Raw genomic sequence first — 57671 nt, forward strand, 5'->3', positions numbered from 1 at the left:
GACGTGCGTAATGCGTTTAACGAAACGACGATTGCTGAGATTACGCAGGTGTTTAATGAATTGAGTAGCGATAGTAATATTCGCGCGATTGTGTTGGCTGCCAATGGTCCTGCATTTTGCGCCGGTGCTGATCTCAATTGGATGAAGAAGATGGCCGACTATACGCATGCTGAAAATTTGGCTGATGCAGGACAGTTGGCGGCGATGCTGGCGGCGATCTATACCTGTACTAAGCCTGTAGTGGCGCAAGTGCAGGGTGATTGCTATGCCGGTGGTATGGGTTTGGTAGCGGCATGTGATGTCATCGTCTCTGTTGATAGCGCGCAGTTCTGCTTAAGCGAAGTGAAGTTGGGCTTAATTCCTGCGACGATTTCGCCTTACGTGATCAAGGCCATGGGCGAGAACGCAGCACGTCGCTACTTTTTAACGGCTGAGCGTTTCGATGCGGCGCAAGCGCTGCGTATCGGTTTTGTACACGAGGTGGTCGCTGCTGATGCGCTGAGCACGAAAGTGGCGGAGATCGTCAAAGCACTGGTAACAAATAGTCCGAATGCAGTGGCGCAAGCCAAGGTTTTAGTGCGTGAGGTTGGTGGCCGTGAGATTACCCCTGAGCTAATTGCCAGCACGGTGGAAGGCATCGCCGTGATCCGTGCATCTGAAGAGGGTCGCGAGGGCGTGCGGTCTTTCCTAGAGAAGCGGAAACCGGCTTGGTTGGGCTGATCACGTATAATGGAGGGCTTGCTCTAATCGGCCGTTACAGTAAATGTCCGATTAGACGCGTATTGATCGCAATTTCGGCTAAATAGCCTATTTTTGTTCGTATTTTCCAGTAAATTTCGTTGAATTGGTGGAAAAGTAAAGATTTTGAACTAGGGTTGAACGTAGTGAATACATCAGGTAGTACATCCGAGTGGGTAAATCGTAGTCTGCAAAGCGTCTGGCACCCGTGCACGCAAATGCAGCACCACGAGACCATGCCTTTGATTCCGGTGAGTCATGGCCGTGGTGCCTGGCTGGTCGACATGGAAGGTAAGCGTTACCTCGATGGCATTAGCTCATGGTGGGTTAACCTGTTTGGTCATGCCAATCCACGTATCAACACGGCACTCAAAGATCAACTCGATCAATTAGAACATGCGATGTTGGCCGGTTTTACCCATGAGCCAGTCATTCGTTTATCAGAAAAACTATCTGCCTTAACGGGCGGTGTACTCGGTCATAGTTTCTATGCCTCAGATGGCGCATCGGCAACCGAGATCGCGTTGAAGATGAGTTTTCATTTTTGGCGCAACCAGGGTCAAACTGAGAAACAAGAATTTATCTGCCTCAAAGGTAGCTATCACGGCGAAACCATAGGTGCTTTAGCGGTAACGGATGTGCCGCTATTTCGTGATGCTTACGGCCCTATGATACGCAATGCGCATGTGGTCGCATCACCAGATGCTCGCCAAGCACAAGATGGTGAATCCGCCATCGATGTCGCACGCCGTGCCGCGGCCGATATGGAACGTTGTCTACAAGAACGCGCAGGAAAAATTGCCGCCGTCATTCTCGAACCTTTGGTGCAGTGCGCGACGGGTTTTGCGATGCACGATCCTGAATATTTACGCCTAGTGCGCGCTTTGTGCGATCAGTATCAAGTGCATTTGATTGCGGACGAGATTGCCGTTGGCTGTGGTCGCACGGGCACTTTCTTTGCCTGCGAGAACGCGCACATTTGGCCTGATTTTGTTTGCCTGTCGAAAGGCATTAGCGGCGGTTATCTGCCTCTGTCTTTGGTGATGACGCGTGAAGAAATTTATCAAGGCTTTTACGATAGTGATGTGCGTCGTGGCTTCTTGCATTCCCATTCCTATACCGGTAATCCTTTGGCCTGCCGCGCCGCGCTCGCGACTTTAGAGATTTTCGAGTCCGACGATGTGTTGGCACAAAATCGGGTGAAGGCGCAAAGCATCACACAAGCTCTGCAGCCACTCGCGCAACACAAACAGGTTAAGCATTTCCGTCAGCAGGGCATGATGTGGGCCTTCGATGCAGTATTTGACGAGGTCACTGTCCAGGCAGCTAAAACCTTCTCTCGCCGTTTCTTTACCCAGGCATTGCAAGAGGAATTGTTGTTACGCCCTATCGGCAATACCGTGTATCTGATGCCACCGTATATTTTGAATCAAGAAGAAGTGAATTTGGTGGGCGAACGCATACTGAAAGTCTTCGATCGCGTGATGGGAGAATCCGTATGATTTTGCTCGATCAAATCCAACATGAATTAGCAGCCTTAGATGCGAAGAGTCTGCGTCGTCGACGTCGTCATGCAGAGAGCCCAAGCGCACCGCGTGTCAAGGTGGACGGCCGCGACATGTTGGCATTTTGCAGTAATGATTATCTCGGTTTGGCCGCGCATCCTAAGATTGTCGCCGCCATGCAAGAAGGCGCGGATTTATATGGCGTTGGTAGTGGTGCTTCGCATTTAATTAGCGGCCATAGTCGCGCCCATGCTTTGCTCGAAGAACGCTTGGCAGAATTTGTTTCGCCTCATCTTCAGAACGCACGTGCCTTGTATTTTTGCACGGGTTACATGGCTAATCTCGCCGTACTTGCTGGCTTAGCTGCAGTCTCGGGCAAAGAGACAGAACTGTTTTCTGAATCTTTGAATCATGCGTCTTTAATCGACGGCGCCAAACTATCGCGTGCAAAGTTGCATGTTTACCCGCATGGTGATGTGGCAAGCTTAGGTCAGTTGTTAGCAGCATCGACTGCCGCGACGAAGATTGTGGTCAGCGATAGTGTTTTTAGTATGGATGGCAATCTGGCACCGATACCTGAGTTGCTTGCCTTGTGTGAAGAATTCAATGCATGGTTAGTGATTGACGATGCTCACGGTTTTGGCGCATTGGGTGCGCATGGACGTGGTGTGTTAGAACACTACAATTTGTGTTCGCCCAACTTGGTTTATATGGGTACCTTAGGCAAGTCGGCGGGTGTTGGCGGTGCTTTCGTCGCTGCACATGCCGATGTGATCGAATGGTTGGTCAATAAGGCGCGTCCGTATATCTATACGACAGCAGCACCGCCCGCTTTAGCGCATGCGCTATTGACGAGTTTGGACATTATTCAAGGCGAAGAAGGACAGGCGCTTCGTGCAAATTTGCAGGCTTTGATTGCGCAATTGCGCCGTGATCTGAAGTTAAAGCGTTGGACTCTAATGCCATCGAATACCGCAGTGCAACCTATTGTGATTGGTGACAATGCTGAAAGTTTGAAGGCAGCAGCGACTTTGTACGAGCAAGGATTTTGGGTGCCAGCAATACGCCCACCGACAGTGCCAGCAGGAACAGCGCGTCTGCGCATCACTTTGTCAGCCGCCCATACGGCGGAAGATTTGGCCATGCTGATTGATGCTGTGAATGCTTTGGAAGAGTAAAGCTGAAGAAATGCAAAACAGAAAAAACGATTATTTCATTACCGGCACCGATACCGAAATCGGCAAGACCTTTACGACGTCGGCCTTGTTACGCGCTTTCACGCAGCAAGGAAAATCGACGCTAGGGATGAAGCCCATCGCTTCGGGTGCGGATGAAATCGATGGCGTTTTGCATAATGAAGATGTCGATAGTTTGGTGGCTGCATCAAGCGTCAAGGCGCCACTAGAAATCGTCGTGCCTTATTTGATGCGTACACCAGCGGCGCCGCATATTGTGGCGAAGTTGGAAGACGTGAAGATGGATGTGCAGCATATTCAGCAATCCTATCAACAAGCACAGCGCCTCGCGGATGTGGTCTTGGTGGAAGGCGTAGGCGGATTTTGCGTGCCATTAGATGATGAAACCAGTACCGTCGATCTGGCGCAGCGTTTGGGCTTGCCAGTCATTTTGGTGGTGGGAATGCGTTTGGGTTGTATCAACCATGCGTTGTTAACAGCGCAGGCAATTCGCGCTAGCGGTTTACGTTTGGCTGCATGGGTGGCCAATACAGTCGATACGGAAATGCGATTTTTTGATGAAAATGTAGAAGCATTACTGCAGCGTCTCGGCGCGCCATGTTTAGGTGTTGTGCCGCGCTTAGCTGCAGAGGATGTGGCGCAGGCGAGTCAGTATGTCAATTTGAATTTATTGAAGTAAGGAAGAGATCATGGAACAGACAGTTAGTTTAGAAAATGCACAGGCAATGACGTTTCAAGCGCCAGTCAAGCCGATTACGGCAGAGACTTGGCCTGTAGAAGATGTGATGGCATTGTTCGATCTGCCGTTTAATGATTTGCTCTTCAAGGCGCAAGTTTTGCACCGTGAAAATTTTCCGAATGGTGACGTGGAATTGGCGACATTGTTGTCGATCAAAACGGGTGGCTGCGAAGAAGATTGTGGCTACTGCCCGCAAGCGGCGCGTTATGACACAGGCGTTGAAGCGAAGAAAATGCTCGACGTACGTCAGGTTTTAGATGCAGCGAAAGCAGCACGCGAAAGCGGTGCGACACGTTTCTGTATGGGTGCGGCATGGCGCTCGCCAAAAGATCGTGACATGGAAAAAGTAGAAACCATGGTGCGCGAAGTGAAGGCGATGGGCTTAGAGACCTGCGCTACTTTGGGTATGCTCAAAGAAGAACAAGCACAGCGTTTGAAAGATGCAGGCTTGGATTACTACAACCACAATCTCGACACCGCACCAGAGTTCTACAATAACGTGATTTCTACGCGTGACTATCAAGATCGTCTTGATACCCTAGGTCATGTACGTACGGCGGGTCTCAAAGTATGTTGTGGCGGTATCGTCGGTATGGGCGAAACACGTCGTCAACGTGCTGGCTTGATCGCGCAATTGGCAAATTTAAATCCCTACCCAGAATCGGTACCGGTCAATCACTTGGTACAAGTCGAAGGTACGCCTTTGCATGGCTTAGACCCACTTGATCCTTTGGAATTCGTACGAACGATCGCAGTGGCACGTATCACGATGCCGAAAGCACGCGTGCGTTTATCTGCAGGCCGTCGTCAAATGGGAGAAGCCGTTCAAGCGATGTGTTTCTTGGCTGGTGCGAATTCGATTTTCTACGGCGACAAATTGTTAACGACCGATAATCCAGAAGCAGAAGACGACAAAGTCTTGTTGGGAAAATTGGGTTTGAAGACGCGTGGCGTGGTGGAGAAAAAAGCGGGGAATTGCAGTTAAGTCGTTTGAATACAAGGGTATAGCGATGGGTTTCAAAGCTTTTGACGTCGTTCGGGTGACCGCGATCAATACTGACAAATTACTTGTGTCAGATGCCTTCAATACTCGAGCCCCCAAAGTCGGTGACATAGCGACGATCCTTGAGATTTATGGTGATCCATATGGCTTTGAATTGGAATGTTGTGACATAGCCGGAAATACAGAATGGCTAATTGGCGTTCAAGAGAAAGATGTTCGAATCGAGCTTGTTAATATTTGAATTAGAGAAGAAAGACAAAAATCATGTTTAGCAAAATCCTCATCGCCAATCGTGGCGAAATTGCTTGCCGTGTTGCCGCGACAGCGCGTCGCATGGGCATTAAGACCGTAGCGGTGTACTCCGAAGCGGATGCCAATGCTAAGCATGTGGCGGTGTGTGATGAAGCGGTCTTGATTGGTCCAGCACCTGCCAAAGAAAGTTATCTGCGTGCCGACAAAATCATCGAGGTGGCATTGGCAACGGGTGCGCAAGCGATCCATCCTGGTTATGGTTTCTTGTCTGAGAATAGTGAGTTTGCGAATGCCTGCGCCAAAGCTGGCATCGCTTTCATTGGCCCGCCAGCTTCCGCAATTGAAGCGATGGGTAGCAAGTCTGCAGCGAAGTCGCTGATGGAAAAAGCCAATGTACCTTTGGTGCCTGGCTATCACGGCGACAATCAAGACCCAGATTTCTTGCAAGGTGAAGCGGACCGTATTGGTTATCCAGTGTTATTGAAAGCCAGCGCAGGCGGCGGTGGTAAAGGCATGCGCGTGATTGAAAAATCGGCTGACTTCAAAGATGGTTTAGCTTCATGCAAACGTGAAGCGATCAATTCTTTTGGCGACGATAAAGTCCTCGCTGAAAAATATTTGCAGCGTCCACGCCATATTGAGATTCAAGTGTTTGCCGACACGCATGGCAATTGTGTTTACTTGTTTGAACGCGATTGCTCAGTACAACGTCGTCACCAAAAAGTGTTAGAAGAAGCACCCGCGCCAGGTATGACTGCTGAACGTCGCGCAGCGATGGGCGAAGCGGCTGTAGCGGCAGCAAAAGCGGTTGGCTATGTCGGCGCCGGCACAGTAGAGTTTATTGCCAACCAAGACGGCTCTTTCTATTTCATGGAAATGAATACGCGTCTGCAGGTTGAGCACCCAGTGACGGAAATGATCACGGGCACCGATTTGGTCGAATGGCAATTGCGCGTGGCTGCTGGTGAAAAACTGCCATTGCAACAATCAGAGTTGCGGATTCATGGCCACGCTATCGAGGCGCGCGTGTATGCGGAAAATCCGGAAAAAGGGTTCTTGCCATCGATCGGTACCTTGCGCCATGCCCGCACACCAAGCGCTGTCAATTTCGAACTTGGTGGTTCACCAGACCCAGCGGCATTTAGGATAGATAGTGGCGTACGTGAAGGCGATACGATTTCACCGTTCTACGATCCTATGATTGCCAAGATGATCGTGTGGGGCAAAGATAGAACAGAAGCTTTGGCACGTATGGCACAGGCTTTGTCGCAGTACCAAATTGTGGGCTTGAATTCGAATATCGCTTTCTTGTTTCGCTTGATTGAGAGCCAGGCATTTTCCACTGCGGATTTGGATACCGGCCTGATTGAACGTAACCACGACGCCTTGTTCCCAACGCCTGCCGCGGCCAGTTTGCATGCCTTGTCTTTTGCTGCAGTGGCCTTGATCACCAGTGAAAAGCAAAACGGCAGTGACCCATGGCAAAGCAGCACAGGCTGGCGTATGAATAGCCAACTGCAACGTGGATTGAAGTTCGAAGAAGAACATCAAAAGCACGAAGTAACGGTGGTCTACGCACAAGATGCATGGACAGTTTCCGCCAATGGCGCTTCTCAAGATGTACGCTTGGTGCGTCAAGCAGGCAATGACTTCGTGTTAGCGATGGCAGAACAAACCGTGAACGGCACCGTGGTACGTGATGGCGAGCAGTTCCATGTTTTCACCCAAGGTGTTCATACCGTCTTGCATTACAACGACGTCTTGGCACATGCCGGTGAAGCAGAAGCAGAAGGTGGTCGTTTGACAGCACCGATGCCAGGCAAAATCGTCGCAGTGGTAGTGAAGAATGGTCAAGAAGTGAAAAAAGGCGAAGCGTTGTTGATCATGGAAGCGATGAAGATGGAACACACCATCTCTGCACCACATGATGGTGTGGTCGAAGAAGTTTTGTATGCGGTTGGTGATCAAGTCACTGAAGGTGCACCGTTATTGAATTTTAAGCAGTAATTTGCGCAACGATTCGTATGAACAAAAAACGCGATCTGCTGATTCACTATGACGAAGATAAACAGAAGTTTATCTTCTACATGTTGGATATAGATCGGACAGCGGAGTTACGTGCGAAGACGTTCGATGGCGTATCTCCTGATGTTTCTTTTTTTAAAGAAAAGAGTCCTGAAGAAGCGGAACGTATTTTGGGAAGTTCCGTTTTTGCTGCACTTGATCGTGGAAGCAATACAAAGGTAGGTATTCGTGATTACGAGTCTGAGTCAGAAGAAGTGATGCAAGCTCGGCTTGTAGAGGCTAAGATTGCTGCAGAAAAGGGAGACCCTGAAGCACAATTCGAGCTGTATATGCATTACCACTCGCAAACCTTGAGATTCGGTTTGCAAAATGATCTTGACCGTGCAGAGGCAATGTTACTCGCATCTGTGAACGCTGGTTACCCGAATGCGATAAGTGCTTTCGAGAATTGGCCTTTGGTTAAGGAAGCAGCGGAAAGTCGAATTCAACGTGAGACAAAGGATTAAACCACTGAAGATTCGTAGGTCGGGTGCAACCGACGCTGCTCAGGGGCTAAGAAATTTGGCGGCGCCGGTTGCCACCGCCTTACAAATTCGTTTGATGGCCACAAAGTTTTACCAAATTGGTTAATTGAATATGAACATCATTTATTACGCAACAGGTGCCGACCCAGAAGTATGGCTGAACGCTTTTAGGCTGTATCTGCCAACTGCCGACATTCGAATTTGGGAAGAGGGTGACACCGCGCCGGCTGATTATGCACTGGTGTGGAAACCTCCTGCGGCGATGTTGCGTGGCCGTACAGATCTGAAAGCGATTTTCAATCTTGGTGCTGGCGTTGATGCGATATTGCAGCTCGGTGAAGCACTTCCTGCTGGCGTACCCTTGATCCGAGTTGATGATGCGGGTATGGGTGTGCAGATGGCGGAATATGTGGCGCATGCGGTCTTGCGTCATTTCCGTCGCTTCGATGAATATCAGTATTCCCAAGATGCGAAACAATGGCAACCATTAGCGCCGCATCGTAAAGAAGAGTTTAGTATTGGCGTGTTAGGCTTGGGTGCATTGGGCCAGCGCATTATTGAAGGCTTGCAGGTATTTGGTTTTCCTTTACTCGGATGGAGTCGTTCACCGAAGAAAATCGACGGTGTTCAGTGCTTTGATGGTGAAGCCGGCTTGAATGCATTTCTGAGCCAAACCAAGGTGCTGGTGTTGATTCTACCTTTGACGAAAGAGACTGAGAATTTATTAGATCAGTCGAAGCTGTCGTTGCTGAAGTCTGACGCATATGTGATTAACGTCGCCCGTGGTGCTCACATTGTTGAAGAAGATTTGTTGAGTTTGATTCAGTCTGGTCATATTGCTGGCGCTACTTTGGACGTATTTCGTGAAGAGCCTTTGCCACCAAGCCATCCATTCTGGCAAGAAAAACGGATACACATCACCCCGCATATTTCAGCATTGACCGTGCGTGATGAAAGTGCAAAACAGATTGCAGGAAAAATCGCCTCGCTTGAGCGTGGGGAAACAGTCGCTGGCTTAGTTGACCAGTTGAAAGGATATTGAAATGGTCGTATTAGCAAAACAAGTGAACCTGCCTTTGCGCGTCAAGATTGTGGAAGTCGGTCCACGTGACGGTTTGCAGAATGAAAAAGAAACCATTTCTGCCGAAGTGAAAATTGAACTCGTCGACCGTTTAACGAAAGCGGGTTTTGCAAATATCGAAGCGGCTTCTTTTGTTTCGCCAAAGTGGGTGCCACAAATGGCCACTTCCACCGAAGTAATGGCAGGTATCACACGCAAGGCAGGTGTCATTTATTCGGCATTGACGCCCAATATGAAAGGCTTCGAAGCAGCGTTAGCCGCTGGCGCAGACGAAGTGGTGATCTTTAGTTCAGCTTCGGAAGCGTTTGCACAGAAAAACATTAATTGTTCGATAGCCGAATCGATAGAACGTTTCCGCGATGTGGCAGCTGCGGCGAAACAGCATGGCATTCGCCTGCGCGGCAGTATCAGTTGTGCGTTTGGTTGCCCCTATCAAGGTCAAGTGACGCCTGAAGAAGTGGCGGCCGTGGTCAAGCTAATGCGCGATTTAGGCTGCGATGAAATCGACATTGCCGACACGATTGGTGTCGGCACACCACGTCATGTGCAGGCAGTGATGCACCGTGTTTCGCAAGAATTCCCTGTTGATCAAATCTCAGGGCATTTTCATGATACATACGGTCAGGCTCTAGCGAATATTTATGCCAGTATGGAAGTTGGCGTCAGTATCTTCCATTCTTCAGTAGCGGGCTTGGGTGGATGTCCATATGCCAAAGGCGCGACGGGCAATGTAGCGACAGAGGACGTGTTGTTCATGATGAATGGTTTAGGTATAGAGACCGGCGTTGATCTCGACCAAGTGGTCGATGCGGGTCAGTTTATTTCCCAGCATCTTGGTCGCAAGGCAGTGAGCCGTGCGGGCAACGCGATTGCCGCCAAGCGCTTAGCTTGAAGCTCGGTGTTGGGTGCGAACTGCGGTGAGTTCTTTGTTTTCTCCACTAACGTATCTCACGCAAGCGCCTAAGTTGGCACCTAAACTGTCCTCTTATTGCGATCCGCAAAAAGGGAAAGATAATAATTTCAATCTTCTTCGTTTTATCGCAGCCTTTGCGGTTCTGTTTGGTCATTGCTACGCCTTGCTCGGGCGTCCTGAGCCATTAGGATCGACTCTCGGTATGAGTATCGGTTCGATCGCGGTCGATATCTTCTTCGTTAGCAGTGGTTTTTTGGTCGGTGCAAGTTTGATTCAGCGTCAAAGTGTGATCGACTATCTCTTGGCGCGATTTCTTCGTATCTTTCCCGCGCTATGGGTGATGTTGTTATTGGTGGTGTTGGTACTTGGTGCTGCATTCAGCAGTAATACTTGGTCAGCGTATTATCAAGACCCCCGCATTCTACAGCACCTCCTTAAGTCAGCTAGCTTAATGACTGGGCTCGACTTCTATTTGCCTGGGGTGTTTGTCAATAATCCGTTTCCTCAAGTCGTCAATGGCTCATTATGGACCATGGTCTACGAGCTTAGTATGTATGGATTATTGCTGTTGATGTGGATCGTGTATCAACTCGGAACTAAACACTTCCCAATCTTCGTGGCGTTTATCTTATCGCTCTTCGCCGGATACTGTGGTTATCAGATCTTGTCTTCCCATTATATTTTGGAGGCAAGGCAACTCGCACATTTGACTCTGATGTTTTTGAGCGGCACTTTGTACTATCTCATTCGTCGATGGATTCCTTTGCATCGTGTCTTCACGGTGATGGCGATGTTGTTTCTTGTATTTTGTCTTGGCTTACACAAGAGTTTTTTCGGATATGCCTATGTGCTTGTGTTGCCGTATCTTGTATTTTCTTTTGCCTATCTTCCATCCGGTTTGATACGCCGATTTAATCGCGGGGGGGATTATTCATACGGTGTTTACATTTATGCTTTTCCAATACAGCAGGCTGTCATTGCTATGATCCCAGGAATTGAAGTTACTCGGTTGTTGTTAATCTCAGGTGTGCTGACTCTCTTTTGCGCTGTTTTTTCCTGGCATTTCATCGAAAAACCAGTGATGGCGCAGCGGTGGAAGTTGCTTAGTTTCTTAAGAACTTTCGCGCCTCGGTAGTCAATTCATTTTTTTACCGTTTGTTTAGGCTTGTTCGTGGCGCGTTTATCGCTACAATAGCGATCACTTTTCGCCCTTTTTTAATGTTGATTCAAGGGCTTTTTTTGACAAGGACAAGATCATGGCAATGGACGTAATTGATTATCAAATTTTCGGTGATGACATGCAGTATGTTGAGGTTGAGTTAGATCCCAATGAATCTGTAGTCGGTGAAGCTGGTTCGATGTTCTATATGGAAGATCAAATCCGCATGGAAACCATTTTTGGTGATGGTTCCGCGTCCAACAGTGGTTTGTTAGGTTCTTTGCTTGGTGCAGGTAAGCGCTTGATCACCGGCGAATCGATGTTCACCACGGTGTATTCAAATCAAGGATCAGGTAAACGCAAAGTCGCGTTTGGTGCGCCTTATCCAGGCCGCATCATTCCTGTTAAGTTAGATCAAATTGGCGGCACTTTGTTGTGCCAAAAAGATGCCTTCTTGTGTGCAGCGAAAGGCGTGTCTTTAGGTATCGCATTCCAAAAACGTCTGGGCGCCGGTTTCTTTGGTGGTGAAGGCTTCATCTTGCAAAAGCTTGAGGGCGATGGCTTAGCTTTTGTGCATGCTGGCGGCGCATTGAAAGAACGTGTTTTGCAACCAGGCGAAACCTTGCGGGTTGATACAGGTTGCGTGGTCGCTTTCACTTCTGATGTTGATTTCGATATCCAATTTGTGGGTGGCGTAAAAACAGCTTTGTTTGGTGGCGAAGGCATTTTCTTTACGACTTTGCGCGGCCCAGGTAAGGTCTGGTTACAGTCCTTGCCACTAGGTCGTATGGCAAATCGTATTGTCGGCGCTTCGAAGATCGGTGGTGGTCAGGGCGCGGAGCAGGGTTCAGTGCTGGGCGGCCTCGGCAACTTGTTTGAACGTGATTAAACCATCACAAAAGCAAAAAAGGCGAACTACGGTTCGCCTTTTTTGTTATACGCTGTTGTTGCTTAATAGTTATACGAGAAACGCAGATTGATACGGTTACTTTGATTGTTCTGATTTGCGCTACTGCGAGTGATGTTCAATATCGTAACGATGCCGTTATTCCAATTCATGTCGGCGCCAAATGCGATTAAAGTGATGCGACGATCAAGTTCATTGGTTGGAATCAGGTACACGGCATCTGGGAAATCGACATAGTTAATTTTCAAACTATTGCGTTTAGCAGTATCTTTCTGCACTTCCATCCGCAAACGTGGAATCAGTTTACCCCAGGGCGTTTCTATCGTCATTTCACTATTGAAACCTACCGTACTACGTTGACTGCGCATTGATTGCTGATGGTAGTGTAAGAGATAGGGCGTTGCTCCCGACTCGGTATAAGGGTCGAGTGAGAGATTCGACAAATCCATTTTGACAAATGGTGAGAACTTGATCATTGCCACATCAAGATCTCCACTCACAGAGCTAGACGAAAATGCTTGTGTGCCATTCCATTCGCCGTATGCGAGAGATCCTGAATTGCTTTCATATCGTTGGTAGCGATTACCAATTCGATTGGCACCTGCGACAAAAGAGAGGCGCATGGCTGGGATCAACTGTGTACTGATGTAACTTGCGATGGTGTTGGCCGATGCTGTCATATTGACGCCCGCTTGTGCTAATTCATTGTGGTCGCGTGCGTAACCGAGCCCAATACCGATCGTGGTACTTGAAGATCCGAAACAGCGGTCTGCACCAGCGCTATAACCCATGGTGGTGTATTTGCTGCCGTCACGACCACGATACGAACCGTAGCTATTGAGTCCAGATACCCATGCGCCAATTTGACCGCAGGTTTTATTGTTACCTGCTTCATCTGATTTAGTGGTGCTGCGACTTTGTGAAGCGATTTCTAGTAGGCGACCATTGAATTGATCAATTTGAACTTGCTCGAAATGCCGGACAACGGCTGTGGTCGCGTTGTGTACGCCAACCACGCTACGATCGATAGAAGGATCAGGGCGAGCGGTGACCGTAATTGCTAACTCCGTAGGAAGTGAGCTGCCCCCCACCGCTTTGGCGATGAACATGAGGCTATCGTTACCGCTGTAATTGGGGCTGGCGGTATAGCTTAGGTTGCTGCCACTGATGCTCACGGTGCCGTGTAGTGGAGTGCTAGCGAGTGCTAGACTAATGCCGGTAAACGTGGGCCCCGTCACATAGCGCGAGAGGTCAATGGTCGCGGTACGACCACTCTCAACGCTCAGGCTCGCTTTGCTGGCGACCGGAGCTGCTGCAGTAACGGCTATACTTACGTCAAAACTCGCGAAAACACCATTACTACCTACAGCTGAAACGCGTAAGCTGTCATTGCCCACGAAATTCGTGCTCGGTGTGTACGACAATCCAATTCCATTCACATTCGCGCTGCCATGTATTGGAGTCGTAGTGATCGTCAAACTTGTCGCACCGGCCAACGCCGGCAGGTTCACGGCATTTGTTTGGCTATTGGCTTGCACAACCAAACTTAAAGGGTTAACTGTGACTGGCCTCACATCGATATTGATTACGGCTGGAGATGAACTACCACTCAGGCCGTTTGCTGCGACGCTGATGCTATCGCTACCAACGAAGCCCGAAGTTGGTGTGTAGATCAGCGTTAAACCATTGACGCTTACCGTTCCGTGACCAGGATTGCCACTGATCGTCAAACTGCTAACCAAGCCAGAAACTGACGGCGTAATAACATTTGCAGAGCTATTGGCATTGACGCTGATATTAGTGGCGGTAATTACGGGCGGTGGTGCTGTAACAGTGATGCTGAGCGTGGCGGCAGTCGATACGCCGCCTGGGCCAAACGCAGTAACACCGATACTGTCCGTACCAACATAACCAACGACAGGCACATACACGATATCCAAACCGTTGACGGCAGCCGAACCATGCGCAGGTGGGGCGGTGATCGTTAAAGTGTTGACGATGCCTGTAATCGGTGGACGTATCGTGTTGTTGGCGCTATTGGCGATCACAGCGGTACTCACAGGTGTAATGACAGGTGCAGGTAAGTTCACGGTGATTGCCAATGTTGTGGCGCTGGAAGTACCGCCGGGGCCAGTCGCGGTTACGCTGATACTGTCTGTTCCTGCATAGTTAGCATTTGGTGTGTAAGAGATCGACATGCCGTTGACGACCGCTGTACCATGACTTGGAGAAGCGACGATATTGAGTGTATTCGCGATCCCAGAAATCGATGGTGTGATGAGATTGCCCGTGGTGTTACCATCGACATTCGTGTTGCTGGTGGCAATACTCGGGGCGCGCGCAACGACGTTGAGTGTCAGTGTGCCTGTGTTTGAAACTCCACCAGGACCGCTGGCGAAGAGAGTGATAGTGTCGGTACCGATGTAACCAGCGGTTGGTGTATAGATGATGTTGAGGCCGTTGACGCTCGCTGTTCCGTGAGAAGGGGTTTGCCTAATCGTGATCGAAGTTGCGGTGCCGGTGATGCTAGGGATGAGTGTGGTTGAGGTGCCATTCGCATCGATATTAGTCGTGCTGGATGTCAAACTTGGCGCCACAGCGGCGACGGTAAGTGAGATGGTAGCGACTGCTGAAGTGCCGCCTGGCCCAGTTGCTGTGTAGTTGATGCTATCCGTGCCAAAATAATTCGTGGCTGGCGTGTAACGTATCGTCGTACCGTTGATGCTAGCGGTACCGTGACTGGGCCCCGACGTAATGTTGACGCTACTGACATCGCCTGAGGTACTCGTCGCGATGCTGTTATTACTGCTATTTTGCAAAACACTTTGTGTGACATTATTCGCATCTGGTGCGCCCGCTGCTACCGTTACAACTAAGGTCGTGCTGTAGGAAACAGTAGCAGAAAAATTGGAGGCGAATACATCAATGTTGAACGTGTAGGTGCCAGCCGCGGTTGGTGTACCCGATAACACCATATGATGACCCGAAGTCGACGGTGGTGGTGCATTGATCGTGGAAATGCTGATACCTGCTGGCGCTGTGCCATTGAGTGTATAAGTATTGTCGATAGTACCTGTACCATTAAAGGTCTGGCTGAAAGACTGCCCTTCAGTCATAGAAATATTGATAGTGGCGGCAGAGTTCAAGGTCGTCTGCGCATGCGCAAAAATCGGTAAAGTGATCAAACCACATAAAAATACTTTAATCACAAACGATAAATTTTTGTTTCTAGATCCACGCTTAAAGCATAGAAACAGAAAAGCATGAAGTGCTTGAATGGGGTTACGGCTCATCACGATGTTTCACTTTCTGTATCGGTTAAACGATTTGATTCATGTCATGATCAACGGCGATATCCCCCAAAATGCTGGTGGCGTAGAGACCATAGTCGACATCAATAGATTTTTTATAATGACAATTTTAGTCGTTTATCGATTGGTTTCGACAGAAACCCAGTTCTAGCAATGCTTTCGGTAGCGAGAAGGCGGTTTATGTGTTCAAAAAAGAGACAGTCGAACAGGCAAATAACGACTTGGTGCCGGAATCCGAACGAGGCTTTCTTAAAGGTAAGAACTCAAGCTGAAGTATTGGTGAGAGTGCATGGTCAAAAGATATAATACGAGTACTAATAAAGTAGTGTGGAGTGGGGTGATGATGGTGACGAAGCTAAATGATGCCAAGTTGTGGGGAATGTTTTTCTCTCTGCTTTTGATGCTGAGTGCTTGTGGTGGAAATTCTGAACAAGCTAAAACGATTCCGCAATTTGCTGCAGCGCCGATGCTTTCGCCGCCAACTGCCGATGAGACTTTTGTGCTTAAAGGACCGCGAAGTAACTTCACCATCACTCGTATCAGTGTCGGTTTTGTGCTCAGTGATAAAGTCGGAAATGAAGGATCCATCACGATCAAGGGTAAAAAGCTGCTTGTGTTCGATGATGTTCGTGTGAATCTTGATATGCGTGATTTCGCCAGCATGGTGACCGCACAAACCTTGGATTCGATAATCGATTTATACGCCGTTTTTTTAACGAGGGTGCCGGACGCCGATGGTTTGGCTTATTGGATCGATCAGTATAACAATGGCTTAACGCTTGATCGGATGGCAGATCACTTTTATCGCGCTGGTTTGCAATATCCAGTACTCACTGGATATTCAAGTAGCTCGAGTAATCGCGATTTTATTTTACAGGTTTATAAGAATGGACTCGGGCGCAAAGACGCGAGTGCACCGACCGTAACAGAATTAGATTACTGGGCCGGGCAGCTGGATAAAGGCCTGGCACGCGGGCGTGCCGCGCGCATGATTCTAACGTCCGCACGTCAATTCCGTAACGATGCACAATGGGGCTGGGTCGTGAAGTTATTGGATGGGCGAAACAAAGTCGCACGCATGTTTGCCGTCGATCAAGGTCTCAATTACTTGAGTGAGACAGATACAATCGGTAAGACCATGACCATATTAAGCTTGGTCACACCCGAAAGTACTTTTCTACCAGAGCGAATGATCCCTACTTCGGAACTGACATTCAGTTTGAACGCGACGCCATTTTATGGATATCTCGCCGAAGTGTGTACACCAGTTGGCAAGCAGAGCTGGGTTCGTGCTCATCTTGATGACGTGTATTTGTGGTACAAAGAAATTGTTGATGTCCCAGTCTCGCCAACGACTCCCGATACAGCATACTTCGATGCATTGCTGGTCAAGAGTAAAGATAAATTTAGTTTCACCGCTTCTCAAGCATCTATCGATGGCTACTTTCAAAGTGGAACCAGTGTCACCTACGGATACACTTTGCTACGGCAAGGAACGCGTTTGCGCGTGGTTTATGTGCAGCCAGGCTCGCCCGCGGATAAAGCGGGCTTGAAACGAGGCGCAACGATTGCTCAGGTGGACGGCACTTCTCTCGCTCAGCCGGCAAATGATGTGCAATACAACGCTTTGTATCCAAGTAAATCAGAGACTCATAGTTTCGATATTGTTGATCCGGGACAAACGCAAGCGCGCACTGTCAGCATGACAGCGATTAATATGTCTAGTTCTCCTGTACTGAATAGCCAGGTGCTTAATGCAGACGGTAAAAAGTATGGCTATATGGTGTTTAACGATCATATCCAGTCAGCTGAGCAACCGTTGATTGATGCGATGACTCAATTCAAGCAAGCCAATGTCGACGAACTGATACTCGATCTCCGCTATAACGGTGGAGGTTACCTCTATATCGCGGATGAAGTGGCCGCAATGATAGGGGGGAGCCGGACGGCCGGTAAAGTTTTCGAACAACTGCAATACAACGAAAAGTATTTTGCCCGCACGAACGCAGGCACAACGATGTTTTACGCCTATGACACTAAAAGCCGTCCATTACCCACACTAAATTTATCGCGCGTTTTCGTTCTGACTGGAAGTCGTACCTGTTCAGCGAGCGAGTCGATCATCAATAGTTTGACGCCCTTTATGGAAGTGATCTTGATCGGTGAAAACACCTGCGGTAAACCTTATGGATTCCGACAAGCCAATAATTGCAGCATGGCCTATTTTGCGATTCAGTTCTCAGGCGTCAATGCGCTAGGTAAGGGCGATTACGTCAATGGTTTTGCACCCCAATGTAAGGTCGCGGACGACCTCGATCATCTGTTAGGCGATACGAGCGAAGCACGCTTGGGTGCCGCCTTGCATTATGCAAAAAATGGCAGTTGTCCAGCAAGTAATGGCTCAGTGAGTGGCCCACCGCCGGGGAAAGTCGAAGCTGATCCTTACCCTTGGCGCAGTATTCGTTTATTGAATTGACGGCAGTGGAGATAAAAAAGGCTAGGTAATCACCTAGCCTTTCTTGTATGTCGACACGCAAATTTTATGGGCCGTCACAGCAAATCTGGCTAGAAGTTCTCGAGCGATAGTCTTCGATGAATTCGTCGAAACTACCGGATTGATTTTGTTCCATCTGTTGTTGCTCGAGCAGCGAATCAGCCGCCAGTTTATCGAAATAGTCGATTACAGCAGGAGTTGGCGGCTGTTGGCGGAAATGTGTCGCCATTGCCACACTTTGTTGTAAGGCGAACTCAGCGTAGGAGTTATTGGCTGTGCGAATTTTCTCGAGTACGCGCGCTGATGGGGTGAGATTTGGATCGCGTAGTTTCGCTGCCTGCAGTTCCAAACTCTCCGTATGTTGATGATGGGTAGCCTGCTGGTCCAACACCTCCGCCAAAATACGGATTTTCTCGATTAATTCTAAGCCCCAATCTTGCAAGGAAACCGACGCGCCATGACGTTGCAATTCTAGACCTGGTTGTCGTCCATACTTGACCGTTTTGGCAAAGTTGGAGAGATTTTCTTGGCCTTCTTCTTGATTTGTACTTGGGCTCTCTTCTAGTGCGCAAAACAGTAAAAACGCATCAAGGAAACGGGATGTGCTGAGGTTGATTCCCAATGGTTCAAAAGGGTCGACATCCATGCAACGGACTTCAATGTATTGAACGCCACGAGAGCACAAGGCTTCAACAGGTCGCTCGCCACTCTTGATAACCCGTTTAGGACGAATCGTCGCGTAAAACTCGTTTTCAATTTGTAGTACGTTTGAATTAATCTGCACCCACTCGCCATCTCTCTTTACGCCCAGCTGTTCATAGGGCGCGTGTGGCTTCCTGACTGCGAGAGAAAGGCTACGCATGTATTCCATGAGAGTGTTGTAGGGTGGCACCAAACCATCTTGTACATTGTTTTGATAGCCCAGATCACTCATGCGCAGGCTAGTTGCATAAGGCAAATAAAGTGTGTCGTCCGATAGGGTCTCTAGGTTATGACTACGACCGCGCAAGAAACTGCTTGAGAGTGCAGGGGAGGCGCCGAATAGATACATGAGCAACCAGCTATAGCGATGGAAGTTGCGAATCAATCCTATATAACTCTCAGATTGAAAATCCATATCGCTACGAGAATCTTTTGCGTCAACTTTTAACAACTTCCATAAATCTTCGGAAAGCGAGTAGTTGTAATGAATGCCCGCAATGCATTGCATACTTTTACCATAGCGAAGAGCTAAGCCACGACGGTAAACATGTTTGATCATGCCAATATGTGAAGTGCCGTACCACGCGATAGGGATATCTTTTTCGTCAGGTAACTGGCAAGGCATGGACTGATTCCATAACATTTCATCGCCAAATTTCGTATACGTGAATCTGTGGATATCGTCTAATTTTTGTAATGCAATCGCAATATCTTGTTCTGCTGGCGTGATAAATTCCAACAGAGATTCAGAATAATCAGTCGTAATCAGCGGATTAGTTAACGCAGAGCCCAGCGCAGGCGGATGTGGCGTTAGTTTCAATTGCCCTTTGCTATCCACTCGTAAGGTTTCGCGCTCTATTCCGCGCAGGCCTTGGCCAAGCAAAGCGAGGTTTGCTTGTGAGGAAATGAGTTGGAGGCGCTGCTGTAGCACCGGGGAATTGGCGTTATTCAAATCAAACATCCTTATCACTGGAATCGGCATCAATTACGTCAGACGCGATAGCATAGCCGAAATTTGAGTTTCGCATATTGTCTTGGATTTTTTCTCTTTGTTTTCAATTAAGTATTGGCTTATGTCATCTACCTGTCACGAAATTTCAGTAGAAAATGTTGGTAAAACTTGCGATGCAAACACGTTTTAAGCGGTGCAGTTGCAGGCGCATGCATAATTTTCCGTAGTGATTCGCATAGTTTGGTTTAAGATCTCGGCTTTGTTGCGGTTTGGTTGAAGGATAGTAATGGCATACGCATGTGGATTGGATTTTGGTACCTCAAATTCCACGGTTGGAGTTTATCAAGACGAACAAATCGTTTTGGCTCAATTAGAGGACGATAAAGTAACGCTGCCTTCGGTCGTGTTTTTCAATGCAGACCTTGACGAAGTAAGCTATGGCCGAGCTGCTTTGACTGATTATCTTGATGGCTACGAAGGGCGTTTAATGCGCTCAATGAAGAGCTTACTGGGGACAGGGCTCATCGAAGGGCATACCGAGGTACAAGGACGACGAATCTCCTACAAGAGCTTATTGGCTCAGTATATTCAAGAGCTCAAGCGTCGTTCTGAAATAAATGTAAAGCAGAGTTTTAAACACGCTGTTTTTGGACGTCCTGTGCATTTTATCGATGATGACCTTAAAGCCGATCAACTCGCGGAAGCGACGCTCAAAGAAATTGCGATCAGTGCAGGCTTTCAAGAAGTGAGTTTTCAATTTGAACCAATTGCAGCAGCGTTAGATTATGAATCTCGCTTAAATCGAGAAGAGTTAGTACTAATTGTTGATATTGGAGGAGGTACATCTGATTTTTCAATTGTGCGTCTATCGCCAGAGCGCAAGCGCTCGACCGATCGGCAGCAGGATATTTTGAGCAATTCAGGTGTCCATATTGGTGGAACAGATTTCGATAAGTATCTCAGCCTACAAAAATTTATGCCGCTTCTTGGCTTAGGTGGAAAGCTGCTTGGCGGAGCTGATATGCCATCAGCAAATTACTTCAACTTAGCAACATGGCATACGATCAATTTGGTCTACGCACAGAAGGTAGTACGCGAAATTCAAGACTTGCAGCACGACATTGCTGATCCTGCATTGCGAGAAGCTTGCGCGAGGTTCTTGTATTTGATTGAAGAGCGAAACGGACATTGGCTGGCGATACAGGCTGAAGATGCGAAGATCAGATTGAGCAGTGAAGCCGTAGTCGAACCCCATTTAGATCGATTGAGAACGAAAGATAAATTGGCTGTCGTTCCACAACTACAAATTGCCGAGCAAGATTTTCGCGCAGCGGTCTCGCCGCTGCTGGACGAGATTTGCAATACGGTCGAGCACAGTTTGCGACAGGCGATGGTGGGCGTTGATGCTATAGACACCATTTATTTCACTGGCGGCGCCAGTGGGGTGAAGGGTTTGCGTCAGAAATTGGCAACACTTTTGCCAAGCGCAAAACAGGTCGATGGCGACATTTTTGGGAGTATAGGCTCTGGCTTAGGCTGGGAAGCCCACCGCCGCTACGCCTGAAGTCCAAAATGGTCTGATTGTCTTCTAGACATGATTGTGTTTTTGCTCTCTCTAAAGTGTTGCACGGCAACTTGCTTGCGATATACTGAAAGAAAAACTTTATGTGAGTTTTACACTCAAATGGGGGCAGCATGTCAGACCATCTTGACGATGACGAGATACTGATCGAGGAAGATCTCGATTCGCAATCACTGGCGAATATTTCTCAGCGTACCTGGAAGATCGCCATTGTCGATGATGATGAAGACGTACACCGCGCCACCGAATTTTCACTACTTGACGTCAAAATCTTGAATCGACGTCTCGAGTTCATTCACACTTACTCCAAAGCAGAAACCCATGAGCGCTTCGCAGTCGAATCCGACATTGCGGTTGTGTTGCTTGACGTGGTGATGGAAACTGAACACGCGGGACTCGATTTAGTTTGTTTTATTCGAGATGAACTGAAATGGCGGGATACACGCATTATCTTGCGGACTGGCCAACCGGGGTATGCGCCGGAAGAAGATGCGATACGTGATTACGATATCAACGACTACAAAACCAAGAATGAACTCACACGTAAGAAACTGCTTACTGCGTTAACTGCAGCAATTCGCTCTTATGATCAATTGCGAACCATCGAGGCAAGTCGTCGTGGCCTACATCAAATCATTACCTCGAGCGCTGCATTTTCAATGCAGGACGGAATTCAAGGTTTTGCCTCTGGTGTGATCACACAAATCGCTGCTTTATGTGGCGTCCCCTCAGAAGGTCTTTTGTGCGCACAGTCAGACGAAAGTGAGCAATCTGAGGGCAACTTCCGCTATAGCGTGATTGCATCTGCAGGCCAATATAAAAACTTGATGAATCGACCTGTTGATGAGATTGATAATCCGGTCATTCGTGATGCCTTGCGTCGAGCCTTAACGGAGCGTGTGTCTCTGTTCGAAGAACACAATATGACTTTGTATTTTTCTGGAAGAGGCAAGCGAGCGATCGCAGCTTTCATTGAACTTCCTTATGCGCTCTCGGATATCGATCATCAATTGTTGGAAGTGTTTTGCGCCAATCTTGGCGTGTGTCTCGACAATTTAGGCTTGGTTAGTCAATTAAAGAATTATGCTTTCCGCGATCAGCTCTTAATGCTGCCTAATCGTCTCAAATTTATCGAGAAAATTGGTGCTGCAATCGACACTGCACTTGGACATCAGATGGTGGTCTTGATTGATATCGATGACTTTGCTGAGATTAATGATGTACTCGGTCATCGTTATGGTGACTTATTATTGCGAGCGGTCGCCAATCGTTTGCAGCAGTCACTAGGATCCTCCGTGTTCCTCGCGAGAATCGGTGGTGACGTGTTCGGACTATTGGGCGACGAAAGGACCTTGAAACCAGAAGCCCTGATGCGCTTATTTCATGATCCTTTCGTTATTGATGACACATCCCATAACGTTTCGATGTCGATGGGAATGGTTGCGCTCGATAATAACCAACAGACTGGCGCAGATGTTCTGAAGGACGCCAGTATCGCCCTCAAACGAACGAAGGGCTTCCAGCGTGGTTCATATACCTTGTTTACGCGGGAGATGGGGGTAGAGATTCGTGAACGCTCCTTGTTGATGCAGCATCTGCACAAAGCTTTTGACGCGGAACGTTTGTATTTGATGTACCAACCTCAAATCGAATTAAGTACGCGCAAAGTCGTTGGGTTTGAGGCCTTATTGCGCTGGCGTACGGATGAAGGGAAAATGATTTCGCCTACAGAGTTTATTCCATTGGCGGAACATTCAGGTTTGATTATTAGTCTTGGAGCATGGGTCTTACGTACCTCTTGTTTCACCATGCGACAACTGCTCGATGATGGATACCAACTTGATCGGATGGGAGTGAATGTTTCTGCGATTCAGTTCCGACAAGCGGATTTTATGCAATTGGTTAGCAATGCGCTGCGTGATAGCGGCTTAGAGCCGCATTACCTTGAATTAGAGATTACTGAGTCGGTTACCATGAATGGTGCCGCTGACTTTGAAGAGACGCTTGATAAGCTAAAGTCTATTGGCGTCCAGATTGCAATTGATGATTTCGGCACAGGATTTTCCTCACTGAGCTATCTTGATAAATTGCCTGTAGACCGCTTGAAGATCGATCGCGCTTTCGTTAACCAAATTGATCACCAAGGCGGCCCAAGAATCGCCGAGCTGATCACTCAATTGGGTAAGAAGTTAGGACTGAAAGTGATCGCAGAAGGAATCGAAACGCAGGCGCATTATGAAGCCCTACAAGCGATGCACTGTGATGAAGGGCAAGGCTTCTTGATCGCACGCCCTATGTTGGAAAGTGCGATTGCTTCTTGGATGACGGAGTGGAAATAAGCTTGTTGTTCGCTTATTTTTTCTGACCACGATAAGCGAGATAGCCTTTCGCCCGGAGTTCGCAGGCCGGGCAAGTGCCACAGCCATAACCCCATTCATGGAGTTGGCCCCGTTGTCCTAAATAGCAGGTGTGCGTATCTTCTCGAATCAGATTGACTAAAGCCTCGCCCCCGAGTTTTTCGGCTAAATTCCAAGTGCCGGCTTTGTCTATCCACATCAGCGGCGTTTCCAGACGCATACGAGTATCTAGTCCCAAATTGATTGCGACTTGTAGTGCCTTCATGCTGTCGTCACGACAATCTGGGTAGCCAGAGAAATCAGTCTCACACATACCTCCAACCAGCACACTTAAATTGCGGCGATACGCAAGTGTGGCCGCAGTGAGCATGAACATTAAATTACGTCCAGGTACAAAAGTATTGGGTAGACCATTTGCTTGCATCTGAATCGCGATGTCTTCGGTCATTGCAGTATGGGATAGTTGCGAGATAAGACCAAGATCAATCATATGGTCTTCCCCTAAACGGCCATTCCATTCGGATTGAAGATGGCGAATTTTTGCCAAAAGATGTGGGCGCATTTCTAACTCGATCGCATGGCGTTGGCCGTAATGGAAACCAATCGTCTCTACATGTGAAAAATGATGTAATGCCCATGCCAGGCAAGTCGTCGAATCTTGACCACCACTAAAGAGGACTAGTGCGCGACCATTGTTTGTTGTGTGAGTCATAGTTGCAAAGTTAAAGTTGACTAAATTGGTTTCGGAACCAGTGGTGTGCTAGAGCTTTTGAATGCGACTTATTTTCTGTTCGATACGATCGCCATTGGCGTCGATAAAGTTGATGCGCACTGGATAGTAGTCGAACGCGGGTGCTAACCACAATTCTAGCTGTTGTCCGGGCGAGTCGACAGGTGGTGCTCGTAAAATATGCACTACGTCTAGGTCGCCCAAATCAGTGTGTATGCGCATCTGATCTTTAATTGTAAATATCCACGGATCAGCATCGTGAACGCCAGCGACGATCATTTTCCACTCTTGGCCATTGCTCAATTTACTGCCTGCTTGTCGAGCCAGAGTGACCACCTGCCAAGTGACGCTTAATCGATCTTGTTCACCTCCACGCAGCGCTAGATCAGGTTCTCCACCTGAGAACTTAATCAATTTTGCTTGGCGTTCAAAAATGGTTTTCGTTTGCTCGCGTCGAAAACGCTTTTCTACAAATTGTTCTGGTACTAGTCCTGATTCATTGATCGTGCCCTTACTGCTGCTCGTCAATATCTTGCCGAATAAAGTGACGCTGGTTTCGGAAAGTAAGTCATAGTTTTTGGTGTTGTTTACCCCATCGTTGATTTTCCAGGTGATTTTCGCCTCACCACTTACCGGAATACCTTTTTGGCTAGACTTAATTTTGTAGATCAGTTCAGCAGATGGCGCAAGGTTGATACCATTTGCAAGGCAACTTGTGGAAAACAAGGCACAAAGAAAAAAACAAATGCATCGATATGCAGAGCGCGAGATAACGAAGTTGCTCATGAGCTTACTGTGGCCTTACTTGTTTTTGTCTGAGTTCGACGACATTCTGTGTTGTGACGGTGCCGCTACTCTCGGTATTGCGAATCTGCACTGGATACCATGCTTTGGTGGGGGCGAGCCATACTTCTAAGCTGGAATTATAGGAGCCCGGACGAGGCGGTCGAATAAGGTGGATCGTATCGAGCTTTCCTGTTTCTGGCTCTAATTTGCTATCAATTTTTTCCTCGCCGACGACAGTAAAAGTAAACATATGTGCATCGCGACCTTCAGCCACTTGAATATTGATTTCTTTCCCGACGCTCAATTGTTTAGAGTCGGAGTTGCCAAGGGCGGCCAATTGAAACAGTACACTAACCGCATCTTGTGCGCCGTTCTCCATTGCCACCGTTTTATTGGAGGAGGAAAAAGTAATTGTTTTCTCTTCCGGATTGAAATGTATGGAAGTCATCGCTCGATTGCGTCGTGTATCGGTGCTGAGTTTTGGCACTAAACCTTGGGCGTCGATACTACCCTCGCTATTAATTTGCAACAAATTGACAGTTGTTAGTAATAAATCGATACCGACTTGTACCGATGCAGAATAGCTTCCACCATCAGTATTCCAACTTATACTGCCAACGCCTTGGGTAGGGCTGCCGTTGACTTTGGTGTAGCTAACTTCCATTTTCATCTCGGCTGAGGGCGGAAGGCGCAGACTAAATGGCGTGGTCGCCGAGCTGGTGTCAACATTCTCGATAACGGTCTCCACGATTGGATCTGAAGTTTTCTCTGTTATCTCATTGTCTGCAGGTGGCTTACTTTCGGTTTTTTTCGAATCTACTTCAACCGTATTTGCTCTATTTGCCCTGATTTGTTTCGAGACAGGAGCTCTTTTTGGTACTTGAGTGGCTTCTGTTTTCTTATTTTCAACGGCACTGGTTTCCGCTTGGAGTCGTACCGCTAAGGGCAAGGAGTTTTTTTCCACTTTTTTCGCCGACCAGTCTTTCCAGCCTGCTGATTCAAAAAAAATGAGATGCACAAGCACCGTTGCGCATAGAAAAGCGACGGTTCTCAGTAATTTTGATTTGAAATTCAGGTGCTGATTAAAAAAAGACGAGTTCATAACCGTAGTGTAATCGTTCTGGGTTATTCTTGCGATAAGCATACCTATATCCGCACTTTGGATTGCAACGTGACTTGTAGTGATAAATGTATGCCGAAAGCGTAGAAAAGCCCTATTTCTATGAAAATCTGATTGAGAGCTTGGAGGAGTTGCATGCAAAACCCTTTTCAACCTGGTGCTGATGCCCAATCGGCGATGAATGATCCGCTTAACTTTATTCGCAAGTTGTGGGGCGACATGCAACTTCCGGGAATGGTGACGCCGACGATTTCTGTCGATGAACTTGATAAACAAATCAAGGACTTGAAGACGGTCGAATCGTGGCTAAATGTCAATATGAACATGCTACGGGGGACGATACAGGCATTGGAAGTTCAGAGAGCAACCATTACCGCATTGAAAGCAATGGGGGAAAGTTTCGCGCAAAGTGCCGGAACCCGTCCAGCCTCATCAGCGACAGAGTCAGATAATCAACATGCGCAATGGCCGATGCACCAAAATGCAGGGGCTGTTAGCGAGGCGCAAGCCGATGTAGAGAATCAAATTGGCGATGACGACGAGGAAGATGAAATTGCTAATGCATCCGATGCGAAAAAGGATGCTCCTTCCACCAAGGCACAAGCATCGACGCCGAACGAGGAAATGAGCGACGCTCCCAATGCTTATTCAAGTCCTGCTGCTTGGTGGAATGTGTTGCAAGATCAATTCAAGCAAGCCTTAGGCAATGCACTTAAAGACGAGCCAGTTGGCGAAGTAGAGAAGCCAAAGTCAAAGCCCAGCAAAAGCAAAGCACCTGCCAGCCGCACTACCGCCAAAGCCAAAGCTCCGGTTGCAACGGCAAAAAGTGCAAGGGCAAAAAGTGACCAGGCCACGAAGGGTAATATAAAAGCAAGCGCGAAGAAGCCAGCTACGAAAGTAACGTCGAGCCGAGTAACAAAAAATGGGGTGAAGCGTTAACAGGTTCTTTGCGCCTGTGAGAGAGAGGGAGTCGCCGACAATGCGACTCCTCTGATAGATTTGATGTCAGGCACTACTCGTAGGATTTATTTGCCTAAGGCTTTTTCAATATCCGCAACGAGACCTTTGTCATCAGGTGTGGTAGTGCTTGCGTAAGAAGCGAGTACCTTACCATTACGATCGATCAAATATTTGTAGAAATTCCACTTAGGTGTAGTGCCTGTTGCTTTGATCAACTGGGCATACAAGGGATTAACGGCCTCACCTTTGACAGATGATTTAGCAAACATAGGGAATTTCACCCCATAGGTGTTGTAGCAAAAATCCGCAATTTCTTTGCTTGAGCCTGGTTCTTGTTGGCCGAAATCATTGGATGGAAAACCTAAGACCACAAGGCCGCGTTGTTGATATTTTGCATACAAGGCTTCCAAGCCTTCGTATTGTTTGGTGAAGCCGCAATAACTGGCGGTATTGACCACAAGCGCCACTTTACCCTTGTATTGGCATAGGTTTTGTGGGGCATCGTCTTGCAGACGATTAAAGCTGTGCTTGAGAACTTCAGGACATGCATCGCTCGTTTGTGCCATAGCATTTCCAGAAAGACCGACGATAAACATAGTGAGCAGTCCGAGACATTGTTTTTTGAAAGACATATTGACCCCCTCGTGATTAGAGTTCCGATCTTAACGTAAAATGTTGATCTTTGCAGATCACTCAACAGTTCATCGTTTTAGGGCCATTGTCCCGGTCTGGAAGTGATCTAATTTCTTCATTGTTGCATCCCGCCCGAGAGTAAGTTATGCCGAAGTTCGAACAAAAAATGTGTAGCCGCGAAGAACTGAGTGAGCGAGTTAAGCTGTTGCCTAAACCAGTGGTATTGACCAATGGCGTCTTTGATCTTTTGCATCGTGGTCATGTGACCTATCTCGCTCAGGCGAGAGAACTAGGTGCTTCCTTAGTCCTCGCAGTCAATACTGACGCCTCAGTTAAGCGTCTAGGGAAGGGCGACGATAGACCTATTAATGCCTGTGAAGACAGAATGGCCGTGCTCGCCGCTTTGGCTGCGGTCGATTTGGTTGTGCCTTTTGACGACGATACCGCATTGCAAACGGTGGAAATAGCACGTCCCGATATCTACGTGAAAGGTGGCGATTATGATATGCATAGCATCCCAGAAGGCAAGGCGGTTTTAGCTTATGGAGGGCGAGTAGCAGCGATTGAGTTCGAACATGATAGATCGACTACTAAGACTTTGCTAAAGATGCGCTCCACCTCAAGTTAACTGTGGTAGAACAGAAAAATTTACGTGTAAAAGCATGACAAAACCTTTGGGCGGCTAGTGGCTTCGGGTAGAATTAAACGCTGAAACACTCACTTCCGAACCCGGTTTTGCAGGCGTAATGCCGTAAATAAAAAGTCGATATGGATCAGGTCAAAGCAATGCTCGCAAGTTTGCGAGAAAATTATCTGCGCGATTTACCCGGTCATATCGATGAAATCGAGCAGATTCTGCTCGAGCTAGAAAGAGAAGGTTTCGAACTCAGTATGTGCCGCGAGCTCTATCGTCAAGTGCATACATTAAAGGGTAGTGGTGGTACCTATGGCCTCGATTTTCTGAGCGATATCTGTCATCCATTTGAAGACTTACTCAGCGCGATTATCGAAACGCCGATGTTGACCAAGCAAGGTGCGATAGAACTCGGTTTGAAATATGTCGACCTGATGCGCAAGACTTGTTTTGTGTACTCGATGGATTCCGAACCAAGTGCCGACCTGAAATTAAATCTACATGCATTGCGTCAAACAGCGACGAAGAACTCGCACTCGGCGCTGATTGTCGAAGGCTCGGAAGTGGTACTCGGAATGATCAAAGATGCCTTAAAAGACTATGGATGTCGTGTTGAAGTTGCTCGAGATGGATATGCTGCTCTGGGGCGAATGTTATCGGAACCTTTTGATCTCTTAATCACGGGTCTCGAAAACAAGCGCTTAAACGGATTGGCGCTGATAAGTGCGGTGCAAAAATCTGGTTCTCGTAGTGGCAAGACCAAGACCATTTTGTTGACGACCAATCCTTTAACGAGCAATGCTGACTTGCCAGACTATGTGGTCAGGAAAAATGCAGAACTCAAAGTCCATTTCCGACAGATTGTCGATGAAATTTTCTTAAATGCGAAAAAAGCTCCGCCACCGTAAAGCAACAGTATTTAAACGTGTTGTTTTCCGTATTGTTCTATAGCACCAGCGATAGATTCCAGCGGTAAAATTTTATCAATAGCCCCCAGTTTGACAGCTTCTTTTGGCATTCCATAGACCACACAAGTCTTCTCGTCTTGCGCTATCGTTTCGGCACCTGCCTCATGCATCTCACGTATGCCATGAGCACCGTCATCTCCCATCCCAGTCATGATGATGCCAAACGCATTTCGTCCCGCGCATTTGGCAACCGATCGAAACAACACATCGACTGACGGGCGATGTCGATTGACTGGAGGCGCATCGAGAATTTCCACGTGATACTGCGCACCACTACGTTTCACTTGCATATGTCGTCCACCAGGTGCGACCAAGGCGCGACCAGGAATTACACGGTCGCCATTTTGCGCCTCTAAGACCTCAATTTCGCAAATTTTGTTGAGGCGATCGGCGAAAGCAGCGGTAAATTTCTCAGGCATGTGCTGAACGATGACAATACCTGGAGCGGTGCGCGAAAGACGAGTCAGCACTTGTTCTAAGGCTTGTGTTCCGCCTGTTGAAGTGCCAATGGCGACGAGTTGATCGGTCGTCGTTGACATGGCTGAACTTGACGTGTGGGCAGCTTCATGTGCTGGCATGACTTCATCGATCTTGAGTTTCGGTGGAATCGCTGTTGGCATGTTGGTCATCGCCCTGAGCCGCCGCATATCAGCAACAGCTGCACTCTTTACTGCTTGGATGATGTCGCCCGCATCCATTTCAAGGAAGGTCTTAAGACCTGCTTTAGGCTTGGTCACAATGGTTACCGCGCCGGCCGCTAGTGCTTGCATACTTGTCGCCGCACCCTTTTCGGTGAGGGTGGAGCAAATGACCACTGGTGTCGGCCTGATCGACATAATTTTCTTCAGAAAAGTTATGCCATCCATACGCGGCATTTCCACATCTAACACGATGACGTCGGGCCAGTTGGAATTCATTTTATCCATCGCAAAGATAGGATCTGACGCGGCAGCGATCACGTCGATACAAGATTCTTTACTCAGTAGAGCGGTGAGTACTTGTCGTACCACCGCCGAATCGTCAACTACCATCACTTTGATTTTATCGCTCATTCTTCAAGTACCCGATCCACGTGTTTAACCCAGACATCGCCCGACCAAAGGTCGAACATAATATTGCGATGTCCGTTTCCACCGAGGTGTTCAGATTTAATTTTGAAGCCATGTTGTGCCAAGAGCTCTCGGCCGATGGCAACATTTTGTTCGGATACTGAAAATACTCGTCTATCTTGGCCAGGAAATTGATTGCCTCCTCCAAAAATTTTGACTTCGTAGTCGTGCGCCGAGGTATTTGTTTTTCGAATTTCTTGCATAAATAAGTGAATCGTATCTTCAGCGTATTTACCGTCTAACTCATGGCCGTTTGTATGACGTTTGTTCTTAGGAAGCATGTAATGGCACATACCACCAATGTGCTTTTTAGGATGCCACATCGTAATAGAGACACATGACCCGAGAATCGTACGTATGCGGGTTTCTCGATCACCAAAATAGAATTCTCCGGGCTGGAGAAAAATATCAATATAAAATCCTGGTTCGCTCATTACGTCGTGCCTTCTATAAAAGCAATTCAGTTGTCCATTTTTTGGTAAATGGCTGGTGCGACTAATTTAAGTGGAGTATCAAGTCCATTTAAAGTTTCCGAATGACTGATGATAAAGTAGCCTCCCGGACGCAGTCTCTCATACAATCGGCTCACTAGTTTCTTTTTAGTCGCTGCGTCGAAATAGATCATGACATTGCGCAAGAAAATCACCTCAAACATACCAAGGTCCGGCAATGGCTCGATCAAGTTGGCGATACTAAAATGAACGCGCTCTTTAATCGGAGCATCCATCAGAAAAAAATCTTCAAACTCTTCCTTACCTTTTAAACAGTATTTTTTTAGTAAAGGAAGTGGAATTTTTTCGGCTTGTAACATCGGATACAAACCTCTCCGCGCTTTCTCCACTACGCGAGTAGAAATGTCCGTCCCAATCACTTCCCAATTATCAGTTGCAAAATGTTCAGCCAAGGTCATTGCGATCGTGTAGGCTTCTTCCCCGCTGGAGCTGGCAGCGCTCCAAATTCTAATATTACGTTGCTTCGCATACGCCGGAAAAACAACTTTTTCTAGGTAAGTAAAGTGTTTTGGCTCACGGAAAAAATAGGTTTCATTGGTCGTGAGTAAATCAATCGCTGCGGTCGTTTCATCTTCATAGCCAGGTCGACCGAGGAGTGCAAAATAGTCGGTATAACTTTGTAAGCGATTGGCACGTAAACGTTTATCGAGGCGACCCATGACTAGGGCTTGTTTGCCGTCGCTCAAAGAAATTCCTGTTTTCTCATATAAGAAACGCGAAATCCACTCAAATTCCTTTGGTTCCAAAGGAATTGAGCTAGTGTTGCGAACGCTACTAGGCGTCATTCTCTGCCTCTGTGTTCATGTCAAGTCCACCGTGCATCGTTTGACCAAGGGCGACCATTTCATCGAGGGACAGAACTTGATCGAGATTGAGTACGATGATAAATCTGCCTTCTTTCTTGGCCATACCGCTGATAAAATCAGGTCGAATCTTAGCCCCGAAAGATGGGGGTGGTTCGATGTCGCTACTCATAATGTCGACGACTTCATTCACGGAGTCGACGACAATACCAATCGATTGAGCGTCATCGTCATTTTCCATCTCAATGATGATGATGCTGGTTCGTCTTGAAATTTGAGTCACACTTTTTCCAAATCTCGCTGAGAGGTCAACGACAGGTACTACCTTACCCCTTAAATTGATAACACCTCGAATAAACTTCGGCATCATGGGAACCTCAGTTAACTCACCATATTGAATAATCTCGCGGATATTCAAGATTTTTAAGGCGAATGGATCGCCACCCAACAAAAAAGTTAAGTATTGCTGATTGTTGTCTGTAGCGGTTGACGCGGGCTGAACCGCATTTGACTTCTCGGTTTTCGTTAATTCCATCATTGCGATGCTCCTAAATACTTTAGAAACGTTCAAATTTTGATTTGTCCATGTGGTTTGCTTGTTGGATTTGCCCGCCACGCTTGATTTCGGCGCTAGGTGTTCTTTGTATTGTGACAGGCACTTTAAACGATTGGTTAGTTGTTCCATTCAGTCTGAAAAAACTGATTAATTCCTTGAGCTGTTCCGCTTGGCTAGTCATCTCCTCAGCCGTAGCCGCTAGCTGCTCACTAGATGATGCATTTGTTTGTGTAATTTGATTCATTTGGTTCATTGCACTGTTAATTTGGCCTACTCCAGCAGACTGTTCTTGAGAAGCTGCAGCAATCTCTTGGACCAAGTCTGAAGTTTTGCCAATTCCTGGGACAATTTCGTCAATCAGCTGCCCAGCCCTCTCAGCTGTCTTGACACTGCCGCCCGCCAAGTCACCAATTTCTTTCGCTGCGAATTGACTGCGCTCTGCTAATTTTCGTACTTCCGCAGCGACTACCGCAAAACCCTTGCCGTGTTCGCCAGCTCGGGCAGCCTCAATTGCGGCATTCAATGCGAGCATATTTGTTTGGTAGGCTATGTCGTCAATGATACTGATCTTGGTTGCGATCTCTTTCATAGCTACGACAGTTTGTTTGACGGCACTTCCACCGTCATTTGCATCTTTCGAGGCTTTTTCAGCTATGTTGTCAGTGATCTTAGCGTTCTCAGCATTCTGATTAATACCCGCTGCCATCTCCTCGATACTTGCGCTGGTCTCTTCAACCCCGGCTGCCTGTTCGCTGGCAGCCTGTGAGAGCGCTTGGGAGGTCGCACTAATCTGTTCAGAAGCATTTGCTAGCGCGTCAGTTGAATTGATGACATCGGTAACGATTTGTGACAGCCGTGCGATTGTATCGTTGGTGGCATTCTTGAGATCGCCGAAAGTACCCTCAAAATCTTTCTCAATATACTGAGTCAAATCTCCGTCCGCTAATGCTGCAAGGACACGTAACGTTTCACTGAGCCCCTCATCACTCACTTCCATCAATTGATTGATGTCACTACTTAGCTTACCAAAGAAGCCTGTTTTTCCTTCCAAGCTAATGCGACCACTGAAGTTGCCCGCTGCCGCATTAGCAACAATTTCACCAACTTCTTTTTCAATTTGAACCTCTCCAGTTCTATCGAGCCACTCGACTACGCTACCGAGACGCTCTCCTTGTTCGTTGATAACAGGGTTGGCTGAGAGTGCAAAAGTTGCTCCGCCAATACGAATCTGTGCTCGATGGGTTGCGGTAAAAGTCGCCAGCATCTCGCGTTGGTGTGCCGGATTTTTGTGGAATTGATCGATGTTCGATCCTATTAAATTTTGGGCTGAGAAATGCGGTAATGATTTGCGAATCTCGTTTTCTGCTTTTTGTAGCATGGCAATGACAGAGCGATTCGCGTAAATGATATTTCTATCATTGTCAGCAATCATGACGTTCGTCGCACTACCGTCGAGCGCAATCTTGATCCTTAAGTTTTCATTTGCCAGTTTTTCAGAACTTGCTAGCGCAACTAAGTGGTCTGTGATGTCTGCCCATTCAACCACACTGCCGATTCGCGCACCATTATCGTTGATGACCGGATTGGCTGATAGTGTGAAAGTGCGGCCACCAACGTTAATTTGCGCACGATGTGTTGAGCTAAACTTAGCGAGAATTTCTTTCTGATGCGCAGGTTTTTTGTGGAAAGCATCAATATTCGTACCGATTAATTTATCGACCTTGAAACCTGGCAGTTCTTTTTGTAAGTCACTTTCAGCGTTGGTAAGCATACTGATGATCGATTTATTCATGTAAATGATATTTCGATCATTGTCCGCAATCATTACGTTCGTCGCGACGTTATCAAGTGCAATCTTAATCCGAAGCGTCTCCGCTGCTGATTTCTCGCTCTCTTCAATTCGTTTTCTCAAATTCTGGACCATTAAATGGAGTGCTGCTGCGATACTTGTAGTATCGCTTTCCCGAATATCGATCGACGCATTCAAATTTCCACTTGATACTTCCTGCGCGAATTCAGCGACTGTTCCTGGCTCATTTCCGATCTGGCGCATCATAGTCCGAACGATCCATAGCATAAGCATTATGACGATAAGGAGAAGCATTAAGCAAAAGCCCATCGTGTATAGTCTTTCGGCCTGAGACTGGCGGACAATTTTTTCTGCCTGTTTGTCTAGCTCTTTAATTAAAGTCATCTCGAAATCTATGTTTTGATCGATGACGAGCGTTAGCTTTTGGAAGTATGTTTTCGGATCGTAATTTAATTTATCTGCTTGAGTAATGTTATCGTTTGCTAACTCAATTATTTCTAGGGTCTTCCCTTCGATCTCCTGAAAGCGATTTGCTAGGCTTGAATAGCTCTGGTCAATTGAGCTTAATTTTTGCAGGATGGACCGACTTTTTTCCAGCTCGTCGCGAATCAATTCCTGGCGTGCAGCGAGTAAATTTTTTTCTTGTGTCGTCGCACTTGCTTTCGTCAGAAGTCCGGCCCCAAAACCGCGAGAAATCGCTACATGTTCATTTAGTCTTAATACATTGTCAGTAGAGAGTAGTCCGAGGAAGTAGGTCGGGCCATCAGGACTCAAGGTCAAACCGCTGTTGTCAGCAATTTGATTAATACTGACTGACGCCATTTTAATTAGTGCTGTGTGCTTGCTAAAACTTTCGCCTGCTGTGAATCTGTCCCTGTCTGCTAGAATCGCTTGCCATTGTGTTCGTAGGCTTTTAACGTTCTCGTCGACTTTCAGGTTTGGACGCAGTTTCGTCTCTGCGTACAGCTTTTCTAATGCAACGTTCGCTTCTTGACTGGCATTGTCTCGAGCTGTTCGCTGTTCTTGTGCACCGTTCAAGACAGAGGCATTTAGGCCTCGATGCTTTTGCAAAGCTTGTATCGCTTTTGCGGCAAGTGGAATGACGTCAGCACCTTCTTTCTCAAGTTGGACTATCGAAATATTGCTATTTACATGAGTCAATACCATAGAGAATGGCAGCCCAAAGAGCGCGAGCACGAAGAAGCCAACGATAGAGAATTTTTTCCACATCTGCATGTTGATGAAATAGTGATTCATATACACCTCTAAGAAAATGCTGTTGATTGCTATTTGGGAAGTTAAGTCAATTAGCTCATAAAACGAAATAAGCCGAACACGGATGTAGTGTTGTTCTAGCCGTTTTGTAGATAGTTTTGCTTACTTTTACGTGTTACCTGGGAAAGCATGCTTGAAACGCTTAAAATTAAGGCAACTTCGCCGCTACCTAAAATTGTTGAACCACCAATTCCTTGTAAGTGTTGGAAAAGTTTTCCTAGTGGTTTGATCACTGTTTGGAATTCACCGAGGAGACAGTCAACTATGAGTCCGGCTCTATGTTCTCCGTATCCAACTACGACGACATTTTCTCTGCGTGGTACTGTACCAGGAACATCATATAGCTGCCGTAACCGAATAAACGGTAGCACTTCTCCGCGCAGGTCCATGTACTCATCTCCAACTTCGAGTCGAGGAAGTTCTAAACATTCAATGACGTTATCTAAAGGTATGACGAAGGAAGAATCACCTACACCAACTAGGAAGCCGTCAATAATCGCGAGGGTTAATGGCATGCGAATGCGCATGGTGGCACCGACGCCCATTTCACTGTCGATCTCGATGGTGCCGCGTAAGGAGGTGACATTGCGTTTGACAACATCCATGCCAACGCCGCGCCCAGATAGATTGGAAACTTGATCAGCTGTCGAGAAGCCGGCTTCAAAAATCAATGCGTAGATATCTTTGTCGCTCAAATTAGCGCCAGACATAACGAGACCACGTTCGATAGCCTTTGCCAGAATTTTGTCGCGATTGAGTCCGCCACCATCGTCTGATACCTCAATCACGATACTGCCCGATTCATGATATGCGTTAAGACGCAGTGTTCCTTGTGCCGGTTTGCCGCGGGCTGCGCGAAGGGCCGCGACTTCGATACCGTGATCCATAGAATTGCGAACTAAGTGCATGAGTGGATCGCCAATTTTGTCGACCACAGATTTGTCTACTTCAGTATCACCACCGGATATTTCCAACGCAATATCTTTTCCTAACTCGATACTGACATCTCGAACAACACGTTGGAAGCGGCTGAACGTCGTGCCAATTGGCACCATGCGCAATTGCAAAGCACTGTCGCGAACTTCTTCGACCAAACGCATGACTTCGCCGGTAGCTTCAAGTAAGGCAACATCATTGGTTTTATTGGCCCGCAAATTCGCTCCAGCACCCGCAATCACTAATTCGCCGACCAAGTCGATCAATTTGTCGAGGCGTTCAGCATCAACTCTAATATTTTGTTTTTCTCGTGCTTTGGTATCTTTGACCTGTTGCTGCTTGTTCAGTGCTGCGTTCAGTATCGGCTGTTGCAGCATTTCCTGTTTAACGAGAATTTCTCCGATCGGCGCTTCGCTTGCCTTGCCGTCGGCGCCCTTATGGCGCTGTGCCTGTAAACGCAAACATTCATCAAGTTCGTGTTTGGTTAAGACACCACTCTTAATGAGAATTTCACCAATGAGTTCGGTGTCATCAGGGAGGTTATTAATGATGTCGATATACTCATCGATTTTACTATTCGGTGGAACGATACGGATCGTGCTTTCTTCGCGCACGAACTCAAACACGTTTTCAATGGCTTCTTTGCTGGCACTACTTTTGAGTACAACTTCGAAACCGAGATAGCAGGTTTCGGCATCCATTTTTTCGATTTCAGGGATGGCATCTGTGACAGTTAGCAAGTTGACTACATCACCTAAGGTACTCAAATATCGAATGAATGAGAGTGGATCCATACCATTGCGAAGGCAGTCGGCACCGAACCGTAATGATAGATACCAGTTTCCCGAGTCCATCGCTCCGCCACCGCTAGTGTGTGGGGTTTGCTCGTTTTCTTGCGAGACAACTTGCACTTGTGATTGCCCTGCGCCATTGAGGAAGGAACGTAATTGCACATGAAGGGCTTCCCCTAGCGCGTGTTGTTCTGGCGTCTCTTGTAGTATTCCCGCTGCTATACCGTCTACTAAAGTACTGATATGGTCCCTGCAAGGGAGAAGCACTGCAATGATTTCGGCCGAAACGGGAATTTCTTCATTTCGCACCATGTCGAGCACACTCTCAACCACATGAGTGAAATGGACGATATGATCGAGTCCAAATAGCCCAGAAGAGCCCTTGATGGTATGTGCTGCGCGAAAGATCGCCCCTATCGAATCTGCTGGATTGGGATCATGCTCTAAACCTAGTAGCCCATCTTCCATGTCCTGCAATAACTCGCGACTCTCGACTACGAAGGTGTCTAGCGCGGCTTTCATTTCATCTTCGAAACTCATATCAGCTCCAAATTGGGCGAATTAGGTCAGTACTATTTGATCACCAAAACTAGTGGTCATATTCGACATCTCAAGAATCTCTAATACGGCTTTACTATGCATGCTGTAATGCAGTTTCTTTTTGCGACGTGCGGCTTCTTGTTTTAGTACAATCAACACTTGCAGACCAGCGCTGTCCATCTCATTTACTTGGGATAAATTGATCTCAAGTTCATCTGCAGCATCAAGGGCTTCCTGCAAGGATTGCTTTTCTGTCGCAGCCGTGTAAATCGTCAATTCGCCGGCAATCGTACGCGTTTCCATGACGAGCCTCGTTATGGCAAAATTAATTTGGAGACTGCGGCTAACATTTGGGCTGGTTGGAAAGGTTTAACCACCCATGCTTTCGCGCCGGCGGCTTGTCCTTGCAATTTCTTCCCTTCCTGTGATTCAGTCGTCAACATAATGATCGGCGTAAATTTATACATAGGTAGTTTCTTGACCTCTTGCACGAATGTGATGCCATCCATGATCGGCATGTTGACGTCAGAGATGATCAGGTGAACCTTTTGCCCTTTTAATTTAGAAAGAGCATCTTGACCATCTGCGCCTTCGATCACGGTGTAGCCGGCGCCGCGTAGGGCCAGTCCGACTACTTGTCTTACTGATGCGGAATCATCAACTACCATCACTGTTTTTGACATGTTGTACCTCACTCAAATTGGACTGCTGTTTTGCGGGGAAAATTAAAAGAAGGTGATTTCACTCTCGCCTTGACCGCTATCTTTGGATGGAGGTCTCGTTTGAGCATGATTAAAATGCTGGTCGTCCATGGTGTAATAAGTTTCTAGTTCTTTCATCCACTGGTCTTTGTCAGGGAAAGCTAGATTGTCTTCATAGGTCGTAATGAGTTTTCCAATGTCGCGGTCGAGGACGGCGAGCATTTGGCTGACACGATCTTGATACTGCAGTGTCACGATGAGATTTTCTACGTCATTGCGAATAACTTCCCCTTGTTGACGCATGGTTTCGGCCGCTTGGCCCAAATCTTGAACGTGGCCCAGCACGTCCTTCACAACGTTGCCAGATTTCAGAAGCACGGCGCGATCATCCGCATTTGCTTTTTGAGCAGCACGTAATGTTTCTTTGACGACGACGGAAATTTCATTGACTCTAACGCTAATCGTATTCCCGGTTTCTGCGGAAATTTGCGAGAGGCGCCTGACTTCGCCTGCAACGACGGCGAAGCCGCGGCCATGAATACCAGCGCGGGCGGCTTCGATGGAGGCGTTGATGGCTAATAAATTTGTTTGCGCGGCGATTACGCCAACGCTATGAGCCATGTCCTTAAGATCAGCCGTGGATGCGGCGAGACCACCGATGGCTTCTAGCATCTCACTTTTACTGTTGAGCATTTTTTCCAACTGCTCAATCAAAGGTTGAAGGTCGTCGCGACATAGGTCAAGTAGGTGCATGGTCGACTGGTGTTGCTCTGAGCTCGACTCACCTATTTTGCTTGAGAAGCCAGCAGCATCGAATTGACCGACTAATGAGCTAAAGCTTTCAATCAATTGAATTACCGCAGTCTCTGTTTTCTCTTTGACGGACACCACATGATTCTGCCAAACGGGTAAAACGGTTTTGAAAAATTCGGTGCGGTTATCAAGCTCGCTGTCAAAGCTTCGCTGTGCTTTGTCCGTGCTATAACTCTCGGCATCCTCAATATCATCATCGTCGACTGGCTCAGCAATAATGTGCTGAATATCAGATTCTTTAATCTCTGTAACTGTTCTAGGATCTTCTTCGACCGTTTTTAACGGTTCCCATTTTTTCCAAATTACAGCGACTACCACTACACAGATAAAAGAAAGAAATTGAAGTGGACCCGCTTTTGAAAACAAAGGGAGCGCAGCAAAGAAAACCAATAGCACGGGCAGCATCAGGGCAAGTCGTACGCCGCCTTTTTGGTAAAAGCCATCTAATGTCTTCCTAGATAAACTCATTTGCTTCGTATCTCCCTATAAACACAAGAATAAATAAGGCGGGTCGAAATAGTCTAAGGAATGCTGCAGCGTGCTCGGATTTTTATGCGAAAAATCAGGTTACCAGAAAAGGTGAATTTGTTGCCATATGGATATAGCTTAGCACGCTTATCTTGTGCATTGTTGCCTGAAATCAAATACAAACTGTTGTTTTTGGGCGCAAGTTGAACTGTTGTCGTTTTTTGTGCATTCACGTTCTTTTCTGTGTCGGTAACAAGACCTTTCATAAGTTATTTGTCAGAGAAATTCTAAGTGTCACAACAATCGAGTTGACAATTACGATTCCACGGTGTCCAATGAAAACATGCACCAAGACAACAAAATCATGTCTTTACATGTAAAAAGCGTTGAGGTTATGGGTGGGGAATATGAGTGAGAAAAAAGCGCTGCGTGTCTTAATCGTCGATGATTACGATATGACACGAACCTTGTTGCGAATTATTTTGCGTGGGCAAAATTTTGAGGTTGTCGGGGACGCCACCGACGGACAAATGGCAGTGGAAATGTGTCAGCGACTAAAACCAGATATTATGCTGCTCGACGTTGTCATGCCGAAAATGAACGGCCTCGATGTGTTAGCGAAATTAAAAGCGATGAGTGGCGCACCATTAGTCTTGATGGTCACCAGTTCCGAAGAAGAGAAGGTTGTTTCCCAGGCCATGCAATTAGGGGCGAGCGGATATATTCTTAAGCCGTTTAATACAGCAAGTGTCATTGAGACGCTCAACGAAGCGAGAGAACGTTTTATTTTGCGGAGTGCTGCTTCAGTATCGCGAACTGCTGCGAACAGTTGATCTTGCCGTATCTCACCTAAGCTTAGTTACCACCCGCGAAGTTGTGCTGTCGCCAGGCTTCGTAAACAACGATTGCAACCGTATTTGATAGATTTAGACTCCGATTGTCTGGGCGCATTGGTAATCGAATTCTTTGGCTCTCAGGGAAGGATTCTCTGAGTTCTTTCGCCAACCCTCGTGTCTCAGCGCCAAAAACAAAATAGTCGCCCGCTTCAAATGTGATACTGGCAAAACTCGATGAACCATGCGTGGTCATGGCAAACATGCGAGTCGAAGGCGGGTTTTCGCTGTCGATGAAGGCTTGCCAGTCCTTATGCACCTTCATTTTCGCGTATTCGTGATAATCGAGACCCGCACGTTTTAATTTGCTGTCTTCCAGCGGAAAACCTAATGGCTCGATCAAGTGCAATTGCGCTCCAGCGTTTGCACATAAACGAATAATATTGCCGGTATTTGGCGGAATTTCTGGTTCGACTAATACAACATTAAACACAAAGGACCTCTTTAGTGGCGTTTTGCCCGCATCATAGCAAAAGTTTTCTAAGGGCGGCGCGGCGTTCGTGCGAAAACAAAATTGGTGACGGTAGTTGCACCTGCGCGTTTAAGTGTTTTTGCAACTTCGTTTAGTGTGGCGCCTGTGGTCATAACGTCATCGACAACCCCAACATGGCGATCAAGGATTTGATGCTTGAAAGTCATATTGCAAACAAAGGCACCGCGCGTATTTGCGGAACGTTGTGTTAACGGTATTAAGCTTTGGGCCTGCGTTTCTCTGATACGGGAGAGTAGGCAGGCCTGCTTAGGAATGCCAAGTTGCTCTGATAGATGCCGTACAACTTCCCAAGATTGATTAAATCCGCGCTCGGTCAGTCTAAGTCTTCCTAACGGTACGGGGGCGATGATTGATGGTAGCAGCCTATCTTGTTTGGTAATAATCGATTCGCGAATGGTGAATGCCATCAATTGGGCGATCGGCAGTTGCTGTCCAAACTTTAGTCGTTGTACCAATTCATCGATAGGTGGGACGTAATCGGTGCCGACGATAGTGAAATCATAAAAAGGTGAAGTTTTGAGGCACTCCCCACATTTTTGATCGTTGTCTGCATCGGTCAGTTGAATGCCGCATTGATCGCAGCGAGATTTCCTTGCAATGATGAAATCTTCGGCGCATTGAGGGCATACGGCACCTTCAGTACGCTCTGAGCATAATTGGCAGCGCGAAGGAAGCAAGTAATTCAGAGCGTAAGTAAAGGGGTTCATCTTTGATCGGTTACACTTACAAGCTATGCAGTTGTTGAGAATTATTAAAAAAACTATTTTATATTGAATTTTTCACTTTATGGATAAGATAAGTGCGCCGATTGATCTAGCTGAAGTTCGACGCTTGTTCGCGAATCCACGCAAAATAGAGTCGAGTGCGTTCTTGCGCAGAGAAATCGCTGAGCGTATGCGTGAAAAACTGGATTTGGTGAGAATTGAGGCTAAAGCTATTGCGGATATTGGTTGTGGCATGGGGGAGGAATTACCTTATTTACAGCAACGTTTTCCTGAATCCCGCATAGTTGGTATCGACGGATCGCTTGAGTTGTTGAAGGTGGGTTTGCAAAAGCAAAAAAGTGCAGGTGTCGGGGTCGCTAATTTTTTGAAGAAAATTCTGCCTACAGAATGGGTTGGAAGTAATCCCTACGACGGAATCTGTAGTGACTTTGCGAAGTTACCTATCGCGGCAAATAGTCTTGATGTGATTTGGTCAAATCTAGCCTTACATTGGCATCCCATGCCAGATCTTGTGCTGGCCGAATGGCGTCGTGCACTGAGAGTCGGGGGGCTATGCATGTTCTCTTGTTTTGGTCCGGACACCATGTCAGAACTAAGAAATGCTTTCGCTGAAGTAGACGAGGACCCGCACGTTCTACCATTTGTTGATATGCATGACTTTGGCGATATGTCGGTTCATGCCGGGCTTGCCACCCCGGTCATGGATATGGAGAAAATCACTATTCGTTATGCCAAAGTCGAACAATTGTTGTCAGATGTACGCGCTTTAGGGGGAAATCCGCTATTGAATCGGAAAAAAGGCTTGTTTGGGAAATCAGCCTATGCGAAGCTCTTGGTGTTGCTTGAAAGAAATCGCGCCGCAGATGGTCGTATCCCGTTGACGTTTGAAATTATCTATGGGCACGCTTTCAAACCTCTGGCTACAAAACTTGCCAGTGGGGAATCAATTATCCGTTTTGAAAAAAACAAGAAAAATGAATAATCGTAATTTTTTGCCTTTCAAACCGCGTTAAGTTTGTCCCGAATTACTAACAAAAAGGCGTGAGTGTCAATATGATTTTACGCAGTTGTCCAGTGATTTCTTCTTGATATAGCGCAGCTTTACGCTTTATACTCTTGTAGTTGTGGAAGTTGTCAGTGTTTTCTATGGGCAATTTCTGGTGAAAATTCTAATAGGTTTTTGGGGAAATCATGAAACATGCATTAAAGTCGAGAATGCTTGGTGCTTCGCTGATGCTTGGTGCTTCATTGACGGCAGCAACGCTGCCTGCGATGGCAGCAGTCAAAAATAGTGAAGGCGGCCCTGCTGTACGCCAGCTTAATTTGCAGGCACCGGTGACACAAATCGCCGAGCAAATTTACTCCATCCACAATTTGATGTTGTACATCTGCCTAGCGATCTTTATTGCTGTGTTTGGCGTGATGTTCTACTCCATTTTGAAACATCGTAAATCAGTCGGTCACAAAGCGGCTACTTTTCATGAAAGTACCACTGTTGAGATCTTGTGGACTATCGTTCCATTTTTGATCGTGATCGGTATGGCTTTGCCTGCGACTAAAACAGTCGTGGCAATGAAAGATACATCCAACGCTGACATTACGATCAAAGCGACAGGGATGCAATGGAAATGGGGCTATGATTACCTCAAGGGTGACGGTGAGGGCATCGCGTTCTTGTCTACACTCTCTACTCCACGTACACAAGTTGGCGCTCCAGGTGTTGCTCCAACTGAAGCTCGTGGCGTGAACTACCTTCTCGAAGTCGACAATGAATTGGTCGTTCCAGTCAATAAGAAGATTCGTATCATCACAACAGCCAATGACGTAATTCATGCTTGGACTATCCCAGCATTTGGCGTGAAACAAGATGCGATCCCTGGTTTCGTTCGCGACACATGGTTCAAAGCAGAGAAAATCGGTACTTACCGTGGTAACTGCGTTGAGTTGTGCGGTAAAGAACATGCCTTTATGCCTATCGTAGTTAAAGTTGTCTCTGAAGATGACTACAAAGCGTGGGTCGATACCAAGAAAAAAGAAATGGCAGCGAAAGCCGATGATCCAAGCAAAGTATGGACTGTCGACGAGTTGAAACAACGCGGTGAGAAAGTCTACGCAGCAAATTGCGTTGCTTGCCACCAAGCCAATGGTAAAGGTGTACCAGGTGCATTCCCAGCACTCGATGGTTCCGCAGTAGTTGGCGGTCCAAAAGCAGCGCAAGTGAATATCTTGTTGAACGGTATTCGCGCAATGCCAGCTTGGAAAGCTTCTTTGTCTGATACAGAAATTGCTGCGGTAATTACTTATACCCGTAATAGCTGGTCGAATAAGTCAGCAGAAAACATCGTCCAGCCAGCCGAAGTTTTGGCTGCGCGTAAGTAATTGAACAGGAGATTGAGATGAGTAATACAGTAGCTGATCACGCACACGATCACTCTCATGGTCATGACGACCACGCGCACGACCATCCGCACGGCTGGCGTCGTTATTTATTCGCCACTAACCACAAAGACATTGGTAACTTGTATTTGTGGTTTGCATTCACGATGTTGTTGCTCGGTGGCGTGATGGCATTAGGTATTCGTAGCGAATTGTTCCAGCCTGGCCTGCAATTAATGCAACCAGAATTCTTCAACCAATTGACCACGATGCATGGCTTGATCATGGTTTTCGGTGCGATTATGCCGGCTTTCGTTGGTTTTGCTAACTGGATGATTCCATTGCAAATCGGTGCCTCCGACATGGCCTTCGCCCGTATGAACAACTTCTCGTTCTGGTTGATGCCGCCTGCAGCGCTGCTGTTGGCTGGTTCATTCTTCGTTCCTGGTGGCGCAACTGCTGCTGGTTGGACTTTGTATGCACCACTGTCAACCCAAATGGGTCCGGGTATGGACATGGCGATTTTCGCGGTTCACATCATGGGTGCATCATCCATCATGGGTTCAATCAACATCATTACGACTATCTTGAACATGCGCGCTCCTGGCATGACCTTGATGAAGATGCCAATGTTCTGCTGGACATGGTTGATCACTGCTTATTTGTTGATCGCTGTTATGCCAGTCTTAGCTGGTGCGATTACGATGACTTTGACAGATCGTCACTTCGGCACATCATTCTTTAATGCTGCTGGCGGTGGTGATCCAGTGATGTACCAACATATTTTCTGGTTCTTCGGTCATCCAGAGGTATACATCATGATTTTGCCAGCGTTCGGTATCGTTTCTCACATCGTTCCAGCATTTGCACGTAAGCCATTGTTCGGTTACGAATCCATGGTGTACGCAACATCGTCTATTGCGATCTTGTCTTTCATCGTTTGGGCTCACCACATGTTCACAACAGGTATGCCAGTTACTGCGCAGCTGTTCTTCATGTACGCAACGATGTTGATTGCGATTCCCACTGGCGTGAAAGTGTTCAACTGGATTGCAACAATGTGGAAGGGTTCGATGACTTTCGAAACACCAATGTTGTTCGCAGTTGGTTTCATTTTCGTGTTCACAATGGGTGGTTTCACTGGTTTGATTTTGGCTGTGACGCCAATCGACATTCAGTTGCAAGACACGTACTATGTTGTGGCTCACTTCCACTATGTATTGGTGGCGGGTTCCTTGTTTGCCTTGTTCGCCGGTTTCTACTACTGGGGACCAAAATGGACCGGTTTCATGTACAACGAAACACGTGGCAAGATCCATTTCTGGTTATCTCTGATTTTCTTCAACGTGACTTTCTTCCCAATGCACTTCTTGGGCTTGGCAGGCATGCCACGTCGTTACGCAGATTATCCAGCGCAATTTACTGACTTCAATATGATTGCATCCATTGGTGCTTTCGGCTTCGGTTTGATGCAAGTGTATTTCATCTTGTTTGTGGTTATTCCATCCATCAAAGGTGGTCAGCCAGCAGAAGCGAAACCTTGGGAAGGCGCAGAAGGTTTGGAATGGACAGTTCCAAGCCCAGCACCATTCCATACATTCGAAGTTCCACCAGAAGTGAAGTAATCCCGGTCGCTTGATCATATTAAAAATCGACCTCATCTCGTATGAGGTCGAATTTAAAGAAATAAAATGAGTAACGAAAAGAAACCAAATAATTTACGCACTGCCTTGATTTTGTTGTCAGTCGTTGTCGTTTTTTTCGTTGGTGTCATCGTTAAGCAGGCCTTTTTGTTAGGTAAATAAAACAAAATGGCTGATCATGATTCACCGGAAGTAAAGTCGGAGTCGCAGACCCTTAACTGGGTAATGTTGAAAAAGCTGACAGTGATCGCCGTGGCGATGTTCGGTTTTGGATATGCTTTGATTCCGATTTATAAGCAAATTTGCGAGCTCACAGGAGTCAATATTCTGACTCCAAAAGATATCGACCTGAAAGAAATCAAGAACTCCCAGATCGATATGTCTCGTGAGGTGACGATTGAGTTTGATGCCAATACACAGGGACCATGGCGTTTTCGTCCTACTGTATCTAGCATCAAGGTTCACCCAGGCGAAATGGCGCAAGTGGTTTATGAAGTGGTGAATAAGCAATCCTATAAAATGGATGCGCAAGCAATACCAAGTTACGCGCCGCAACAAGCGACTGCGTACTTTAAGAAGATGGAGTGTTTCTGTTTCAAACAGCAAACTTTGGAAGCAAATGAGGCGCGGCAAATGCCGGTGACGTTTTATATTGATCCGGCGCTGCCGAAAGACGTAAAGACAATTACCTTGTCTTACACGTTTTTTGAAGTTGGTTTGAAGCAGCAAGACGCTAAAGCAGGTTTATAGCAGTAGTCTGAAAGTAAGTATGAGTGACCTGAAAGACGCGAGTAAAAGAAAAGGCTCTTTGTTGGCAACGATGAAGGCTGTGATGTGGTCGTTTTTGGGCATTCGTAAAAAAAGTGATTACGAAAAAGATGTGGCACAGTTAAATCCACTGCATGTCGTGATTGCAGGCGTGATTGGTGCGGCGATCTTTATTACGGTGTTGATCTTTATCGTAAAAAGTGTCGTTGCGAAGTAAACAAATTATTTAGATTAAACTCAGTTTAAAAATTGTATCGGGAGATGGAAATGAGTTCTCACAACGCTACGGCGCCACATTATTTTGTGCCAGGCCCTTCACAGTGGCCAGTCTTAGGCGGCGCGACTTTGTTAACAACAATGATCGGCGCATCTGCTTGGGTTAATGGTTTGCAATGGGGTGCTTACCTCAATTTTGTAGGTATTTTCTTGACTTTGGTTGTCCTGTATAAATGGTTTGGTGATGCGATCGCAGAATCCGAATCTGGCAAATATAGTGCTCGTATCGACGTATCTTTCCGTTGGAGTATGAGCTGGTTTATTTTCTCCGAAGTGATGTTCTTTGGTGCCTTCTTCGGTGCTTTGTTCTATGCACGTAGTATCTCCATGCCATGGTTGGCAGATCTGGATCACAAAGTTTTGTGGCCTGATTTCGCAGGTATTTGGGGTGGTACTGGTCCAGCGGGCGTTGTTGAGTCATTCAAAACAATGGGTCCATTCCCAATTCCAACCATTAACACTGCTTTGTTGTTGACTTCTGGCGTTACTTTGACGATTGCTCACCATGCTATTCGTGAAGGTCAACGTTCTAAGACAGCATTCTGGTTGTTTGCAACTGTGTTGTTGGGCGCAATCTTCATGGGTTTCCAAGCCTATGAATATATGCACGCCTACAGTGAATTGAACTTGAAATTAACCTCTGGCATTTATGGTTCTACGTTCTTCATGTTGACAGGTTTCCACGGTTTCCACGTGACAATGGGCGCCATCATGTTGTCCGTTGTGTTGTATCGTGTCATGAAAGGTCACTTCACACCTGAACACCATTTCGCGTTCGAAGGCGCTGCTTGGTATTGGCACTTCGTTGACGTCGTTTGGTTGGGCTTGTATGTTGTTGTGTACTGGATGTAATCACACCAACAGACTCATATAAAAAAGCCGCACAATGTGCGGCTTTTATTCTTTGTGAGGTCTTTAGGATTTATCGAATTCCAGTGGGTTGGACTAGTCCGTAATGATTGGCAATCAGAATTAATAGGAATAGGCAAACAGAGAAGCCAACACGGAATGCCAAGGCTTTGACCGTGCGGTTGCTACGACCTTTATCTTTCATCATATAGATCAAAGCTGAACCGAGGCTGAAAAAGATAAGTAAGAAGGCAATGCCGACCAGAATTTTCATGCTGTGTACCTAGAAGAGAAAAACACTATTGTAATGCCTAAGTTTAAAATCCCACGCGCTTTACCCTTGATTGCGACGATCTCAGTCTGTGTCGTCGGCATTTTGCTCGGCAATTGGCAAACACGTCGAGCGCAAGAGAAAGAGGAAATCGCTCGTCAAATAGAGGTACAGAGCAAAGTACCGGTTCAATTGGCAAATTCGGTTGTGCTAGCCAATGTCAAAGCTTATCAGCGCTTGCGTTTGCGTGGCACTTTTATACAGCAGTGGCCGCTATATCTTGATAATCGTCCAATGAATGGCAAAGCTGGAATGTATGCATTAATGCCGTTTCAAATTAGTGGTAGTGGTGAAACTGTTTTGGTTGAACGTGGCTGGTTTCAGCGCGATCTTAAGGAAAGAACTAAAATACCTCCCTTGTCTGCGCCACAAGGTGAAATCGAAATTGAAGGTGTCGTACGTAGTCATATCGATCGCTCGATGCAGCTCGGAGCGAATGAAATTCTGGTGCCTAACGCTATCGTACAGAATCTGTCAGTCTCAGCCGTGGCGGAGGTATTGAAAGTAAAAATGCCAGAATGGGTGCTCGAACAAACTTCCGATCAAGGTGCAGGTTTACAAAGAGATTGGCCCGCTCCGTCGAATGGAGCTGATAAACACCGTGCCTATGCTTTTCAATGGTATGGACTCGCTGCAATGGCAGCCTTATTTTTTGTCGTAACAGGAATTCGTCGTGGAAAAAAATAGTAATCAAACTAGTCGCGGTCGCTGGAAATTGTTCATGGTCTTGGCCGTTTGTGCCTCACCAATGATCGCTTCCTACTTCACTTACTACGTGATCAAGCCTGAGAGTAAGACTAACTATGGAACGATTTTGAATCCGCGCGAGTTCCCTGTGCCGCAACTGAATTCGATGAATTCCGTAGGCAAAAATCAAGAGCTCAGCAGCCTAAAAGGTAAGTGGTTGATGCTGCAAGTTGATCGTGGCTCTTGTGAAACAGCATGCCAGAAAAAACTGTACGACATGCGCCAGTTACGTACGGCGCAAGGTAAGGAGATGGAGCGTATTCAACGTGTTTGGTTGATTACCGATGAAGCGACCGTGGAAGAAAAATTGAAACAGGGGATTGCAGGTACGGAAATGCTTAGAGTCGCACCTGCCGTGCTTGAAAAATGGTTGCCAACCGAGCAGGGCGCAACTATCTATGATCATATCTATCTGATCGATCCATTGGGGAATTTGATGATGCGCTTCCCTAAAGACGCCGATGCGAATAAGGTTAAAAAGGATTTGTCTAAACTCTTGAAAGCTTCGGCGATTGGTTAAGCCATGATTGAAACCATCACCCTAGGTCTTGCGTTATTGGCGGTCGGTTTCGTTCTCGGCTCCCTTGCGCTTTTTGTAGTTTGGCGCTCGCAAGACTCAAACAAATACAAGAAGCTAATTGCTATCACTGTATTTTTGACTTTTGACCTCATCGTTTTCGGAGGCTTCACTCGTTTAACGGATTCTGGCTTGGGCTGCCCTGATTGGCCAGGTTGCTATAGTGAGATGAACCCACTGTTGGCACACGAAGAGATTAAGGCTGCGGAGGCAGTTTTGCCCGATGGCCCAGTGACCGTAGCGAAAGCTTGGATCGAAATGATCCACCGCTACTTAGCCATGGCAGTCGGCATGTTGATCGTCTCACAGATGGTGATGGCTTGGTGGCAGCGTAAACAACGTCAACGTTCTCCTTGGCTGCCGACATTTTTGTTCTTCTTTGTTTGTTTGCAGGGGGCGTTTGGCGCATGGACTGTCACGTTGAAATTGCAGCCCGTGATCGTCACTACGCATTTGTTGCTTGGACTTGGCCTACTAGCACTCTTAGTTTGGTCGCTTGAGCGAGAGCAGCAAGTTGCTGCTGCGGTCAAGACCTATCCTACTAGATTGCGTTGGATGGCAATCGTGGCTTTCGCTTTACTCTGGCTGCAAATTGCCCTCGGCGGATGGGTCAGTACCAACTATGCAGCATTGGCTTGCACTGGTTATCCAAGTTGCAATGGTAGTTTAGTACCTGACCTAGATTGGGAGCATGCTTTTCATTTATGGCGCAAACTAGGTAAAACAGCTGAAGGGGAATACCTCCCGTATAGTGCATTGGTCACTATTCAATGGGTACATCGTAGTTTTGCCTGGATAGCGATTTCTGCTGTGGCAACTTTGGCGATGATGGCAAGATCAGAGCTCAGTCTGCGTCGTTTAGCAAACCAAATCTTGGCCGTGTTAACGCTTCAATTTGTAACTGGAGTGGCAACTGTCTACTTTAATTGGCCTTTGGGCTTAGCGGTCTTGCATAATGCAGGCGCAGCAATGCTCGTCTTGATGCTGAGCATGTTAAACTACCGAGTTCGCTACGGCACCCACACCAGTTAGTTTGTTTTCCCATGACCACTTCCAGTATCAAGACTAGCCGTTTGGCTCAGTATATCGCTTTGACGAAACCGCGCGTGACGCAACTCGCGGTGTTTTGCGCCGTCATCGGTATGTTTCTGGCCACTCCTGGTTTGCCTGATTGGCGAGTGGTGTTAGCTGCGACCATCGGTATCTGGTTGCTCGCTGGTGCTGCTTTCGCCGTCAATTGCCTAGTCGAACGTGAAATTGACTCTCGCATGGCGCGCACCGCACGTCGCCCAAGTGCCCAAGGTGAAATGAGCGCGAAGCAAATACTCATTTTCTCGACCGCAATAGGCGGTCTGGGGATGTGGATTCTGTATGCGTTTGTGAATCCCTTAACGATGTGGCTTACTTTTGTCACCTTCGTTGGGTATGCTGTTATCTATACGATTATTTTGAAGCCAGCAACACCACAAAACATCGTGATCGGTGGTTTGTCCGGCGCCATGCCGCCCGCATTAGGGTGGGCTGCGATCGCAGATGATGTACCCAAACAAGCATGGCTGTTGGTCTTGATTATCTTTGTCTGGACGCCGCCGCATTTCTGGGCCTTGGCGATGTATCGCCGAGATGACTATGCCAAGTCTGGTTTGCCTATGCTACCCATCACGCATGGACCGGAATTCACGCGTTTCCATATCTGGTTGTATACGATTGCGTTATTCGCAACCACGATGCTTCCTTATGCGATCCATATGAGTGGCCTCATCTACTTGGTGAGTGCGATCATATTGGGCTTAGCCTTCTTGTGGTACGCGTGGCGGATTTATCGCCATTATGACGACTTGTTGGCGCGTAAGACCTTTACGTTTTCCATCGTCTACCTATCTTTGTTGTTCCTCGCTTTGTTAGTCGATCATTACCTACGGTTTTGAATATGAACTCCTTTTTTCAGCGCAGTAAAAGTGCAGTCGTTTGTGGTTTGTTGTTTGCCCTTTCTTTGAGCTTATCTGCCTGCGACAAAGGTGGCGAAAAGAAGCAGAGCGAAGCGTTTTTGAATACCGATTTGACCGGTCTGGATTACGTTAAAGACTTTTCATTAACGGATCACAATGGACAAGCGCGAAGCTTGAAAGACTTCAAAGGCAAGGCTGTCATCGTTTTCTTTGGTTACACCCAATGCCCAGATTTCTGCCCAACGACGATGGCTGAAATGTCTAATGTGATGAAGCAATTGGGGCCGCTCTCCGATAAAGTACAAGTCTTATTTGTCACGGTTGATCCGGAGCGTGATACGCAAGAGTTGCTGGCAAGCTATGTACCTAATTTTGATAAGCGCTTCCTTGGCTTGCGCGGTGATGACGCAGCGACCCAGAAAGTGGTCAAAGACTTTAAAGCCTTTTTCCAAAAGAGCCCAGGCAAGACTGCGGACAGTTATACCGTAGATCACACGGCGGCCAGCTATGTGTTTGATCCTGAGGGGCGTTTGCGTTTATATATAGCCTACGGACAAAAGCCAGAAGCGATCACACATGATGTAAAGATCTTATTGCAATAAATCAACTAGTGTGGCGAGAATTTTTTTGTAAATAAAATTCGCCAGCCATATCCCAAATAAAAACGGCACTGATATTCAGTGCCGTTTTTTGTGACCTACTTTAAGACGACTACATCGGGTCGTCTTCGCATGGCTTTAGTTGAAGCTAATCAAGGCTGTTTTCATCTTCTTCAAGGCCGCACTCTCGATTTGACGAATACGCTCAGCAGAAACGCCATATTCATCAGCCAAATCATGCAATGTCGCACCAGAGCCATCATCGTTCTTTAACCAACGTGATTCGATGATATGACGTGAACGTGGATCGAGTTTAGCTAAAGCAGTTTCCAAACCTTCACTTTGCAAACGATCGTATTGTTGTGCTTCGATGATATTAGTTGGTTCTTCTGCGTCCGTCTTGAGATAAGCGATGGGCGCGAATTTTTCATCTTCGTCATCGCTCGAGCCATCAAGCGCTACATCGCGACCTGATAAACGCATTTCCATTTCAATCACGTCTTCGCGTTTGACATCGAGTTTGCTCGCCAAACTGTCGATTTGTGCAGGCGTCATGGAATCGAGACCTTCTTTATTACTGCGCAGATTAAAGAACAATTTACGTTGTGCTTTGGTCGTCGCGACTTTTACCAAACGCCAGTTCTTCAAGATGTACTCGTGCATTTCCGCTTTGATCCAATGCATTGCATAGGACACTAAACGAACGCCTTGGTCTGGATCGAAGCGCTTAACTGCTTTCATCAAACCGATATTACCTTCTTGGATCAAATCGGCGTGCGGTAAGCCATAACCGAGATAGCCACGTGCGATCGAGACCACCAAACGCAGGTGAGACATAACCAACTGCTGCGCAGCAGCGAGGTCATTGTTATTTTTTAGGCGGGTCGCGAGATCAGTTTCTTCTTCATGCGACAGCATAGGCAAACGATTGACCGCCGAAATATAGGCATCGATATTGCCCAGTGTGCCGGTAAACCCCAGAGCTAAAGCGGTGCTATCCGATGGACGCAAAATGCCTTGTGCTGATGTTTGTGTCATGTTTCCTCCTGATATCAATCAGATTGTTTCTTTAATGCCAAGGCCCACAATAGTAACGAGGCCTTCGAATTCTTATATTAGCACTCAATTGGGATGAGTGCTAATAATCTGTTCGTTTTTGGGTTTTTCAAGTGGGTCAGCTCAAAATTTTTGTCAAACATTTAATGAACTGAGGCGTAGACGCTATTGAAATCGACCTAGCAGTGAAGAGCAACGGTAAAAACTTGCCCATTTTGCTCAGAGCAAGCTTCTATTCCTTCAAACCAAGTGAATTATTGAGGTAATTTTGCTAATTGACGTCTGACTGAGAGGTAAGCACCAGCCCAACCTAGCAATTTGCTGACGATGAGTAGTGCCAAGCTTGGCAATAGCCCTAATGGACTGAGATGAAATTCCGATGCGTACAGCTTAGCAAAATCAGCAATCGCTTGATTCAAAGGTTGTAAGGACAGAGCTACCAAGCCAAGTGCGACTAAACCAGAAAAGATTCCCATTAGGGCCCCGGTATAGTAATAGGGCTTGTGAATGAAACTATTGGTCGCACCGAGCAAGCGACTTACGCTAATCTCGGCTTGATGCGACAAGACTTGTAGGCGCGTGGCATTAAATACGACGACAATCACGACAACACCCAAAGTCCCTGCCAGAAACAGTAAAGCAAGTTCCAAAATGTGCATTAAGGCAGCCAATCGCTTGACCCAAGCGGAATCTACCTGCACCACATCGACACCATCCAAACCACGTAGTTGTGCACTTAATTGTTCTACTTTGTCTGCATCGTCTGCCGATAGAGCGAGCACATAGGCATCAGGCAGGGGGTTTCCACCAAGAGTAGATAGCACCTCGGCCAAGCTCGATGTGCTTTCCATGCTCGCTAGTGCTTTGTCCTTGGTGACGAAATTGACTTTGGCGTTGACCTTCGCATCCTTTAATAATCTCTTGATCGGTGCTGCGAGGTTGGCAGCATCGGTGCTTGCGACGTTTGTTTTCAAGAAAATACTGATTTCCGGTTCGATCGATAGTTGTGACGCAATCGGCCTGAGGTTTTGTATCACTGTTAAGCCAGCAATCGGCAGTGCAAGGGCGATCGCGACCACTAAGACATTGAATAGAAAATTACCAGGCGCGGCGCGTAAATGTTTAAGCGCACCGTTAATTGCATACATATGTTGTCGGAACCAATTTGTCATAGTGTCAGTTATCTCGAAAATTAGGCAGCGGCAGCGGAAGTCCACGCGTCGGTTACTTCGCCTTTATTCAGGTAAATAACACGATTGGCTTGATCTAGAAATTGCTCATCATGGCTAGAAATAATGCAAGTCACACCTGAGCGTTGAAATGCGCGCAAAGCTTCGATCACGATCATGGCGTTCTCTCTATCGAGATAGGCAGTAGGCTCATCGGCCAAAATAATCTGCGGACGATTGACGATAGCACGTGCGATCATGACCCGTTGCTGTTCACCGCCCGATAATGCCAGTGGTGATGAGTGCGCTTTGTCGAGCATATTGAGTCGTTCTAAGGCTGCGCTTGCACGGGTTTGCGCGTCAGCGGTCGACTCGCCAACGACGATCATAGGCAGCATGACATTGCTGAGAACATCACGATCGAGTAATAGACCTTGGCCCTGAAGAATTAATCCCAGTTTGCGACGCAAATACGGCAAGCTACCGCTTTTGAGTTTACTAATATCTTGACCGTTCATCATGACCGCGCCTGTGCTCGGCTTTTCCATGCCAGCGATCATCTTTAATAAAGTCGATTTGCCAGCGCCTGATGGTCCTGCCAAGAAGACTAATTCACCGTCACCGATCGTGAATGAGACATCACGCAAGGCATACACTTCACCGGCGTAGATTTTCGAAACTTGCTGAAATTCAATCATCGTGTTGTAGGCTCAGTAAATATTGTTTGATGTTGTGGTCTAAGTAAATCGAGTCTAATACCTTGTTTAATCGAATAAGGCGTCGACAAATTCTTGGGCATTGAACGCTTGTAAATCTTCGATCTGTTCGCCAACGCCAATGAAATAAACAGGAATAGGACGAGTCTTTGCGATCGCAGCGAGCACGCCACCTTTTGCCGTGCCATCAAGTTTGGTAATAACGAGACCGGTGAGTTGCAGAGCGTCGTCAAATGCTTTGACTTGAGCTAAAGCGTTCTGACCTGTGTTGCCATCGATGACGAGTAAGACTTCGTGAGGTGCGTCGTCCATACTCTTACCAATCACGCGTTTTATCTTTTTCAGCTCTTCCATCAAATGTAATTGCGTTGGCAAGCGGCCTGCAGTGTCTACCATGACGACATTCGTGCCACGCGCTTTGGCAGAAGCCACAGCGTCAAATGCAACTGCTGCAGGGTCGCCCGATTCTTGGGCAATGACGGTAATGTTATTGCGTTCACCCCACACCATTAACTGTTCACGCGCAGCAGCACGGAAGGTATCACCAGCCGCGAGCACAACGGACTGTTGATGGACTTGCATATGCTTGGCGAGCTTCCCGATGGTAGTAGTTTTACCTGCGCCATTGACACCAGAAATCATCATCACCAATGGTTGATGGCGGCCGAGTTCGAGTGACTTCTGCAAGGGTAACAGCAGTTCCAGTAAGAGCGCTTTAAGCGCCGTTTTCACTTGCTCAGCTTCGGTCAATTTTTCTTCTTTGACTTTGCGTTTAAGCTGCTCAAGCAAGTGCATCGTGGCTTCGACACCAGCATCAGACATGAGCAATGCACTCTCGAGTTCATCATATAAATCGTCGTCAATGCGCGCACCGATAAACAGAGTGGTGAGGTTGGACGAAGTCTTCGCCAGGCCCTTCTTTAGACGTGAAAACCATGAGCTTTTTTCGACGCTAGCTTCAGTAGCTGGCACTGTGCTGATGGCTTCCGATGCCACTATTGGCGAAACATCTTGAGCGGGGCTGGTCGGAGTTGCGCTTACAACTGGGGCAACTGGCTCTGCGGGCTTCTTTTTGAAAAAACTAAACATCGACAATCAACGATACAAAAATGGGTAAACGGTTGGCGGTTAAGGAACGATTAAAATGGAATCATCGCACGTCATGAAAAACCGCTAGAATGCTGCCATTCTAACAGAGCAGGCCAGTGAATTTTCGTCATCTGCCCAATGCATCCATGAAACCGCACCATAAAAAGCCACATTCCCAAGCCAGTCACCAAGTTCGTATTATCGGTGGCCAATGGAAACGCACACCTTTAAGCGTGATTACCGCAGAAGGCTTACGTCCAACGCCTGATAGGGTGCGTGAAACGGTATTTAACTGGATTAATCATTTGTTTGATAGTGAGTGGCAAAGTCGTCGCTGCCTTGATTTATTTGCTGGAAGCGGAGCCTTGGGTTTTGAGGCCGCTAGCCGGGGTGCATCAGAAGTGCTGTTGGTCGAGGCTTTTACGCCTGCTTTCCGTCAAATAGAAGAAGTTAAGGCTAAATTGAAGGCGAGTAGCGTACAAATTCAACGTGGGGATGCATTGCTGGTTGCTGCAAATTTAACCAAAAACAAAAAGAAATTCGATCTCATTTTCTTGGATCCGCCATTTAACCAAGGATTCTTAGAAAAGATCTTGCCAATTTGCATCGATTTGTTGAGCGAAAATGGGATAGTCTATGTCGAAGCGGAACAGGCTCTTCCTTTCGTATTAGAAGGGCAGGCGACGGATGTGATACCAGCTTGGTGTCAGGGCTGGGAGTTGCTTAGAAAAGACAAAGCAGGCAATGTCCACTTTCAAATATTGCAACGCAACAAAGAAGTCGGAAATCTCGACGAAAATCTGGGATAATCGCGGGTTCTAATAAGATAGAGTCATCAATTCATTGGGATTCGGATGATTCTCAAACGGGGAGTAAACATGGTCACTGCAGTATATCCAGGTACGTTTGATCCATTGACGCGCGGCCATGAAGATTTGGTGCGACGTGCTTCAGGCTTGTTTGATACGCTGATCGTTGGTGTTGCCGATAGCAAAAACAAAAAGCCATTCTTTTCATTGGAAGAGCGCCTGAGTATTGCGAACGAAGTATTGGGACATTATCCAAATGTCCGTGTCGAAAGCTTTTCTGGTTTGTTGAAGGATTTCGTACGTAAGAATGATGCGCGAGTGATTGTGCGTGGTTTGCGTGCGGTGTCCGATTTCGAATATGAATTTCAGATGGCAGGCATGAATCGCTATTTGTTGCCAGACGTAGAAACCATGTTTTTGACACCGTCTGATCAATACCAATTCATCTCTGGCACGATTGTGCGCGAGATCGCCCAATTTGGTGGCGATGTTTCCAAATTCGTTTTCCCTTCAGTTGATGCTTGGTTGAAGAAGAAAATTGCAGAACAAAATAAGTAGTGAAAAGTAGATTATGGCGTTATTAATTACCGACGATTGCATCAATTGTGATGTATGTGAACCAGAGTGCCCTAATGAAGCCATCTTCATGGGCCCTGAGATTTACGAGATCAATCCAAATAAATGTACGGAATGTGTCGGACATTATGACGAGCCGCAATGTCAGCAAGTCTGCCCTGTAAGCTGCATTCCATTTAACCCTGCATGGCGCGAAACGAAAGAGCAGTTGATGGAAAAGTATTTGCGTCTACAGACAGAAGCAAAGAAGTAAAACACTTAATCTTCGGGCGAATCAATCACACGATTGCGCCCTTGCTCTTTGGCTTCGTAGAGAGCTTCATCTGCGCGTTGTAAGAGCGCCTTCGCAGCTTCTTCAATTTCCCCAGAGTTGTGATCATCCGATAGGGTAGCGATACCGATGGAAAGCGTGACGTCGCACAGACCTGTCATGGTCAATAAGAAT

The 57671-nt window shown here is 47.0% G+C and carries 57 protein-coding genes (2 of these 57 cut by a window edge); 34 read left to right on the forward strand and 23 right to left on the reverse strand.

Going from position 1 to position 57671, the window contains the following annotated elements:
• The 12 genes from H8K36_RS13285 to H8K36_RS13340 all read left to right on the forward strand — a co-directional run.
• Positions 1-720: the 3' portion of an enoyl-CoA hydratase/isomerase family protein gene (locus tag H8K36_RS13285; protein WP_186916982.1), read on the forward strand. It extends 63 nt beyond the left edge of the window; 720 of the gene's 783 nt are visible here — the last part of the coding sequence; its start codon lies off the left edge, out of view; its stop codon occupies positions 718-720.
• 164 nt (positions 721-884) lie between these two features.
• On the forward strand, positions 885-2240 hold the full coding sequence (gene bioA / locus H8K36_RS13290) for an adenosylmethionine--8-amino-7-oxononanoate transaminase (protein ID WP_186916983.1): 1356 nt from the start codon (positions 885-887) through the stop codon (positions 2238-2240).
• Positions 2237-3421 (forward strand): 8-amino-7-oxononanoate synthase, encoded by a 1185-nt coding sequence (gene bioF / locus H8K36_RS13295; protein WP_186916984.1) that lies wholly within the window; start codon positions 2237-2239, stop codon positions 3419-3421. Before bioA ends, bioF begins: the two co-directional genes overlap by 4 nt.
• Positions 3422-3431: 10 nt before the next feature.
• Positions 3432-4118 (forward strand): dethiobiotin synthase, encoded by a 687-nt coding sequence (gene bioD, locus H8K36_RS13300; protein ID WP_186916985.1) that lies wholly within the window; start codon positions 3432-3434, stop codon positions 4116-4118.
• A gap of 10 nt (positions 4119-4128) precedes the next feature.
• Positions 4129-5163 carry a biotin synthase BioB gene (gene bioB / locus H8K36_RS13305; protein ID WP_186916986.1) on the forward strand — a complete coding sequence of 345 codons (1035 nt, stop codon included), beginning with the start codon at positions 4129-4131 and terminating at the stop codon, positions 5161-5163.
• A 25-nt stretch (positions 5164-5188) separates the two neighbouring features.
• Entirely contained in the window at positions 5189-5422 is a 234-nt protein-coding gene (locus H8K36_RS13310; protein WP_186916987.1) for a hypothetical protein, read from the forward strand.
• 23 nt (positions 5423-5445) lie between these two features.
• Entirely contained in the window at positions 5446-7440 is a 1995-nt protein-coding gene (locus H8K36_RS13315) for an acetyl/propionyl/methylcrotonyl-CoA carboxylase subunit alpha (protein ID WP_186916988.1), read from the forward strand.
• Positions 7441-7457: 17 nt separating this feature from the next.
• Positions 7458-7964: a hypothetical protein gene (locus H8K36_RS13320; protein WP_186916989.1), complete on the forward strand. Its 507-nt coding sequence runs from the start codon at positions 7458-7460 to the stop codon at positions 7962-7964.
• 130 nt (positions 7965-8094) lie between these two features.
• Positions 8095-9024, forward strand: a complete 930-nt coding sequence (locus H8K36_RS13325; protein ID WP_186916990.1) for a 2-hydroxyacid dehydrogenase — start codon at positions 8095-8097, stop codon at positions 9022-9024.
• A 22-nt stretch (positions 9025-9046) separates the two neighbouring features.
• Positions 9047-9955 (forward strand): hydroxymethylglutaryl-CoA lyase, encoded by a 909-nt coding sequence (locus H8K36_RS13330; protein WP_186917152.1) that lies wholly within the window; start codon positions 9047-9049, stop codon positions 9953-9955.
• A gap of 34 nt (positions 9956-9989) precedes the next feature.
• Positions 9990-11111: an acyltransferase family protein gene (locus H8K36_RS13335; RefSeq protein WP_186916991.1), complete on the forward strand. Its 1122-nt coding sequence runs from the start codon at positions 9990-9992 to the stop codon at positions 11109-11111.
• 121 nt (positions 11112-11232) lie between these two features.
• On the forward strand, positions 11233-12024 hold the full coding sequence (locus tag H8K36_RS13340) for a TIGR00266 family protein (protein ID WP_186916992.1): 792 nt from the start codon (positions 11233-11235) through the stop codon (positions 12022-12024).
• A 62-nt stretch (positions 12025-12086) separates the two neighbouring features.
• On the opposite strand, the gene H8K36_RS13345 is transcribed toward H8K36_RS13340, so the two are convergent.
• On the reverse strand, positions 12087-15335 hold the full coding sequence (locus H8K36_RS13345) for an Ig-like domain-containing protein (protein WP_186916993.1): 3249 nt from the start codon (positions 15333-15335) through the stop codon (positions 12087-12089).
• 307 nt (positions 15336-15642) lie between these two features.
• On the opposite strand from H8K36_RS13345, the gene H8K36_RS13350 reads away from it, so the two are divergent.
• Positions 15643-17829 carry a S41 family peptidase gene (locus tag H8K36_RS13350; protein ID WP_186916994.1) on the forward strand — a complete coding sequence of 729 codons (2187 nt, stop codon included), beginning with the start codon at positions 15643-15645 and terminating at the stop codon, positions 17827-17829.
• Positions 17830-17893: 64 nt separating this feature from the next.
• Here H8K36_RS13350 and gshA read toward each other — a convergent pair whose 3' ends face one another.
• Positions 17894-19510 carry a glutamate--cysteine ligase gene (gene gshA, locus H8K36_RS13355; protein WP_186917153.1) on the reverse strand — a complete coding sequence of 539 codons (1617 nt, stop codon included), beginning with the start codon at positions 19508-19510 and terminating at the stop codon, positions 17894-17896.
• A 277-nt stretch (positions 19511-19787) separates the two neighbouring features.
• On the opposite strand from gshA, the gene H8K36_RS13360 reads away from it, so the two are divergent.
• Both H8K36_RS13360 and H8K36_RS13365 read left to right on the forward strand, forming a co-directional pair.
• Positions 19788-21065, forward strand: a complete 1278-nt coding sequence (locus H8K36_RS13360) for an Hsp70 family protein (protein ID WP_186916995.1) — start codon at positions 19788-19790, stop codon at positions 21063-21065.
• Positions 21066-21196: 131 nt separating this feature from the next.
• Positions 21197-23422: a bifunctional diguanylate cyclase/phosphodiesterase gene (locus H8K36_RS13365; RefSeq protein WP_186916996.1), complete on the forward strand. Its 2226-nt coding sequence runs from the start codon at positions 21197-21199 to the stop codon at positions 23420-23422.
• 13 nt (positions 23423-23435) lie between these two features.
• Here the strand turns inward: H8K36_RS13365 and queC are convergent, their stop codons facing one another.
• From queC to H8K36_RS13380, 3 genes are read right to left on the reverse strand one after another with little or no spacing between them, the layout of a single operon-like run.
• Positions 23436-24152 (reverse strand): 7-cyano-7-deazaguanine synthase QueC, encoded by a 717-nt coding sequence (queC, locus tag H8K36_RS13370; protein WP_186916997.1) that lies wholly within the window; start codon positions 24150-24152, stop codon positions 23436-23438.
• Between the two features lie 48 nt (positions 24153-24200).
• Positions 24201-24956 carry a DUF3108 domain-containing protein gene (locus H8K36_RS13375; RefSeq protein WP_186916998.1) on the reverse strand — a complete coding sequence of 252 codons (756 nt, stop codon included), beginning with the start codon at positions 24954-24956 and terminating at the stop codon, positions 24201-24203.
• A 4-nt stretch (positions 24957-24960) separates the two neighbouring features.
• Positions 24961-25920, reverse strand: a complete 960-nt coding sequence (locus tag H8K36_RS13380; RefSeq protein WP_186916999.1) for a DUF3108 domain-containing protein — start codon at positions 25918-25920, stop codon at positions 24961-24963.
• A 291-nt stretch (positions 25921-26211) separates the two neighbouring features.
• On the opposite strand from H8K36_RS13380, the gene H8K36_RS13385 reads away from it, so the two are divergent.
• Positions 26212-27015 carry a PhaM family polyhydroxyalkanoate granule multifunctional regulatory protein gene (locus H8K36_RS13385; RefSeq protein ID WP_186917000.1) on the forward strand — a complete coding sequence of 268 codons (804 nt, stop codon included), beginning with the start codon at positions 26212-26214 and terminating at the stop codon, positions 27013-27015.
• Between the two features lie 86 nt (positions 27016-27101).
• Here H8K36_RS13385 and H8K36_RS13390 read toward each other — a convergent pair whose 3' ends face one another.
• Positions 27102-27632, reverse strand: a complete 531-nt coding sequence (locus tag H8K36_RS13390) for a glutathione peroxidase (RefSeq protein ID WP_230404647.1) — start codon at positions 27630-27632, stop codon at positions 27102-27104.
• Between the two features lie 182 nt (positions 27633-27814).
• On the opposite strand from H8K36_RS13390, the gene rfaE2 reads away from it, so the two are divergent.
• Positions 27815-28297: a D-glycero-beta-D-manno-heptose 1-phosphate adenylyltransferase gene (gene rfaE2 / locus H8K36_RS13395; RefSeq protein ID WP_186917001.1), complete on the forward strand. Its 483-nt coding sequence runs from the start codon at positions 27815-27817 to the stop codon at positions 28295-28297.
• Positions 28298-28437: 140 nt separating this feature from the next.
• Positions 28438-29211, forward strand: coding sequence for an Hpt domain-containing protein (locus tag H8K36_RS13400; protein ID WP_186917002.1), 774 nt, complete (start codon positions 28438-28440; stop codon positions 29209-29211).
• An 11-nt stretch (positions 29212-29222) separates the two neighbouring features.
• Here the strand turns inward: H8K36_RS13400 and H8K36_RS13405 are convergent, their stop codons facing one another.
• The 9 genes from H8K36_RS13405 to H8K36_RS13445 form a co-directional block, all read right to left on the reverse strand.
• The gene (locus tag H8K36_RS13405; RefSeq protein ID WP_186917003.1) at positions 29223-30323 is read right to left on the reverse strand and encodes a protein-glutamate methylesterase/protein-glutamine glutaminase; all 1101 of its coding nucleotides are present in this window, start codon (positions 30321-30323) and stop codon (positions 29223-29225) included.
• Positions 30320-30814, reverse strand: coding sequence for a chemotaxis protein CheD (locus H8K36_RS13410; RefSeq protein WP_186917004.1), 495 nt, complete (start codon positions 30812-30814; stop codon positions 30320-30322). The genes H8K36_RS13405 and H8K36_RS13410 overlap by 4 nt, the downstream gene beginning before the upstream one ends.
• A 26-nt stretch (positions 30815-30840) precedes the next feature.
• Complete coding sequence (locus tag H8K36_RS13415) at positions 30841-31677, reverse strand: CheR family methyltransferase (protein WP_186917005.1); 837 nt, start codon at positions 31675-31677, stop codon at positions 30841-30843.
• The gene (locus H8K36_RS13420) at positions 31667-32233 is read right to left on the reverse strand and encodes a chemotaxis protein CheW (protein ID WP_230404631.1); all 567 of its coding nucleotides are present in this window, start codon (positions 32231-32233) and stop codon (positions 31667-31669) included. The genes H8K36_RS13415 and H8K36_RS13420 overlap by 11 nt, the downstream gene beginning before the upstream one ends.
• Positions 32234-32252: 19 nt before the next feature.
• Positions 32253-35318, reverse strand: a complete 3066-nt coding sequence (locus H8K36_RS19635) for a methyl-accepting chemotaxis protein (RefSeq protein WP_329604231.1) — start codon at positions 35316-35318, stop codon at positions 32253-32255.
• Between the two features lie 95 nt (positions 35319-35413).
• A complete protein-coding gene (locus H8K36_RS13430) occupies positions 35414-37603 on the reverse strand; it encodes a chemotaxis protein CheA (protein ID WP_186917006.1) in 2190 nt (729 codons plus the stop codon).
• A 21-nt stretch (positions 37604-37624) separates the two neighbouring features.
• A complete protein-coding gene (locus H8K36_RS13435; protein ID WP_186917007.1) occupies positions 37625-37906 on the reverse strand; it encodes an STAS domain-containing protein in 282 nt (93 codons plus the stop codon).
• 11 nt (positions 37907-37917) lie between these two features.
• A complete protein-coding gene (locus H8K36_RS13440; protein WP_186917008.1) occupies positions 37918-38286 on the reverse strand; it encodes a response regulator in 369 nt (122 codons plus the stop codon).
• Positions 38287-38328: 42 nt separating this feature from the next.
• Complete coding sequence (locus H8K36_RS13445; RefSeq protein ID WP_186917009.1) at positions 38329-39585, reverse strand: methyl-accepting chemotaxis protein; 1257 nt, start codon at positions 39583-39585, stop codon at positions 38329-38331.
• A gap of 407 nt (positions 39586-39992) precedes the next feature.
• Here H8K36_RS13445 and H8K36_RS13450 point away from each other — a divergent pair, with 407 nt between their 5' ends.
• Positions 39993-40418 (forward strand): response regulator transcription factor, encoded by a 426-nt coding sequence (locus H8K36_RS13450; RefSeq protein ID WP_186917010.1) that lies wholly within the window; start codon positions 39993-39995, stop codon positions 40416-40418.
• 22 nt (positions 40419-40440) lie between these two features.
• On the opposite strand, the gene trmL is transcribed toward H8K36_RS13450, so the two are convergent.
• Positions 40441-40911 carry a tRNA (uridine(34)/cytosine(34)/5-carboxymethylaminomethyluridine(34)-2'-O)-methyltransferase TrmL gene (gene trmL, locus H8K36_RS13455; RefSeq protein WP_186917011.1) on the reverse strand — a complete coding sequence of 157 codons (471 nt, stop codon included), beginning with the start codon at positions 40909-40911 and terminating at the stop codon, positions 40441-40443.
• Between the two features lie 47 nt (positions 40912-40958).
• Positions 40959-41678: a ComF family protein gene (locus H8K36_RS13460; RefSeq protein WP_186917012.1), complete on the reverse strand. Its 720-nt coding sequence runs from the start codon at positions 41676-41678 to the stop codon at positions 40959-40961.
• A 79-nt stretch (positions 41679-41757) separates the two neighbouring features.
• Here H8K36_RS13460 and H8K36_RS13465 point away from each other — a divergent pair, with 79 nt between their 5' ends.
• From H8K36_RS13465 to H8K36_RS13490, 7 genes are all read left to right on the forward strand, one after another.
• Positions 41758-42678, forward strand: a complete 921-nt coding sequence (locus tag H8K36_RS13465) for a methyltransferase domain-containing protein (protein WP_186917013.1) — start codon at positions 41758-41760, stop codon at positions 42676-42678.
• A 209-nt stretch (positions 42679-42887) separates the two neighbouring features.
• The gene (gene coxB / locus H8K36_RS13470; RefSeq protein WP_186917014.1) at positions 42888-44075 is read left to right on the forward strand and encodes a cytochrome c oxidase subunit II; all 1188 of its coding nucleotides are present in this window, start codon (positions 42888-42890) and stop codon (positions 44073-44075) included.
• A gap of 17 nt (positions 44076-44092) precedes the next feature.
• A complete protein-coding gene (ctaD, locus tag H8K36_RS13475; RefSeq protein ID WP_186917015.1) occupies positions 44093-45697 on the forward strand; it encodes a cytochrome c oxidase subunit I in 1605 nt (534 codons plus the stop codon).
• A gap of 66 nt (positions 45698-45763) precedes the next feature.
• The gene (locus tag H8K36_RS19160; protein WP_222611224.1) at positions 45764-45877 is read left to right on the forward strand and encodes a cytochrome oxidase small assembly protein; all 114 of its coding nucleotides are present in this window, start codon (positions 45764-45766) and stop codon (positions 45875-45877) included.
• A gap of 6 nt (positions 45878-45883) precedes the next feature.
• A complete protein-coding gene (locus tag H8K36_RS13480) occupies positions 45884-46465 on the forward strand; it encodes a cytochrome c oxidase assembly protein (protein ID WP_186917016.1) in 582 nt (193 codons plus the stop codon).
• Between the two features lie 19 nt (positions 46466-46484).
• Entirely contained in the window at positions 46485-46700 is a 216-nt protein-coding gene (locus H8K36_RS13485) for a DUF2970 domain-containing protein (protein WP_186917017.1), read from the forward strand.
• A 50-nt stretch (positions 46701-46750) separates the two neighbouring features.
• Complete coding sequence (locus H8K36_RS13490; RefSeq protein ID WP_186917018.1) at positions 46751-47611, forward strand: cytochrome c oxidase subunit 3; 861 nt, start codon at positions 46751-46753, stop codon at positions 47609-47611.
• A gap of 70 nt (positions 47612-47681) precedes the next feature.
• Here H8K36_RS13490 and H8K36_RS13495 read toward each other — a convergent pair whose 3' ends face one another.
• On the reverse strand, positions 47682-47882 hold the full coding sequence (locus H8K36_RS13495; RefSeq protein WP_186917019.1) for a twin transmembrane helix small protein: 201 nt from the start codon (positions 47880-47882) through the stop codon (positions 47682-47684).
• A gap of 33 nt (positions 47883-47915) precedes the next feature.
• Between H8K36_RS13495 and H8K36_RS13500 the strand changes: the two genes are divergently transcribed.
• The 5 genes from H8K36_RS13500 to H8K36_RS13520 are packed head-to-tail and all read left to right on the forward strand — an operon-like array spanning position 47916 to position 51814.
• The gene (locus H8K36_RS13500; RefSeq protein WP_186917020.1) at positions 47916-48626 is read left to right on the forward strand and encodes an SURF1 family protein; all 711 of its coding nucleotides are present in this window, start codon (positions 47916-47918) and stop codon (positions 48624-48626) included.
• Positions 48613-49206, forward strand: a complete 594-nt coding sequence (locus H8K36_RS13505) for an SCO family protein (RefSeq protein ID WP_186917021.1) — start codon at positions 48613-48615, stop codon at positions 49204-49206. The genes H8K36_RS13500 and H8K36_RS13505 overlap by 14 nt, the downstream gene beginning before the upstream one ends.
• A gap of 3 nt (positions 49207-49209) precedes the next feature.
• Positions 49210-50295: a COX15/CtaA family protein gene (locus H8K36_RS13510; protein ID WP_186917022.1), complete on the forward strand. Its 1086-nt coding sequence runs from the start codon at positions 49210-49212 to the stop codon at positions 50293-50295.
• 11 nt (positions 50296-50306) lie between these two features.
• The gene (cyoE, locus tag H8K36_RS13515; RefSeq protein ID WP_186917023.1) at positions 50307-51191 is read left to right on the forward strand and encodes a heme o synthase; all 885 of its coding nucleotides are present in this window, start codon (positions 50307-50309) and stop codon (positions 51189-51191) included.
• A gap of 2 nt (positions 51192-51193) precedes the next feature.
• Complete coding sequence (locus H8K36_RS13520) at positions 51194-51814, forward strand: SCO family protein (protein ID WP_186917024.1); 621 nt, start codon at positions 51194-51196, stop codon at positions 51812-51814.
• A gap of 135 nt (positions 51815-51949) precedes the next feature.
• Here the strand turns inward: H8K36_RS13520 and rpoH are convergent, their stop codons facing one another.
• The 4 genes from rpoH to ftsY form a co-directional block, all read right to left on the reverse strand.
• Positions 51950-52849, reverse strand: a complete 900-nt coding sequence (gene rpoH / locus H8K36_RS13525; protein ID WP_186917025.1) for an RNA polymerase sigma factor RpoH — start codon at positions 52847-52849, stop codon at positions 51950-51952.
• Positions 52850-53121: 272 nt separating this feature from the next.
• Positions 53122-54039 carry a cell division protein FtsX gene (locus H8K36_RS13530; RefSeq protein WP_186917026.1) on the reverse strand — a complete coding sequence of 306 codons (918 nt, stop codon included), beginning with the start codon at positions 54037-54039 and terminating at the stop codon, positions 53122-53124.
• A gap of 20 nt (positions 54040-54059) precedes the next feature.
• Entirely contained in the window at positions 54060-54734 is a 675-nt protein-coding gene (locus H8K36_RS13535; protein ID WP_186917027.1) for a cell division ATP-binding protein FtsE, read from the reverse strand.
• A 66-nt stretch (positions 54735-54800) separates the two neighbouring features.
• On the reverse strand, positions 54801-55841 hold the full coding sequence (gene ftsY, locus H8K36_RS13540; protein ID WP_186917028.1) for a signal recognition particle-docking protein FtsY: 1041 nt from the start codon (positions 55839-55841) through the stop codon (positions 54801-54803).
• A 146-nt stretch (positions 55842-55987) separates the two neighbouring features.
• On the opposite strand from ftsY, the gene rsmD reads away from it, so the two are divergent.
• From rsmD to H8K36_RS13555, 3 genes are all read left to right on the forward strand, one after another.
• A complete protein-coding gene (gene rsmD / locus H8K36_RS13545) occupies positions 55988-56650 on the forward strand; it encodes a 16S rRNA (guanine(966)-N(2))-methyltransferase RsmD (RefSeq protein ID WP_186917157.1) in 663 nt (220 codons plus the stop codon).
• A gap of 69 nt (positions 56651-56719) precedes the next feature.
• Positions 56720-57208: a pantetheine-phosphate adenylyltransferase gene (gene coaD / locus H8K36_RS13550; protein ID WP_186917029.1), complete on the forward strand. Its 489-nt coding sequence runs from the start codon at positions 56720-56722 to the stop codon at positions 57206-57208.
• A gap of 13 nt (positions 57209-57221) precedes the next feature.
• Positions 57222-57479 carry a YfhL family 4Fe-4S dicluster ferredoxin gene (locus H8K36_RS13555; RefSeq protein WP_186917030.1) on the forward strand — a complete coding sequence of 86 codons (258 nt, stop codon included), beginning with the start codon at positions 57222-57224 and terminating at the stop codon, positions 57477-57479.
• Positions 57480-57484: 5 nt separating this feature from the next.
• Here H8K36_RS13555 and H8K36_RS13560 read toward each other — a convergent pair whose 3' ends face one another.
• A protein-coding gene (locus H8K36_RS13560; protein WP_186917031.1) for a GGDEF domain-containing protein crosses the window boundary here: on the reverse strand, positions 57485-57671 show its 3' end. Its footprint extends 956 nt past the window's final position; only the last 187 of its 1143 coding nucleotides appear in the window; its start codon lies off the right edge, out of view; the stop codon is at positions 57485-57487.

Origin of the sequence: Affinundibacterium nitidum, from assembly GCF_014284155.1 — a bacterium.
Lineage (GTDB): Bacteria > Pseudomonadota > Gammaproteobacteria > Burkholderiales > Burkholderiaceae_D > Undibacterium > Undibacterium nitidum.

Coding starts and splice junctions, on each gene's coding strand:
- ftsY (WP_186917028.1), bottom strand. CDS start 55,841: ATGTTTAGTTTTTTCAAAAAGAAGCCCGCAGAGCCAGTTGCCCCAGTT.
- coxB (WP_186917014.1), top strand. CDS start 42,888: ATGAAACATGCATTAAAGTCGAGAATGCTTGGTGCTTCGCTGATGCTT.
- H8K36_RS13420 (WP_230404631.1), bottom strand. CDS start 32,233: ATGATGGAATTAACGAAAACCGAGAAGTCAAATGCGGTTCAGCCCGCG.
- H8K36_RS13390 (WP_230404647.1), bottom strand. CDS start 27,632: ATGTTTATCGTCGGTCTTTCTGGAAATGCTATGGCACAAACGAGCGAT.
- H8K36_RS13500 (WP_186917020.1), top strand. CDS start 47,916: ATGCCTAAGTTTAAAATCCCACGCGCTTTACCCTTGATTGCGACGATC.
- H8K36_RS13385 (WP_186917000.1), top strand. CDS start 26,212: ATGCAAAACCCTTTTCAACCTGGTGCTGATGCCCAATCGGCGATGAAT.
- H8K36_RS13445 (WP_186917009.1), bottom strand. CDS start 39,585: ATGAGTTTATCTAGGAAGACATTAGATGGCTTTTACCAAAAAGGCGGC.
- H8K36_RS13310 (WP_186916987.1), top strand. CDS start 5,189: ATGGGTTTCAAAGCTTTTGACGTCGTTCGGGTGACCGCGATCAATACT.
- H8K36_RS13460 (WP_186917012.1), bottom strand. CDS start 41,678: ATGAACCCCTTTACTTACGCTCTGAATTACTTGCTTCCTTCGCGCTGC.
- H8K36_RS13510 (WP_186917022.1), top strand. CDS start 49,210: ATGATTGAAACCATCACCCTAGGTCTTGCGTTATTGGCGGTCGGTTTC.
- H8K36_RS13520 (WP_186917024.1), top strand. CDS start 51,194: ATGAACTCCTTTTTTCAGCGCAGTAAAAGTGCAGTCGTTTGTGGTTTG.
- H8K36_RS13480 (WP_186917016.1), top strand. CDS start 45,884: ATGGCTGATCATGATTCACCGGAAGTAAAGTCGGAGTCGCAGACCCTT.
- H8K36_RS13450 (WP_186917010.1), top strand. CDS start 39,993: ATGAGTGAGAAAAAAGCGCTGCGTGTCTTAATCGTCGATGATTACGAT.
- H8K36_RS13345 (WP_186916993.1), bottom strand. CDS start 15,335: ATGAGCCGTAACCCCATTCAAGCACTTCATGCTTTTCTGTTTCTATGC.
- rpoH (WP_186917025.1), bottom strand. CDS start 52,849: ATGACACAAACATCAGCACAAGGCATTTTGCGTCCATCGGATAGCACC.
- H8K36_RS19635 (WP_329604231.1), bottom strand. CDS start 35,318: ATGAATCACTATTTCATCAACATGCAGATGTGGAAAAAATTCTCTATC.
- H8K36_RS13485 (WP_186917017.1), top strand. CDS start 46,485: ATGAGTGACCTGAAAGACGCGAGTAAAAGAAAAGGCTCTTTGTTGGCA.
- H8K36_RS13350 (WP_186916994.1), top strand. CDS start 15,643: ATGGTCAAAAGATATAATACGAGTACTAATAAAGTAGTGTGGAGTGGG.
- H8K36_RS13465 (WP_186917013.1), top strand. CDS start 41,758: ATGGATAAGATAAGTGCGCCGATTGATCTAGCTGAAGTTCGACGCTTG.
- H8K36_RS13400 (WP_186917002.1), top strand. CDS start 28,438: ATGGATCAGGTCAAAGCAATGCTCGCAAGTTTGCGAGAAAATTATCTG.
- H8K36_RS19160 (WP_222611224.1), top strand. CDS start 45,764: ATGAGTAACGAAAAGAAACCAAATAATTTACGCACTGCCTTGATTTTG.
- H8K36_RS13530 (WP_186917026.1), bottom strand. CDS start 54,039: ATGACAAATTGGTTCCGACAACATATGTATGCAATTAACGGTGCGCTT.
- bioF (WP_186916984.1), top strand. CDS start 2,237: ATGATTTTGCTCGATCAAATCCAACATGAATTAGCAGCCTTAGATGCG.
- H8K36_RS13360 (WP_186916995.1), top strand. CDS start 19,788: ATGGCATACGCATGTGGATTGGATTTTGGTACCTCAAATTCCACGGTT.
- rsmD (WP_186917157.1), top strand. CDS start 55,988: ATGAAACCGCACCATAAAAAGCCACATTCCCAAGCCAGTCACCAAGTT.
- H8K36_RS13405 (WP_186917003.1), bottom strand. CDS start 30,323: ATGAGCGATAAAATCAAAGTGATGGTAGTTGACGATTCGGCGGTGGTA.
- H8K36_RS13415 (WP_186917005.1), bottom strand. CDS start 31,677: ATGACGCCTAGTAGCGTTCGCAACACTAGCTCAATTCCTTTGGAACCA.
- H8K36_RS13410 (WP_186917004.1), bottom strand. CDS start 30,814: ATGAGCGAACCAGGATTTTATATTGATATTTTTCTCCAGCCCGGAGAA.
- rfaE2 (WP_186917001.1), top strand. CDS start 27,815: ATGCCGAAGTTCGAACAAAAAATGTGTAGCCGCGAAGAACTGAGTGAG.
- coaD (WP_186917029.1), top strand. CDS start 56,720: ATGGTCACTGCAGTATATCCAGGTACGTTTGATCCATTGACGCGCGGC.
- H8K36_RS13340 (WP_186916992.1), top strand. CDS start 11,233: ATGGCAATGGACGTAATTGATTATCAAATTTTCGGTGATGACATGCAG.
- H8K36_RS13440 (WP_186917008.1), bottom strand. CDS start 38,286: ATGTCAAAAACAGTGATGGTAGTTGATGATTCCGCATCAGTAAGACAA.
- H8K36_RS13315 (WP_186916988.1), top strand. CDS start 5,446: ATGTTTAGCAAAATCCTCATCGCCAATCGTGGCGAAATTGCTTGCCGT.
- bioD (WP_186916985.1), top strand. CDS start 3,432: ATGCAAAACAGAAAAAACGATTATTTCATTACCGGCACCGATACCGAA.
- H8K36_RS13535 (WP_186917027.1), bottom strand. CDS start 54,734: ATGATTGAATTTCAGCAAGTTTCGAAAATCTACGCCGGTGAAGTGTAT.
- cyoE (WP_186917023.1), top strand. CDS start 50,307: ATGACCACTTCCAGTATCAAGACTAGCCGTTTGGCTCAGTATATCGCT.
- H8K36_RS13375 (WP_186916998.1), bottom strand. CDS start 24,956: ATGAGCAACTTCGTTATCTCGCGCTCTGCATATCGATGCATTTGTTTT.
- H8K36_RS13365 (WP_186916996.1), top strand. CDS start 21,197: ATGTCAGACCATCTTGACGATGACGAGATACTGATCGAGGAAGATCTC.
- H8K36_RS13325 (WP_186916990.1), top strand. CDS start 8,095: ATGAACATCATTTATTACGCAACAGGTGCCGACCCAGAAGTATGGCTG.
- H8K36_RS13495 (WP_186917019.1), bottom strand. CDS start 47,882: ATGAAAATTCTGGTCGGCATTGCCTTCTTACTTATCTTTTTCAGCCTC.
- H8K36_RS13435 (WP_186917007.1), bottom strand. CDS start 37,906: ATGGAAACGCGTACGATTGCCGGCGAATTGACGATTTACACGGCTGCG.
- ctaD (WP_186917015.1), top strand. CDS start 44,093: ATGAGTAATACAGTAGCTGATCACGCACACGATCACTCTCATGGTCAT.
- queC (WP_186916997.1), bottom strand. CDS start 24,152: ATGACTCACACAACAAACAATGGTCGCGCACTAGTCCTCTTTAGTGGT.
- H8K36_RS13555 (WP_186917030.1), top strand. CDS start 57,222: ATGGCGTTATTAATTACCGACGATTGCATCAATTGTGATGTATGTGAA.
- H8K36_RS13490 (WP_186917018.1), top strand. CDS start 46,751: ATGAGTTCTCACAACGCTACGGCGCCACATTATTTTGTGCCAGGCCCT.
- gshA (WP_186917153.1), bottom strand. CDS start 19,510: ATGTTTGATTTGAATAACGCCAATTCCCCGGTGCTACAGCAGCGCCTC.
- H8K36_RS13320 (WP_186916989.1), top strand. CDS start 7,458: ATGAACAAAAAACGCGATCTGCTGATTCACTATGACGAAGATAAACAG.
- bioB (WP_186916986.1), top strand. CDS start 4,129: ATGGAACAGACAGTTAGTTTAGAAAATGCACAGGCAATGACGTTTCAA.
- H8K36_RS13430 (WP_186917006.1), bottom strand. CDS start 37,603: ATGAGTTTCGAAGATGAAATGAAAGCCGCGCTAGACACCTTCGTAGTC.